Annotated in this window: 46 protein-coding genes, 1 pseudogene and 1 riboswitch (1 of these 48 running past the window's edge); of the genes and pseudogenes, 14 read left to right on the top strand and 33 right to left on the bottom strand. The window is 40.1% G+C overall.

Annotated features, from left to right (window positions below; translation table 11 throughout):
• Together AC1M9D_RS07005 and blaOXA are read right to left on the bottom strand one after the other, a co-directional pair.
• Nucleotides 1–926 carry the 5' portion of a GGDEF domain-containing protein gene (locus AC1M9D_RS07005; RefSeq protein WP_481611813.1) on the bottom strand. Its footprint begins 781 nt before the window's first position, so 926 of the gene's 1,707 nt are visible here — the first part of the coding sequence; the start codon lies at nt 924–926; its stop codon lies beyond the left edge, outside the window.
• Nucleotides 927–1,413: 487 nt separating this feature from the next.
• A complete protein-coding gene (blaOXA, locus tag AC1M9D_RS07000) occupies nt 1,414–2,307 on the bottom strand; it encodes a class D beta-lactamase (protein WP_481611812.1) in 894 nt (297 codons plus the stop codon).
• Between the two features lie 848 nt (nt 2,308–3,155).
• Between blaOXA and omp33-36 the strand changes: the two genes are divergently transcribed.
• Nucleotides 3,156–4,091 carry a porin Omp33-36 gene (gene omp33-36 / locus AC1M9D_RS06995; protein ID WP_481611811.1) on the top strand — a complete coding sequence of 312 codons (936 nt, stop codon included), beginning with the start codon at nt 3,156–3,158 and terminating at the stop codon, nt 4,089–4,091.
• 63 nt (nt 4,092–4,154) lie between these two features.
• Here the strand turns inward: omp33-36 and betT are convergent, their stop codons facing one another.
• The 4 genes from betT to AC1M9D_RS06975 form a co-directional block, all read right to left on the bottom strand.
• Entirely contained in the window at nt 4,155–6,125 is a 1,971-nt protein-coding gene (gene betT / locus AC1M9D_RS06990; protein ID WP_481594492.1) for a choline BCCT transporter BetT, read from the bottom strand.
• 225 nt (nt 6,126–6,350) lie between these two features.
• Nucleotides 6,351–7,040 carry an ion channel gene (locus AC1M9D_RS06985; protein WP_481611810.1) on the bottom strand — a complete coding sequence of 230 codons (690 nt, stop codon included), beginning with the start codon at nt 7,038–7,040 and terminating at the stop codon, nt 6,351–6,353.
• Nucleotides 7,041–7,173: 133 nt separating this feature from the next.
• On the bottom strand, nt 7,174–8,880 hold the full coding sequence (locus AC1M9D_RS06980) for a cation acetate symporter (RefSeq protein WP_481611109.1): 1,707 nt from the start codon (nt 8,878–8,880) through the stop codon (nt 7,174–7,176).
• 1 nt (nt 8,881) lies between these two features.
• Nucleotides 8,882–9,214 (bottom strand): DUF485 domain-containing protein, encoded by a 333-nt coding sequence (locus AC1M9D_RS06975; protein WP_035265779.1) that lies wholly within the window; start codon nt 9,212–9,214, stop codon nt 8,882–8,884.
• 183 nt (nt 9,215–9,397) lie between these two features.
• Between AC1M9D_RS06975 and AC1M9D_RS06970 the strand changes: the two genes are divergently transcribed.
• Both AC1M9D_RS06970 and AC1M9D_RS06965 read left to right on the top strand, forming a co-directional pair.
• A complete protein-coding gene (locus tag AC1M9D_RS06970) occupies nt 9,398–12,889 on the top strand; it encodes a hybrid sensor histidine kinase/response regulator (RefSeq protein WP_481611809.1) in 3,492 nt (1,163 codons plus the stop codon).
• Nucleotides 12,890–13,314: 425 nt separating this feature from the next.
• Nucleotides 13,315–14,082 carry a hypothetical protein gene (locus tag AC1M9D_RS06965; protein WP_035265786.1) on the top strand — a complete coding sequence of 256 codons (768 nt, stop codon included), beginning with the start codon at nt 13,315–13,317 and terminating at the stop codon, nt 14,080–14,082.
• 61 nt (nt 14,083–14,143) lie between these two features.
• Here the strand turns inward: AC1M9D_RS06965 and AC1M9D_RS06960 are convergent, their stop codons facing one another.
• Nucleotides 14,144–14,794, bottom strand: coding sequence for a response regulator (locus tag AC1M9D_RS06960; protein WP_035265788.1), 651 nt, complete (start codon nt 14,792–14,794; stop codon nt 14,144–14,146).
• 376 nt (nt 14,795–15,170) lie between these two features.
• Between AC1M9D_RS06960 and msuE the strand changes: the two genes are divergently transcribed.
• From msuE to AC1M9D_RS06940, 4 genes are all read left to right on the top strand, one after another.
• A complete protein-coding gene (gene msuE, locus AC1M9D_RS06955) occupies nt 15,171–15,908 on the top strand; it encodes an FMN reductase (protein ID WP_035265789.1) in 738 nt (245 codons plus the stop codon).
• A 29-nt stretch (nt 15,909–15,937) separates the two neighbouring features.
• Nucleotides 15,938–17,047: a dimethylsulfone monooxygenase SfnG gene (gene sfnG, locus AC1M9D_RS06950; RefSeq protein WP_035265790.1), complete on the top strand. Its 1,110-nt coding sequence runs from the start codon at nt 15,938–15,940 to the stop codon at nt 17,045–17,047.
• Nucleotides 17,048–17,355: 308 nt separating this feature from the next.
• Nucleotides 17,356–18,504, top strand: coding sequence for an MFS transporter (locus AC1M9D_RS06945; RefSeq protein WP_322840068.1), 1,149 nt, complete (start codon nt 17,356–17,358; stop codon nt 18,502–18,504).
• A 78-nt stretch (nt 18,505–18,582) separates the two neighbouring features.
• Nucleotides 18,583–19,197, top strand: coding sequence for a riboflavin synthase subunit alpha (locus AC1M9D_RS06940; RefSeq protein WP_092766502.1), 615 nt, complete (start codon nt 18,583–18,585; stop codon nt 19,195–19,197).
• A 44-nt stretch (nt 19,198–19,241) separates the two neighbouring features.
• On the opposite strand, the gene AC1M9D_RS06935 is transcribed toward AC1M9D_RS06940, so the two are convergent.
• Complete coding sequence (locus AC1M9D_RS06935; RefSeq protein ID WP_481611808.1) at nt 19,242–20,423, bottom strand: acyl-CoA dehydrogenase family protein; 1,182 nt, start codon at nt 20,421–20,423, stop codon at nt 19,242–19,244.
• A 149-nt stretch (nt 20,424–20,572) separates the two neighbouring features.
• Complete coding sequence (acs, locus tag AC1M9D_RS06930) at nt 20,573–22,516, bottom strand: acetate--CoA ligase (protein WP_481594499.1); 1,944 nt, start codon at nt 22,514–22,516, stop codon at nt 20,573–20,575.
• Between the two features lie 454 nt (nt 22,517–22,970).
• Between acs and AC1M9D_RS06925 the strand changes: the two genes are divergently transcribed.
• Nucleotides 22,971–23,954, top strand: a complete 984-nt coding sequence (locus tag AC1M9D_RS06925; protein WP_035265796.1) for a mechanosensitive ion channel family protein — start codon at nt 22,971–22,973, stop codon at nt 23,952–23,954.
• Here the strand turns inward: AC1M9D_RS06925 and AC1M9D_RS06920 are convergent.
• The 5 genes from AC1M9D_RS06920 to prfB all read right to left on the bottom strand — a co-directional run bounded on the left by AC1M9D_RS06920 (nt 23,928) and on the right by prfB (nt 28,738).
• On the bottom strand, nt 23,928–24,641 hold the full coding sequence (locus AC1M9D_RS06920; protein WP_481611807.1) for a 16S rRNA (uracil(1498)-N(3))-methyltransferase: 714 nt from the start codon (nt 24,639–24,641) through the stop codon (nt 23,928–23,930). The genes AC1M9D_RS06925 and AC1M9D_RS06920 overlap by 27 nt on opposite strands.
• A gap of 12 nt (nt 24,642–24,653) precedes the next feature.
• A complete protein-coding gene (locus AC1M9D_RS06915) occupies nt 24,654–25,934 on the bottom strand; it encodes a 3-deoxy-D-manno-octulosonic acid transferase (protein WP_481611806.1) in 1,281 nt (426 codons plus the stop codon).
• Between the two features lie 98 nt (nt 25,935–26,032).
• On the bottom strand, nt 26,033–27,097 hold the full coding sequence (locus tag AC1M9D_RS06910) for an alkene reductase (protein ID WP_481611805.1): 1,065 nt from the start codon (nt 27,095–27,097) through the stop codon (nt 26,033–26,035).
• A 26-nt stretch (nt 27,098–27,123) separates the two neighbouring features.
• A complete protein-coding gene (locus AC1M9D_RS06905; protein ID WP_035265803.1) occupies nt 27,124–27,426 on the bottom strand; it encodes an ArsR/SmtB family transcription factor in 303 nt (100 codons plus the stop codon).
• Between the two features lie 216 nt (nt 27,427–27,642).
• A protein-coding gene (gene prfB / locus AC1M9D_RS06900) for a peptide chain release factor 2 (RefSeq protein ID WP_143047395.1) occupies nt 27,643–28,738 on the bottom strand; the annotation gives its coding sequence in 2 pieces (ribosomal slippage) (nt 27,643–28,665 and nt 28,667–28,738; 1,095 coding nt in all).
• Nucleotides 28,739–28,915: 177 nt separating this feature from the next.
• On the opposite strand from prfB, the gene AC1M9D_RS06895 reads away from it, so the two are divergent.
• The 3 genes from AC1M9D_RS06895 (at nt 28,916) to AC1M9D_RS06885 (ending at nt 31,774) form a co-directional block, all read left to right on the top strand.
• Entirely contained in the window at nt 28,916–29,767 is an 852-nt protein-coding gene (locus AC1M9D_RS06895; RefSeq protein WP_481611804.1) for a putative porin, read from the top strand.
• 289 nt (nt 29,768–30,056) lie between these two features.
• Nucleotides 30,057–30,839 (top strand): putative porin, encoded by a 783-nt coding sequence (locus AC1M9D_RS06890; protein WP_035265806.1) that lies wholly within the window; start codon nt 30,057–30,059, stop codon nt 30,837–30,839.
• 173 nt (nt 30,840–31,012) lie between these two features.
• A complete protein-coding gene (locus tag AC1M9D_RS06885; protein WP_180028487.1) occupies nt 31,013–31,774 on the top strand; it encodes a putative porin in 762 nt (253 codons plus the stop codon).
• Nucleotides 31,775–31,811: 37 nt separating this feature from the next.
• Here the strand turns inward: AC1M9D_RS06885 and recJ are convergent, their stop codons facing one another.
• The 9 genes from recJ to AC1M9D_RS06840 all read right to left on the bottom strand — a co-directional run bounded on the left by recJ (nt 31,812) and on the right by AC1M9D_RS06840 (nt 44,451).
• Entirely contained in the window at nt 31,812–33,515 is a 1,704-nt protein-coding gene (gene recJ, locus AC1M9D_RS06880; protein ID WP_481611803.1) for a single-stranded-DNA-specific exonuclease RecJ, read from the bottom strand.
• Nucleotides 33,516–34,172, bottom strand: a complete 657-nt coding sequence (gene pdxH, locus AC1M9D_RS06875) for a pyridoxamine 5'-phosphate oxidase (RefSeq protein WP_092766509.1) — start codon at nt 34,170–34,172, stop codon at nt 33,516–33,518. It abuts the gene before it with no gap.
• Between the two features lie 14 nt (nt 34,173–34,186).
• Nucleotides 34,187–35,521 (bottom strand): phosphoglucosamine mutase, encoded by a 1,335-nt coding sequence (glmM, locus tag AC1M9D_RS06870; protein ID WP_035265813.1) that lies wholly within the window; start codon nt 35,519–35,521, stop codon nt 34,187–34,189.
• A gap of 125 nt (nt 35,522–35,646) precedes the next feature.
• Entirely contained in the window at nt 35,647–37,113 is a 1,467-nt protein-coding gene (guaB, locus tag AC1M9D_RS06865; protein WP_035265814.1) for an IMP dehydrogenase, read from the bottom strand.
• Nucleotides 37,114–37,290: 177 nt separating this feature from the next.
• On the bottom strand, nt 37,291–37,656 hold the full coding sequence (locus AC1M9D_RS06860) for a YkgJ family cysteine cluster protein (protein WP_035265816.1): 366 nt from the start codon (nt 37,654–37,656) through the stop codon (nt 37,291–37,293).
• Nucleotides 37,657–37,870: 214 nt separating this feature from the next.
• Nucleotides 37,871–38,446 carry a TMEM165/GDT1 family protein gene (locus AC1M9D_RS06855; RefSeq protein ID WP_035265818.1) on the bottom strand — a complete coding sequence of 192 codons (576 nt, stop codon included), beginning with the start codon at nt 38,444–38,446 and terminating at the stop codon, nt 37,871–37,873.
• A gap of 75 nt (nt 38,447–38,521) precedes the next feature.
• Nucleotides 38,522–38,664: riboswitch (yybP-ykoY riboswitch) on the bottom strand.
• A gap of 89 nt (nt 38,665–38,753) precedes the next feature.
• Nucleotides 38,754–40,736 (bottom strand): 2-oxo acid dehydrogenase subunit E2, encoded by a 1,983-nt coding sequence (locus AC1M9D_RS06850; RefSeq protein ID WP_481611802.1) that lies wholly within the window; start codon nt 40,734–40,736, stop codon nt 38,754–38,756.
• A gap of 2 nt (nt 40,737–40,738) precedes the next feature.
• A complete protein-coding gene (gene aceE, locus AC1M9D_RS06845; RefSeq protein WP_481611801.1) occupies nt 40,739–43,441 on the bottom strand; it encodes a pyruvate dehydrogenase (acetyl-transferring), homodimeric type in 2,703 nt (900 codons plus the stop codon).
• Between the two features lie 302 nt (nt 43,442–43,743).
• Nucleotides 43,744–44,451, bottom strand: a complete 708-nt coding sequence (locus AC1M9D_RS06840) for a M23 family metallopeptidase (protein WP_092766513.1) — start codon at nt 44,449–44,451, stop codon at nt 43,744–43,746.
• A 107-nt stretch (nt 44,452–44,558) separates the two neighbouring features.
• On the opposite strand from AC1M9D_RS06840, the gene AC1M9D_RS06835 reads away from it, so the two are divergent.
• The gene (locus AC1M9D_RS06835) at nt 44,559–45,002 is read left to right on the top strand and encodes a DciA family protein (protein ID WP_035265826.1); all 444 of its coding nucleotides are present in this window, start codon (nt 44,559–44,561) and stop codon (nt 45,000–45,002) included.
• A 97-nt stretch (nt 45,003–45,099) separates the two neighbouring features.
• On the opposite strand, the gene lpxC is transcribed toward AC1M9D_RS06835, so the two are convergent.
• The 7 genes from lpxC to murG form a co-directional block, all read right to left on the bottom strand.
• Entirely contained in the window at nt 45,100–46,002 is a 903-nt protein-coding gene (gene lpxC / locus AC1M9D_RS06830) for a UDP-3-O-acyl-N-acetylglucosamine deacetylase (protein ID WP_092766514.1), read from the bottom strand.
• A 123-nt stretch (nt 46,003–46,125) separates the two neighbouring features.
• Complete coding sequence (gene ftsZ / locus AC1M9D_RS06825; protein WP_481611800.1) at nt 46,126–47,304, bottom strand: cell division protein FtsZ; 1,179 nt, start codon at nt 47,302–47,304, stop codon at nt 46,126–46,128.
• Between the two features lie 163 nt (nt 47,305–47,467).
• Nucleotides 47,468–48,730: a cell division protein FtsA gene (gene ftsA / locus AC1M9D_RS06820; protein WP_035265831.1), complete on the bottom strand. Its 1,263-nt coding sequence runs from the start codon at nt 48,728–48,730 to the stop codon at nt 47,468–47,470.
• Between the two features lie 61 nt (nt 48,731–48,791).
• Nucleotides 48,792–49,646, bottom strand: a complete 855-nt coding sequence (locus tag AC1M9D_RS06815) for a cell division protein FtsQ/DivIB (RefSeq protein WP_035265833.1) — start codon at nt 49,644–49,646, stop codon at nt 48,792–48,794.
• Nucleotides 49,647–49,649: 3 nt separating this feature from the next.
• On the bottom strand, nt 49,650–50,579 hold the full coding sequence (locus AC1M9D_RS06810) for a D-alanine--D-alanine ligase (RefSeq protein WP_035265835.1): 930 nt from the start codon (nt 50,577–50,579) through the stop codon (nt 49,650–49,652).
• Between the two features lie 55 nt (nt 50,580–50,634).
• Nucleotides 50,635–52,083, bottom strand: a complete 1,449-nt coding sequence (murC, locus tag AC1M9D_RS06805) for a UDP-N-acetylmuramate--L-alanine ligase (RefSeq protein ID WP_180028490.1) — start codon at nt 52,081–52,083, stop codon at nt 50,635–50,637.
• A 15-nt stretch (nt 52,084–52,098) separates the two neighbouring features.
• Entirely contained in the window at nt 52,099–53,196 is a 1,098-nt protein-coding gene (gene murG / locus AC1M9D_RS06800; protein WP_481611799.1) for an undecaprenyldiphospho-muramoylpentapeptide beta-N-acetylglucosaminyltransferase, read from the bottom strand.
• 393 nt (nt 53,197–53,589) lie between these two features.
• Here murG and AC1M9D_RS06795 point away from each other — a divergent pair, with 393 nt between their 5' ends.
• A complete protein-coding gene (locus AC1M9D_RS06795) occupies nt 53,590–54,807 on the top strand; it encodes an MFS transporter (RefSeq protein ID WP_180028491.1) in 1,218 nt (405 codons plus the stop codon).
• A gap of 19 nt (nt 54,808–54,826) precedes the next feature.
• On the opposite strand, the gene gshB is transcribed toward AC1M9D_RS06795, so the two are convergent.
• From gshB to AC1M9D_RS06780, 3 genes are all read right to left on the bottom strand, one after another.
• Complete coding sequence (gene gshB, locus AC1M9D_RS06790) at nt 54,827–55,765, bottom strand: glutathione synthase (protein ID WP_035270267.1); 939 nt, start codon at nt 55,763–55,765, stop codon at nt 54,827–54,829.
• Between the two features lie 132 nt (nt 55,766–55,897).
• Nucleotides 55,898–56,791 (bottom strand): LysO family transporter, encoded by an 894-nt coding sequence (locus AC1M9D_RS06785; RefSeq protein ID WP_481611798.1) that lies wholly within the window; start codon nt 56,789–56,791, stop codon nt 55,898–55,900.
• Nucleotides 56,788–57,498: a 2OG-Fe dioxygenase family protein gene (locus AC1M9D_RS06780; protein ID WP_481611797.1), complete on the bottom strand. Its 711-nt coding sequence runs from the start codon at nt 57,496–57,498 to the stop codon at nt 56,788–56,790. Before AC1M9D_RS06780 ends, AC1M9D_RS06785 begins: the two co-directional genes overlap by 4 nt.
• 70 nt (nt 57,499–57,568) lie before the next feature.
• Here AC1M9D_RS06780 and AC1M9D_RS06775 point away from each other — a divergent pair.
• Nucleotides 57,569–57,671, top strand: a pseudogene (locus AC1M9D_RS06775) (IS5/IS1182 family transposase); the annotation flags it as partial.

Below are 57,671 nucleotides of genomic sequence, written 5' to 3'. Positions count from 1 at the left end.
TTATTGAGCAAATAGTCTTGTAAATCCATAACTGTTAAGAATTTACCAGATACAGCTACACTTAATTCAGTCCCTGATAAAAAATAAGGTTGTCCCTTTCGGCTTTCATCAATTAATCGCATGATGATAGGTAAACCTTGATCAATAAACTGAGTTTTCACTTCTTGGTGTAAGCGAGCGAATTCAGCTGTACGATGGCGTTCGGGTTGGATGGTATTCACTAAATCCCACAAATAGCGAACTTGTTTTTGCGTTTGTAATGCGCGTGCAATATTGTCACTTGGTAACGGCTGCTGAAATGTCACATGTGCAGTTACATTTGAAGCAACACGTCCAGCCTGATCACGCAAATCTGCTAACACCAAAATCATGGTGTAATAATGCCCCATCGAACTGTCTTTACTTTTAGACTGCATTACCAGTTTTTTCAGTAAATCATGGCTGCTATCCCACGCATTAAACATTGTAAGAATAGCTTGATCTAAAGCTTCAGGCGTACGCTCTGCAAATGGCAACGAAATATAGTGATCGACTTGTTTGCGACCTTCCGCTAATTTTGGATTTAGGTATTGAGCGACGTACTCTTCTAACCCATCATATCCAGACTGATCTAATCGATGAATCGAGACCTTAATTTGTTCATCTACTCCCGCGCGATACTCAATAAGCGCTTGTTTATTTTTTTCAAACTCTTCTTGTGAACTCGACATTGCCATGTTCGCAGGGCCACGCTCGCGTGAAATACGGTTCGCTATAGCAGCAACAGCTCGAAGATTTTCAATTTCAATCAATGCTGTTTGTGATTTCTGATATTCGCGATAATGGCTAATGACCAATGGGATTGAAATACAGAGGATAGATAAGACGACAATCATCACGAACACAAATAGGCGGCGACCAATTTGCTCGGAATGTGATTTTAACATCCAAACTACCTCTAAAATAAAAGACCGTATAAAGCGGTAAGATTTATAAAATTTCTTTGAACTTAGTTATATTTTACAATATAACCATGTTTAAAAAGCACTTAAAGCACAAGTTTTTATTTAAGAAACAATGTGATAAATATCACACTATTGTAATGCCGTAAATTTTTTTTGTTTAATATTTAAATTATTTTTCCACCAATATACAAGTGACATATTTGGCAGTATTTACTTTTTTTGAATTAAAATCAGATGATTATTTTGATCACTTAATCAGCATCGAAAAAATAGATCATGCGCATAATTTTTAATCATTATACAAACCTCATCCTTTAAACCATAATGCTTACATCGCAAAGATACTGATTCATATCAGATTTGCTTAATGAATTTTGTTCTACCCTCGGATGTTTCTCCCACATACAGAACATCCTTTTTCAGCCCAGCCATCCCAATCGGCTGGGTTTTTTTATCTTTTATATGACTTTTAACGTAAATAATGAAATAAACCAAGTCGATCTAAAATATCTAAAGTGATTTCCTTGCGTTGCTGAATTTGATCACCATTTTTCATTTCTAAATTTAATGCAAAGGCAGTGACTTGACCGCTGGCTTGTTCTACAAACCCCACATACCAGCCTACCTGAGGCTCAATATCCATTCCCCAACCATTTTTGGCATATAGCTTATTCGCACCACGTGATTCGACATACATCATGTCCCTTACATCTTGTTGTACATCTCTACGAAACGGCAATGACAACTGTGCCAATCTATAAACAAATTTAACTTGTTGTTCAGGTGTAATCTCTAGAGGACCTTTTAACCAAAATTGATCTATCTGATCCCCGACTTTTGCATTTCCATACTGAATTCGGCTTAATTCCTGTTGCATCAATGTTGGTCCAATACGGTGTGCTAAGGCTTGATACACAGGTACAACAGATGCTTGTAAGGCTTCACCAAGCGTAAAATCACGTTGCCAACTATCAAATGAACGTTTATTTCCATCCCATTTAAACACTTCATACCGAGTTGATTTATGATGTTCTAATCCAATCAGAGCATTCACTATTTTAAAAGTAGATGCAGGGATAAAATTTTCTTTTGCTCTTGTTCGATCAGAACCATAGGTTTTAACGTGTTCGCCATCATAGGTGATAAATACACCTTGAATATTTTGCTGATTAAATAGAGTCTTTATATGATGCTGATTAAATAGAGTCTTTATATGATGCTGATTCTTTGATTCACTGCTATTCAGCATTGAATCTTCTTTCAAATCGTATGCTTTTGTTCTCGGATTAATGTGGTCTAAGGCCTGACAGGCAGATAAAAAAACAGAAGTAAAAACTAGTGCAGCAACATAGATTCCTTTCAATTCAATCTCCCAATTTGACCAATGTATTTGATTCAATTTTGACAGTTTATTTGCAAATTTTTTGTCTATTTTTAACACTTTTTTTAAAAATAATATTTACATGTGCAATATGCTGGTGCATAATGCCCCACATTAGGGCGAGATAGAAATATACCTCAGCAGAATTTCTGTATTTCCCTCAAGTTTTGGCGAAAAAACCTAGTTTTCTATGAAAACTAGGTTTTTTTTTGCTCAGAAACTCTAAAGAATACACTTCCATATGCACCATAATGGTGCATAAAAATCTAATTAAAAAAAAACCCAGCCTTGGGGAAAGCTGGGCATATAAGTGAAATAACCACCAAAATGTTAAGTAAATCTAAAAGGTAAAACACAGTTTATTTAAATATAAAAAAAAACTTAGTTAACCACCACGCAATTATGTGAAAAATATTCTATATTGTAAATATCGTAACTAATTGAAATTTTATTCCAAGCTAACACTTCATAGTCAAGTACGTGAAAAAAGTCACATTTTTTACTCTTAAATGGATTAAAATTGAACTAAAAGCTTAAATTTCATGTAAATTGCCTTTTTTATTGTACGTTTTATCCGATTCTAATAATCTTTTTTTTATATAATTTCGATGCAATTTAAGGTACTAAATAAACCTTAAAAACATCCATATCACCTTGTTATTTTTGAATAAAATGTTCAAAAATTCATGTTCTTAATCCTTTTGTATCAAGACATAACACACAAAATAAACTTAGACCAGCATAGTACTACCTTAAAGATCATTGACTTAATACATTGTTACAATACAATATTTACTGCATATTCATTCGACATTTATTTGGTAACTATTATGAAAAAAATTAGTTTAGCCACTGCTTTATTAGTAGCAATGACTGGGGCACACGCATATCAAGTTGAAGTACAAGGCGCTGCTGAATACTTTGATGACTCATTGAACAATGATAACTACACTGGTTCTGTTCAAGGTACTTACTACTTCAAGAATGTAGACTCAACTAAAGGTCCTTTAGCTGAAGCGGCTTTCTTAAATCAAGCATCGAATGTTTCTGTTGCTTATAACTTCGGTGAATATTCTGCTGATATTAAAGCTGCAAATGAGAAAGTTGAAGCTCAGCAACACAACTACGGTGCTAAAGCTGAAGCTTATATCCCAACTAAACTTATTCCTTTATATGCAAGCGCGTCATATAGCCACTCAAAAACTGATGCTAAAAATGACTTCACTGCAACCAATCCATATAACCACCCACAAGTTGCTAAATTAGCAGATGGTAACGGCGATCGTTATGCATTAGAAGTTGGTGCAATGTTGCTTCCAAACTTCTTGGTTGCTGTAGGTTATACAAGCGTTGCTGATCAATACTCTTTTGATGTATTCAAAGCAATCAACAACGGTAGCGTATTCTCAGCACTTGAAGCAGGTACTATTGCTGAAGATCAAGATGCGATCACAGCTCGTACTAAATATGTAGGTGGCATCACTGATACAAATATGTCTGTTGGCTTTGAAGCTGGTTTAGTATACGGTGAAGATACACTTTACCAATTAAAATCTGACCTTTACTTCAATCCACAGTTAAGCGCAGGCGTTTCTTATACTGAATCAAGCTTTAATGACACTCCAAGCTCAGCTATCGGTGCTAACGTAAACTACTTCATCACTCCAGCTGTAGCTGTTGGTGCAAGTTATGTAAATGCTAACGCTGAAAATGGTTCTAGCCGTGATACTGAAACTGTTGGCTTAAATGCTAAATTCCGTTTCTAATAAATTATTAGATACAGAATCAAAAAAGGACGCATAATGCGTCCTTTTTTAATCATTCACTATTTACTCAGGGCTACGAATTACACTTAAGAAATGTAAATGTCTTTCGTATTGATCAATGACATCTTGAATTAAGTCTTCTTGTGTCCAGTCCATTACATCATAGGCCTGTCCACCCTCTCTTAAAAACACTTCCGCCTGATAATAATCCTGCTCATTCACCATTGTATCTGGCATAAAGCTCGGTGGCGTTGTTCTTTGTGACATCACTTGATATACGAAATTCAACTCGTCATGATGATCTACCCTCAACTCTATTCCTTCACCCAATCGATTTACACTAACCTTAAACTGTCTTCTCTTGAACTCTTTCTGCACTTGCTCTAATGCTTGATATACTTGAGATTCAATAAATACATCAACCTCTTCCTTAGAATGAGGATAGTGCATAATCAATCCTAAGCGTTTTTGCCAACTCCGTGGTTGATGAATTGCTCGAGGTGTAATTCTCGCTTCTTGCAAAGCATTCATTTTAATTAAATCTACTTTTAAGGCTTTGAGTAATCCCCAACAAATAAAGAGCATAATGACGGAGAATGGCAATGCACTCATGATGGTTGCAGATTGTAAAGCACCGAGCCCACCGACCAATAATAATACAATTGCCAATACCGCCATAAGCACAGTCCAAAAGAGTCGTTGCCATGTCGGTGAACCTTCACCTTTAGCCGTCAAATAGTCTGTTACTAATGCACCCGAATCCGCTGAAGTGACAAAGAATAAAATAACCAGCGATGTTGCTACCACACTCATCATTGAAGCGAGTGGTAAGCTATTTAAAAATTCGAATAATGCAACGGAAGAATCCTTCTGTACTGCTAGCATCAGTGCTTCATTGCCTTCTTGCATAATACTGAAGAGCGCAGCATTCCCCATAAAGCCCATCCAAATGAGTGTAAATCCAGTAGGAATCAAAATAACTCCAACGATAAACTCTCGAATAGTTCTTCCGTGAGACACACGTGCGATAAACATCCCGACAAATGGTGACCATGAGATCCACCATGCCCAATACATAATCGTCCAACCACCAATCCAACCATTGGGTTGATAAGCATATAAATTAAATGTCATGGTAAAGAGATTAGAAACATACTGACCCATGTTCTGAATTGTGGTTTGCAAAAGATAAATGGTAGAACTCGTGAAGAATACAAAGAGTAATAAGCTTAATGCCAATACTAAATTCAGCTCAGACAACCGTTTAATTCCTTTTTCTAAACCTAGAAAAACGGATAATGATGCCAATGCACTGACGATAATAATCAGTATCACTTGTGTACTTGCTGATTGAGGAACATCAAATAAATAATTCAAGCCGGAGTTAATTTGCGTTACACCAAAACCCAACGTTGTCGCCACACCAAATACTGTTCCAATCGTGGCAAATGTGTCTACGGCATCCCCCATTGGACCATGAATTTTTTTTCCAATGATCGGATACAGCGCAGAACGCACTTTTAAAGGCAATTGATGTCGATAAGCAAAATAGGCCAAAGACAATCCAATCAATGCATAGATCCCCCATGCATGAAGTCCCCAGTGGAAGAAAGTCACTCGCATCGCTTGCTGCGCTGCCATAACCGTTTCTCCATCACCGACTGGCGGAGAGACATAATGCATTACAGGTTCTGCTACCCCAAAAAACATCAAGCCAATCCCCATACCTGCGGTAAAGAGCATTGCAAACCAAGAGCCATTACTGTAACTCGGTTGGCTATGATCTGGACCGAGCCTGATTTTGCCGTAGTCAGAAATTGCGATATAAGCCAGCACGATCAGAAATATGGCAACTGCTAAAACATAGAACCAACTAAAAGAATCCGTAATCCATTGGTTCAGTTGCTGAGTAACTAATTCAAAACCATTAGGAGATAACACCACAGTGGCCAAAAATACAAAAATGATGAGTACCGTGCTGATAAAAACACGTGGATTTACATTTGAATACCATGAAGGATGCTGAGAAGACATAATTCCCCTATATATTTATTTTTCGGTGAAACGCTTCAAACTGGATAAAACGCTATATGAATTGAGATCATTTATCCTCAACCTCATACAAAGCCGAGTTAGTTTCATCAAAAACAGAATAGAAAATCGACTCAATATCGAGGGTTGGAGATTATTTTTTGATCTAAGTACTTATTATTCATGATTTTGCAGATGAATACCGTTAGCAAGATGTAACGTTCTGTTTTAATCATCCTGATGCTTTGGCAAATGAGCAATGTATTGCAGTGCAATTAAGCGCGAAACAATCAAAGCCAGATACATGACTCCACTAAACATTTGAATCATGGCAATCAGTCTCGCCAGCGGACTCAAGGGCATAATATCTGAAAGACCTGTTGCCGACTGAATACTAAAACTGAGAAACAACAAATCTAACCAACTATGTTGAACAGATTGTTCAGGCGTTATGCTAAAACTCAGTGGGTCATATAGCTGGCAGATGCTATATAAAAATGCGAAGCTCCATGCAATTAAAGTAAAAACAGCTGCTGCCGCAAATAATTCATCTTTGGTCAAATAGCGGTCTTCGAACATATATCGAACCAAACCATAAGCCGCTGTCGTATACGCGATAACTTCAAATACATGCGCTGTAATTTGAATATAGGCTTGATGGTATCCAATCAGAATCAAGAAAGAAAAAATGAGAGCCCCTAATACCCCAAATAAACCTACAGCACTAAAAATTGGGGTCATTTTGATGACTTTAGCAATAATGAGAAGGACTAAAGCACCGAGAATCCAAGTCATGGAGCGATAAGCCAAATCATGATTTGATACCACTGCGAGGAATAGAATCAGCAGCTGCAAAATCAGTAGACAAGCGGATGGTAAACGTACGAGATCACGTATCGCGCGGCATATTAAATTCATCTCAACTCCAACTATTTTTATTGTTTTGTTTGAATAAAAGCATAGCGGACAGTTGATGAATTGTATGTCATTTAAAATAGAAATTTGGTAAAGAAAAAAGCCCCTTAAAGGGGCTTTTTTCATCATCAGTATCTTAGTGGTCTGATGCACCAGAAATACCAATACCTGTTTGTGAGCGTACAAACTGTGCATCAAATGCTTTACGTTCTGCTTGCGCTTGTGCAGAATTGTCTGTCACAGAGAATAACCAGCAGAAGAAGAATGCTAAAGGCATCGCAAATAATGCAGGGCCGTTATATGGATTAATTGGTGTATCAGAAATACCAAGCGTATCTACCCAAACTGCTTTAGAAAGTACGATGAGTACAACCGCTAAAACTAATCCAACAACACCACCGGCAACTGCACCACGCGTTGTTAAACCTTTCCAGAACATTGAAAGTACAAGCACTGGGAAGTTTGCACATGCAGCAACAGAGAATGCTAAACCTACCATGAAGGCAACGTTTTGTTTCTCGAACAAGATACCCAAGATCATCGCAAAGATCGCAAGACCTAAAGTCGCGATTTTAGACATACGAAGTTCAGATTCAGGTGTAGTTTGTCCTTTTTTCAATACGTTCGCATATAAGTCATGTGAAATTGCTGAAGCACCTGACAACGTTAAACCTGCAACAACTGCGAGAATCGTGGCAAATGCAACCGCTGAAATGAAGCCCATGAACAAGTCACCGCCTAAAGCATCAGACAAGTGAACCGCAGCCATGTTATTACCACCAACAAGCTCTAGCTTGCCAGTTACTGCCATTTTCGCAATATCAAGGAATTGTGGGTTGTTCGATACATAGAGAATCGCACCGAAACCAATGATGAAAGTTAAAAGATAGAAGTAACCGATAAAGCCTGTTGCAACAACAACTGATTTACGTGCTTCTTTCGCATCTTTTACTGTGAAGAAACGCATGAGGATATGTGGTAAACCAGCTGTACCAAACATCAATGCTAAACCAAGAGAAATCGCATCAATTGGGTTTGATGCCAGACTACCTGGTCCCATGATTTTGGTTGCATCATCTAAGGTTAAATCATGTACTTTAGAGAAGACTTGAATCGATTGCTCGAACATATTGGTGAAGCTAAAGCCAACGCCTTTCATCACCATAAATGCCATGAAGGTAGCACCTGACAACAACATCACTGCCTTAATGATTTGCACCCATGTTGTCGCTAACATACCGCCAAAAATAACGTATGCCATCATAAGCAGACCGACGATGACGACAGCAATGTTATAGTTCAAGCCAAACAGAAGCTTGATCAACTGACCAGCGCCGACCATTTGGGCAATCAAGTAGAATGCAACAACAACAAGAGAGCTTAACGCTGCCAGTGTGCGTACAGGTTTTTCTTGTAAACGGAATGATACAACGTCAGATAAATTGTATTTACCCAAGTTACGCAAACGCTCTGCTATCAAGAAAAGTACGATAGGCCAACCTACCATGAAACCAAGTGAATAGAGTAAGCCATCGAAACCTGACAGGAAAACCATCGCAGAAATACCAAGGAACGATGCTGCGGACATATAGTCACCAGCAATGGCTAAACCATTTTGGAAACCAGAAATTCCACCGCCTGCGGTATAGAAATCTTTGGTGTTTGTGGTTTGTTTAGCTGCCCATTTGGTAATCCCCAGCGTTGCACCGACGAAAATCAAGAACATGATAATCGCAGGCCAATTTGTTGCTTGTTGTTCTGCTGCACCTAAATCAGGACCTGCGAATGCCAATCCAGATAACATTGCAGTCCCTGCAAATGTGAGTAAAGAATTCCATTTCATCTTAGTGTAGTCCCTTCTCGTGAGTGATGGCTTCAACTTCGCGCATAGCTTCTTCGTTTAATTGATCGAGCTTATTGTTGGCAATGTACGAATACACACCACATAACAAGAAAGACAGCACGATGATGCCTAATCCTAGAGGGATACCCCAAGTGGTTACACCACCTGAAAGCGATGACAATAAAAATTCTTTGTTATAGCCAACTAAAAGCATAAAACCAACGTAGACAAACAGCATAATGCCTGTCAATGTCCAGCTCAGTGTGCTTTTCTTTTTGACCATTTCTTTGAATTTGGGATTCTGTAGAATTTGCTCTACTTGTCTCTCATCCATAAACAAGACTCCATATGAGACCCAACCGTAGGTCATTTTTTTTATTTAAATTATTCCGATTTTTAAATTAGCAAGATTTTGCATTGGTTGTAATTTAGACTTTGGTCGCTAAATTTTGATCAATTTGAACGTGACAGTTCATGGATGCGTTATCATTACACGAGATTCTCAAGTGTAAGTCCTATGAACAGTTGGTTGATTATTGGGGTACTCGCCCTCTACATCCTCATCCTTTTTATTTGCGCCTTTTTTGGTGAAAAACATGCCAGTCGGCTCAGCCCACGTGGACGCATGTTATTGTTTAGTTTGACCTTAGGCGTGTACTGTTCGTCTTGGACATTCTACGGCGCAACGGGTGCTGCTGTTCGTGAAGGGATCATTTTCCTTCCAATCTACTTAGGCCCACTTCTGTTTGTCTGGTTTGGTTATGATATTTGGCGTCGCTTAGGTCGAGTACGTCAGCACCATGCTATTTCCTCAATTGCTGACTTTGTGGCAGCACGTTATGGCAAAAGCGGACCTCTCGCCTCACTCGTCACCATTTTAGCCGTGATCGCCATCATTCCTTATCTTGCCTTACAACTGAGAGCCATTGCACTCAGTGCATCCGTGATGTTGCAACAAGATTCAGAAGTGATGAATCTGACCACCAATGGTGTTCTTGCACTTACAGGGGTTCTCGCAATTTTGGCTATGATGTTTGGTACACGTCAGATTGCCAACACCGAACAGCATGGTGGTTTAATGCTGGCAGTCGCTTTTGAATCCTTTGTTAAATTATTTGCACTCCTCTGTGTCGCTTTTTTCTTTTTATTTGACCGCCCCGAAAACCTCATTCAAGTTTCCGCAGACGTATCCAAAACCTTCCATGAAATTCAACTGATGGGCGTGCCAGATACCTTTTGGATTCAAACACTTTTAGCAGCATTAGCGATTATATGTTTGCCACGCCAGTTTCATGTTGCTGTAGTTGAATTACGTGATGAAAAACATATTCGTGGTGCGCGCAGATGGTTTGCCGCTTACATCATTTTAACCGTTGTCGCGATTATTCCGATTGCAAGTTGGGCACTTCATGCTGCACCAGAATACATGGCAGTCCCTGATGTTGCCGTGCTGTCACTGCCTTTGAGCTATAACCAAGAATGGCTGACGCTCTTAGCATTCCTTGGGGGATTTTCGGCTTCAACTGGTATGCTTTTAGTCTCTTCAGTCGCACTTTCTATCATGCTCAGTAACGACTTGATTATGCCTGCGCTATGGCGCTTGGGTTGGATTTCGCGTCATGACAAGCGTTTACCTCGAATGCTGAAATTCACTCGTCGCGTATGTATTTTGGCGGTCATGCTCCTTGGATTCTTATTTTTCCATTTCTTTAATGACATTGATCAGCTGTCAGTATTTGGTCTTTTGGCATTTAGTGCTGTTGCACAGTTTGCACCTGCACTTATTGGGGGGTTGTACTGGCGTGGTGGAAGTAAACAAGGGGTCTATGCAGGTCTCATCGTTGGTTTTGTGATGTGGAGTTACACACTGCTCTTACCAACAATTTTAAGAAGTTTACCAGATGAATATTATCAATTTACCTATTCGTTTCTGATGTTTGGACCTCTGGGATTTGACTTATTAAAGCCTGAAGCATTACTTGGTTTTGAATCATTTGCGCCATTAACACATGGTGTAATTTGGTCACTTGGCTTAAATATCGTGCTCTACATCTGGATCTCACGAATTTATCGTCCAAGTATTGCTGAGCAAATACAGGCAGAAAGTTTCTTCTATTACGAAACAAAACCCCTACAAACGCAACAAACCTCAAATGAAGTTAACTATTTACATCATGATGTTGCACGATTAAAAGTGGGTGACCTGATCACGCTTGCCAAACGGATTACGGGTGAAGGTCCGACCATGCATGCGTTTAATCAATTCTGCTTATCCAATAATGTGATATTAAACGAAAACAGCAGTGCCAATGGGATGTGGTGGCGTTTCACTGAACAATATCTCGCTGGCACGATTGGAGCTGCATCGGCACGTACCCTACTCACTACAGCCATGGTTAACAATGGATTAGCACTTGGACAGGTCGCTAATATTCTAGACCAAGCATCACAATGGCAACGCTTTAACCAAAATCTAATTATGACCATGATCGACCACATGACCCAAGGGGTAAGTGTTGTCGATGAAAACATGTGTTTAGTCGCATGGAATAATCAATATCTCGTTTTATTCGATTATCCAAAAGATTTGGTATATGTGGGCTGCCCGATTGCAGATTTGATCCGATACAACGCAGAGCGCGGTGAATGTGGACCTGGTTCCGTTGAAGAGCACGTGCGTAAACGTATTCATTGGATGAAAGTAGGTAGCGCTCATGAGTTTGAACGTATTCGTAAAGATGGTCGTGTTATCCAAATGCGAGGAAATCCAATCGAAGGCGGTGGCTTCGTGACGACATTTGCTGATATCACGGCATTCCGAGAAACTGAAGCACTACTTGAAGGACGCGTTCAAGATCGTACTCAACAACTTGCCAATGCCTTGGCAGAACAACAATTGGCACGTGAACAAGCTGACAAAGCCAATATGTCAAAAAGTCGATTCATTGCTGCAGCAAGTCATGATTTACTTCAACCTATGCACGCTGCACGGTTATTCAGTACGGCATTAGAACAAAGCATTCAAAATGAAGAAGATGCTAAAACGCTACAGCAACTCGACCGTGCCTTACATGGTGCAGAGAGTATGCTTTCTGCATTATTAGACATTGCACGTTTAGAAGGTGGAACAATACAACCTAAACGACAAGCCTATCCATTACATGACCTATTGAGTGACTTAGAACTACAATTTAAATCAATTGCAGCACAACGAGCGATCTCCTTCCGAGTGCATGACGTGAAGTTCTGGATTGATACAGATCCTCAATGGATTCGCCGTATTATTCAAAACTTTGTCAGTAATGCCCTAAGATACACAGCAAAAGGTCGTGTAATTGTTGGGGTGTTACGTTCAGCAGAAAAAGCAAACCATATTCGTATTGGTGTTTGGGATACTGGTCCAGGGATTGCTGAACAACAACGTATTAAACTCTTCCAAGAGTTTGAACGTTGCGGACATACCTCGCCATGGGGTGAACAAGGTTTAGGTCTTGGACTCGCTATCGTTCAGAGAATGACCAGTATGTTGGGTTATCCTGTGCATGTGTATTCCGAGTTGGGTAAGGGTTCATGTTTTATGATTGAAGTCCCACTCATCGATGCACCAAAGGTTGTGACCGCACCAGTTCAAGCCACACCATTAAAATCTGCAGCGTATAAAATTTTATGTTTAGACAATGATGAAACTATTTTAGAAGGCATGGCAACTCTGCTTACTAAATGGGGTTATCAAGTGTTTAAAGCCACAGAACCTGAACAAGCACTTGAGATTATTCAACAAGAGAACATTCAAGTTTGGTTGGTCGATCAACACCTGAATTCAAATAAAATAGGATTAGATTTTATTGTAGACCATCGTCAAGAAAATGTACCTGTGGCATTGATTACAGCTGATTCAGATCCTGAGCTTCCGCAAAGACTCAAAGAGCTGAATATTGTCCTATTGAAAAAACCTCTCAAACCTGCCTCTCTACGTTCATGGTTATCAGGTTTAAAAATTTCAAAATAAGATTCGAAATAGTCATATTTTGATACATTCATCACCCAGTTTTTCCAAGAGGAGCTGGGTGATTTTTATACATATTCACACCATACTTTACAATGATTGGCAGACCTTAGCTTTAGAGGTGGCAAAAGAGAACAAAATAAAGCTAAAGAGAGCGTTGGCAATTGACCAAAAAAATCAAAGTCCGATTTTCTATGGCAAAACACATCAAAAGTTGAAATATCATTTAAAACAAATAGTTACAAGTTTACTAACATCATGTTTTTAGATGACAAATTTACTCATCAAATAAAAATTAATACTTTAGTCTTATTCTTATTGCAATCAACATAATTCTAAATCTAGTCATCAGCACATCTTCTTTCGATTAAAGCAATCAAAGTGCCTCAAATTTTCTCGAGAATAAAAGTATCAAATGGAGTCTTGCAATGAACATTTCAGAAGCTATGCCACATGGTTTAGATCGTAATCACGAATTTCATCGCCAATATGGTGCCAATGCAATTTTGCCTGAAATCAAGTGGCAAGAAATTTTTCCATCTACATCCTTAAAAAATGTACATGTACGTGCCTTGGAACAGATTTACCAAACTGCAGTACCTTTGGCTTTACAGGTTTTTGAACAATTAAAATTTGATGTATTTACACCAGCAGCTTATCACCCTCAAGGCTTAGGTTTATTTGATAAATTGGCACAACAAGAAAATCAACTTATTCAACGTTTAGCATCAGAATGCCGAGATTTAGATGAACATACGCGTCATCAAGTGTGGAGTATGTTGTTGCGTGGTGGTGCCGTTTTGGTCTTTAAAGCTTGGCTTGGTAAAGTGAAAACTGGTGAAAATACGCTTGATACCACGCAGTTTGATGAAATTTCAGATTTACTCTTTATCAAAACACCGCCGCTTGCACTCGCAGAACAATTAGGCATCGATGCATATGCAGATTTCGATCATATTTTTCTCATGTATGGCAATGAGGTGTTTTTAGATCGTTTTAATGGACTTGAAACGGCTGCACTCTTTGTTGATCTGAAAGTTTATGATGCCGCTTTTTTAAGTCTTAGAGATGATCGCGTTGCAGAATATTTAAAACGCAAGGGCTATGTAACACAAGATCAAATTGATGAACTTCAATGTGCACTCAATCCTCTATATTGTAATGAGTTGACACCTAAACAGGACTGTTTAGCCTAAAATAGATACATATCGAAAAAAAGACCTTTGATTAGGTCTTTTTTTCAAATCTAAGAATCAATTAAACACGTTTTTCTTCGATGTTTAATGCATTAATCGCTAATACAGCCTGAGTACGATTTTGAACGCCTAATTTACGGAAAATCGCGGTCACATGCGCTTTAATCGTTGCTTCAGAAACATCAAGTTCGTATGCGATCTGTTTATTCAACAAACCTTCCGCAACCATCATTAACACTCGGAATTGTTGTGGTGTTAGAGATTGAATACGTTCTGCTAAAGCTGTTTCATCTGCAGCACGTGGATCAAAGTTTAAATTCGCAGGCAGATTTGGCGGTAACCACATATCCCCTTCTAATACCTGACGAATCGCTTCACCAATGTGACTTGGATGCGCTGATTTTGGAATATAGCCCATTGCACCATGTGCAATCGAGCGTTGAATAATTGAAACTTCTTCATGCGCCGATACGACAATAATTGGTAACGATGGATACTGTGCACGCACATGCACCAACGCTGAGAAGCCTGATGCACCTGGAAGATTCAAATCTAAAAGTACTAAATCTGGTTCAGGACCTTTTTCTAAACGTTCATAAAATTCATTAACAGCAGCTGTTTCATGGATTTGGGCTTGCGGTAAGCTGTAACGAACTGCTTGAATTAAAGCATGACGAAACAGTGGATGATCATCAACGATTAAAATATTCATAAGCGAGGCGAGAGATCTCAAACACAATCAATATACTAACTGTGCTATAGCTGTTAAGGATATATAAATATTAACGAATTTTTGCAGAAAATGTCGGGCTAAATCTTACAAACGCGATTTTTTTATGTAATTTTGAAAATTCGATAAGCACATCACTTTTAAATATAAAATTTATTCAAATACTGAAATAGCTTATTCATAATCATAAATATAAGTTTATTCAGTTATTTATCACTAATTTATATCTCAAGAAGATTAAATTCCCGCTATATACGCAAAAATGATATTTATTATTATTTTGCTTATTTTACAGAATAAGCATTAATCCACATAAATAGTGCATCCGAGATTAATTTTAAATTTTTAGGTTTGTACTATGTCTACTGCTCAACAAAAACCCTTAAATATCGTCGCTGTCTCTGGCGGTTTAAATAATCCTTCAAAAACTGAAGCGCTTGTTCAAGCGATTTTAGATGAGTTAGGTGAAGCAACACCAATTAATGTGCATTTTATTAAATTTAGTGAAATCGGCCATTTATTAGGTGGTGCCATTTATCGCAATCAGCTGCCGCAACGTGTTCAAGATGATCTTGCTGCTGTTGAAGCAGCGGATGCATTGATTGTGGGAACTCCCGTATATCGCGCATCTTTCACAGGTTTATTTAAACATTTCTTTGACTTTGTAGAACAAACTGCGCTGGTAGATGTTCCTGTATTACTTGCTGCATCAGGGGGCAGTGATCGCCATGCCTTGGTACTTGAGCATCAATTGCGTCCTTTATTTAGCTTCTTCCAAGCACAGACTTTGCCAATTGGCGTTTATGCAACTGATCGTGATTTTACGCCTGAATACACCATTCACAGTGAACTATTACGTGCGCGCATTACCTTAGCCATTGCTCGTGCTTTACCAATTTTAGAGTGGGCACCAGCCAAAGGTAAACGTGCTGAAGTCGTTAAAGATAAAACCCAACAAGCCAATCAGAATTTGGGCATTAACAAACAAATCGAACAAGAAGAAGTATTGCCTTCAGCAGCAGTACCAAGTTTAGATGCAGCAGAGTCACGCTTGCATCACAAGAATAATGCTGCCCCAAAAATCGAAGTGGCATAAATATAATTAAATCAATGAGGGTATAAGCCATGTCTAATGCAGAAAAACAAGCGATTAAATTTGCCTATTGGGTTCCAAATGTCAGCGGTGGTCTTGTCGTCAGTAATGTTGAACAACGAACAGACTGGAGCTACGACTACAATGTTCGACTCGCACAAGCTGCTGAAAAAAGTGGATTTGAATATGCTTTGACACAGATTCGATTCACGGCAGGATACGGTGCGGAGAATCAGCATGAATCTGTAAGCTTTAGTCATGGCTTATTGGCAAAAACTGAAAAGTTACGTGTAATCGCAGCAATTTTACCAGGCCCTTGGAAACCCGCGCTGGCGGCTAAACAGCTCGCGACAATTGATCATTTAACCAATGGTCGTATCGCTATTAATGTTGTGAGCGGATGGTTCCGTGGTGAATTTGATGCCATCGGTGAAGAATGGCCTGAACACGATCAACGATATGCACGTTCAGAGGAGTTTATTCGTAGCTTAAAAGGCATTTGGACGCAGGATAACTTTAGTTTTGATGGAAAATATTATCAATTTAAAGACTACACCTTGAAGCCAAAACCTGTTCAAAGCCCACATATTGAAATTTTCCAAGGGGGTAGCTCGCGTGCCGCACGTGATATGGCATCTCGTGTTTCTGATTGGTATTTCACCAATGGAAACACGCCTGCTGAAATTAAAAAGCAGATTGATGACATCCGTGAAAAAGCCAAGCTGAATCACCATCAAGTCAAAATTGGGGTGAATGCCTTTATCATTGCTCGTGATACTGAAGAGGAAGCAAAAGCTGTACTTCAAGAAATCATTGACAATGCAAATGTAGAAGCAGTCAATGCTTTTGGTGATGCAACTCGTGAAGCAGGTGCCGCAACTCAAGAAGGTGAGGGTAACTGGGCAAAATCAACATTTGAAGATCTTGTCCAATACAACGACGGGTTCAGAACAAATCTCATCGGTACACCGCAACAAATTGCTGAACGTATCGTCGAATTAAAATCAGTTGGTGTGGATCTGATCTTATCTGGCTTCTTACATTTTATTGAAGAAGTTGAATATTTTGGTGAAAAAGTACTGCCTTTAGTTCGAAAACTCGAAGCTGAACAGCAACAACACATCACCGCTAAATCAGCTTAATTTGTCTTCGATTATTCAACAACGATCTGAATGAAATCAGCGCTTTGTTCAATCTTGTTTTGACCCTGATAACTATAATAATAGCGTCATGCAGTAGCAACTTAACCCCCAAGGCTCGGCTTGGGGGCTTTTTATTGGATAGTCCATATAATCTGATCAGCAACAGTACATCGAAAATTGAATAAATCGTACATTGTTCCGCTGTTACAAGGTTATAATCACCTCAAAAATGAAGACAGCACAGCCTTATGGGTTCAATTCAATCAATAGAACATTCAAATAATTCCTCTAGTATTTCAGCAAATAAAATGGCGGTTCATATTATTTTCGCTATTGCATTAGCGCATGGATTACATGATCTGATCCAGTCTTGCTTACCTGCCATTTATCCCATGCTGAAACTCAATTTTGACTTAAGCTTTACCCAAATCGGGATTATTTCTTTGGTCTATCAAATGACTGCATCTATTCTGCAACCTTGGGTTGGACTCTACACTGATAAGCATCCTAAGCCCTACCTCCTCCCTTTGGGTATGTGCGTTACACTGCTAGGTATCGTTCTGCTGGCATTTGCATGGACTTTTCCAATCTTACTGATTTCAGCAGCACTCATCGGTGTGGGCTCATCTGCCTTTCACCCGGAAGCCTCACGAGTAGCGAGAACAGCATCAGGTGGTCGCTTCGGAACTGCTCAATCCGCTTTTCAAGTGGGTGGTAATAGCGGCTCTGCCGTTGGGCCACTGTTGGCCGCAGCAATCATTGTACCGAACGGTCAAGCCTCAGTTGCTTGGCTCATGATATTTGCCATTTTTGCTATTTATCTGCTTTACAGAATCAGTCGATGGACCATTCAATATGGTGTTCAAGCTGCTTCAGCAGTAAAAGCAAAGCAATCAACACCGTTGAAAGGTTCTAAACTTGTACAGGGAATTGTGATTATCTGTGCGTTAATGTTTGCAAAATTCACGTACATTGCAAGTATTGGAAATTACTATACCTTCTATTTGATCGAAAAGTTTCAGGTCAGTATTCAACAGGCTCAGCTTTATTTATTTGCTTTTTTAGCCGCAGTAGCAATCGGTACTTTTGCTGGCGGCCCTATCGGTGACAAAATAGGTCGTAAAGCTGTCATTTGGATTTCCTTCATTGGCATGGCACCCTTTGCATTACTCATGCCACATGTGAATTTGATGTGGACGTGTATCTTTGCGATTCTTGCTGGATTGATTATGTCTTCCGCATTTTCAGCAATGGTTGTATATGCACAAGAAGCGATGCCAGGTCGTGTCGGCATGGTCTCTGGTTTGATGTTTGGTTTGATGTTTGGGATCAGCGGTATCGCGGCAGCAGCTTTGGGCTATGTGGCAGATCATCAAGGTATTCGTTGGGTATTTCACTTTAGCTCATACTTACCACTACTGGGTTTATTGACCTTCTTTTTACCTAGAACCAATTGATCTGCGTAAGATGATCATCGCTACGATCTCAGTTAGGATTAAAAGCAATTAAGATTTATTTTTAGGCAAAGGTTTATTATGTATACAGGTATCGTGCAAGGGTTAGAAAAAGTATTAGATATACAGCATAAAGAGGGATATCGGACTTTTGTTATTTCTAATGCGCTCAACCTTTTTCATGATGTATTTATCGGCGCCAGTGTTGCGATTAATGGTGTTTGCTTAACCGCTACACAAATTGATCTGATCGCTGGTCAAGTGCATTTTGATGTTTCAAATCTGACACTTGAATTAACCACTTTAGGTCAACTCAACGTCGGTGATGAGGTCAACATTGAACGCTCCGCTAAAGTAGGTGCTGAGAATGGTGGGCATAATTTATATGGTCATATTGAAGGCACTGCAACCGTAAAGCATTTAACCAAAAATGGTGAAACGTTTCATATCGACCTTGAAATTCCAAATGGCAATATCAAATATTTCTTCTTAAAGGGCTTTATCGGTTTAAATGGCTGCAGTTTGACAGTCAATCGGGTTGATCGTGCAAACAATCAAATCTCAATCGATCTTATTCCAGAAACTTTACGCTTAACCACATGGAAATATGTTCAAGTCGGCGATCAAGTCAATTACGAAATTGATCAGATGACACGTACGCTTGTCGATACTTTAGAAAATATTCATCAAAAATAAATAAAAGCCTCTACGATAGAGGCTTTTTTCATAATCAATTGGATCTAAGAGTAGAAACTCGGATCCGGAAATTTTCCAGTTAACACCCACTCTCCGACTTCCTGATATTTATAATCAATTGGATCATGCAAGGTTTGGGTTCGTACATTACGCCAGAATCGATCTAAATTCAGTTTTGCAGTAGTCGCGCGCGCGCCCATCACTTGAAAAATATTTTGTGTTACATAAAGTGAAGTATGAGTCGCTGCGATTTTGGCGGTGGCGATTGCAATTGAGGCTTCACCACGTTGCTCCGCAGTTAATGTTTCCCCTTGATCCCACGCCTTTTGTAATGTATTGATCGCTTTTTCCGCGAGCAAGCGCACACCTTCAAGTTGCACATAAAATTCGGCGAAATGCTTCTGGGTAAATGGATCATTCACCGCTTGTTCAACCAGTGATTTCGACCAAGCTTTTTGTGTTTGAACTGTCTCTTTCGCAACATTGAACGCTCCCTCAGCAACACCTAAAAATAAATGCACGAAAATCAGTTGAGCAATTAGCGGTCTCAAACTTGAATAAGGTGTACTTAAAGGACCGGGATTGAGGAGTAATTCATCCTTGCGAATTTTGACCTGTTCAAAATGACTGGTACCACTATCCGTTTGACGTTGCCCCATATTATTCCAATCCCCAAGAAAGCTCACGCCCTCTCGTGCTGTTGGAATCACGCCAATCAGTAACTTTCCATCTTCATTAAATCCCGAACAGAGCAGGATATCTGAATCAATTGATCCAGAACAAAAACTTTTATCACCATGGAAGATAAATTCTTCATCAGAAACTTGTTTCGCGGTTGTTCTACGATCTAATGGATTTAACGTATTTCCCCAAAATAAGTTGTGTTTGGCGGTTTGTCTAAACCAATTTCCATATTGAGCTGGCTGTGCAAAAAGTTGTACCGTCGCAATAAGCAAATGATGAAAGCCATATACGTGCGCAAGTGAACTATCAACTTGAGCAATGGTTTGAATAGTTTTAAAAATCGTGCTCCAAGTTGCACCTTGCCCACCAAATTCTTTTGGAATAGATAAAGACAACAAACCACTTTGTCGAATTAGATCTCGCTGAGCCTTTGGATTTCCACCTTGTTTATCTCGTTCTGCTGCGGTTTTCGCAAACTCAGATGCAAGTATTTGCGCAGTCTCAAGTGGCGTTTCAGGATTAAAATTTAGGGGAGAATTCATTGTTATATTCCGTATCGCATCTGCTGATAAGCTTAGCAGATCAACATGATTTGACTTATCACAATGCCTGCTTTTCTTATCACTGAACTAAAAATACCGCTAGTTGAACTAACGGTATTTAAAACATGACTTCGTCTGTTTAATCGGGATTACTGCTGTGATTTCACTTCAGCAATTAATTGATCCACGACCTGTGGATCTGCCAAAGTTGAGGTATCGCCCAAACTATCTAGCTCATTAGCGGCAATTTTTCTCAAAATTCGGCGCATAATCTTGCCTGAACGTGTTTTGGGTAATGCTGGCGCCCAATAAATTGCATCTGGTGTAGCCACAGGTCCTAAAACTTTTCTTACCCAACCTACTAGCTCTTTCCTGAGTTCTTCTGACTCTGGCGTATCTGCCTGTAAAGTTACATAGGCTGCAATCCCTTGACCTTTGATGTCATGTGGCATACCCACAACGGCTGCTTCTGCAACATGTTCATGTGCAACCAATGCACTTTCAATCTCTGCAGTCCCCAAGCGGTGTCCCGAAACGTTCAGAACATCATCCACTCGCCCCGTAATCCAGTAATAACCATCTTTATCACGGCGTGCACCATCTCCCGTGAAATAATTCCCTGGATAAGTTGAGAAATATGCCTCGATAAAACGATCTGGATCACCCCAAATGGTGCGCATTTGTCCTGGCCAAGAATCTTTGATCACCAAATTACCTTCAGCCTCTCCTTCTAGCTCTTTACCATCAGCATCAACCAAAGCAGGTTGTACACCAAAGAATGGGCGTGTTGCAGAACCAGGTTTAAGTGCAGTTGCTCCCGGTAAAGGCGAAATCATGAAGCCACCTGTTTCAGTTTGCCACCATGTATCTACAATTGGACAACGACTTTCACCAACTACGGTGTAGTACCAGTTCCAAGCTTCAGGATTAATTGGCTCACCGACGGAGCCCAACAAGCGTAAGCTACTACGGTCACTTTCACGGATAAATGCATCACCTTCACGCATCATCGCTCGGATCGCCGTTGGTGCCGTATATAAAATTGTGACGTTGTGCTTATCTACAATATGTCCTGTGCGTGCCCAAGTTGGGTATTGTGGAACACCCTCAAACATCAATGTTGTCGTCCCATTTGAAAGCGGACCATACAACACATAAGAATGACCAGTAATCCAACCGACGTCAGCGGTACACCAGAAAATATCGTCTTGTTTTAAATCAAATACTTCCCTAAAGGTAAAGTTCGCGTAAGTCAGATAACCGCCTGTAGTATGTAGCACACCTTTAGGTTTACCCGTTGAGCCTGAAGTATATAAAATAAACAACGGATCCTCTGAATTCATTGGTTCAGGTGGACAGATATCTGTGACTGTCATGATTTCCATGTGATACCACAGGTCACGCCCTTCATGCATCGTGATTGGGTTACCAGTACGATGTACCACAATGACATTTTGTACAGAACTCGTCCCATCAAGCTCCATCGCTGCATCAACGTTTTCTTTCAGTGGAATTGGCTTTCCACCACGCATGCCCGAGTCTGCTGTAATGATGACTTTTGCTTGGCTATCATCAATACGACTTGCTAAAGAATCTGGTGAAAAACCTCCAAACACCACACAATGTACCGCACCAATACGCGTACATGCCAACATCGCAATGGCTGCTTCAGGGACCATTGGCATATATAGAACAACACGGTCGCCTTTAGTCACGCCATGCTTCTTGAGGACATTGGCAAAACGACAAACTTCATCGTGTAATTCTTCAAATGAAATAATTTTATGGCGTGATGGATGATCACCTTCCCAAATAATCGCAGGTTTATGCGGGTGTTCTTTTAAATGTCGATCGAGACAGTTTTCACTGACATTTAATTGGCCATCTGCAAACCATTCAACTTTGTAATTCTCTTTATCAAAGTTGGTATTTTTGACTTGTGTAAAAGGCTTAATCCAGTCTAGTTTCTTGGCTGCTTCGGTCCAAAACGCTTCGGGGTTTTCAATAGATGCTTTATACCGCTCGAAATATTGCTCTTCATTGGTTCGTGCAGTTTTTTTAAAAACTTCGGGTACAGGATATATTTCATTCATAATTCGCATCCTTGATTTATGTTTCTCATCTCGAGAGTTGTCTTGATCATACTGATCATTTTTTGTCTTATATCTTGAGTATGACTATACTTTAAAATTTCAAACAATCATGCTTTGGTCGTAGACTGAGCATTCATTTATTTCAAAAGTTATCCGTATCTTCTTGCCAATTGAACAACCTAAAATATCTAACAATCAATGATCCGAATCATTGCTGATCATCATTTCTAAGCAAGTAAAATCTGTCGTTGTCAAAAAACTCCATTTTTTTATCAATAAATACCATTTCGATTTTTTTGTTGGACAAGGTGCTGAATGTTTATAAAAACATACAATTTTTTTTGTTATTTTCAGTTTATTCAATGAATAAAAATGACGATAAAACTTGAGAACGTGATTTTTATTCACTCTATTTTCAGGCAAAATGTAAACATTCAATACATTTGGAACACTCGTGGCTGAACAACAAAATTCTTTGAGTCAGGTGGCTCAAGGTACGACTCAACTTCTACAAGATGCAAGTGAGAAAACGGCTCAAACCGTCATTGCACATACTGCGAAATACAATGATGCGTATACCACCATTGATAAAATCATGGATGGCTTTTGGGAACGAATCCCTTATATCTGTATTGCTTTGATTGTATTTACCTTATTTTGGTTGTTGTCTAAGCTGTTCAAATTATTTGTCAGAAAAGCACTTTCAGAGCGTTCATATACCAAACAAAATTTAGTGCTCGTCCTCAACCGCGTCGGTAGCTCTTTTATTATTTTCTTTGGTTTCTTAATCGCGATGGTTATTGCAATTCCAGGGTTTACACCTGGACAGCTGATGAGTGCACTGGGGATCGGATCTGTCGCAATTGGTTTTGCATTTAAAGATATTTTTCAAAACCTGCTCTCTGGTATCTTAATTCTACTCGGTGAACCCTTCAAAATTGGCGACGATATCATTGTGAATGGTTTAGAAGGGACCGTTGAAGATATTCAAATTCGTGCAACCTACTTACGTTCACCTGATGGTCGTCGTATCGTCATTCCCAATGCAACGGTTTATACCAATGCAGTTACTGTTAATACGGCATATCCACGTCGTCGTTGTGAATTCGTGGTCGGTATTGGTTACGAAGATGATGTTCAAAAAGCGAAAGATATTATTTTGAGTATTTTAGACCGGGATCAACAAATCCTCAGTCAACCTGGATTTAGCGTGAATGTCTCTGCCTTAGCTGATTTCTCAATCAACCTCACTGTACGTTGGTGGGTGAATACGGGTGAAACTGCGACATCTACATCTATCAGTTTAGTTCAAGAAAAAGTGATTCAAGCTTTTGCTGAACATGAAATTTCGATTCCATATCCAGTTCAAGAGGTTAAAGTCTATCGCGGAGATTCTTCACAAGAAGATGAGTCACCACGTGCTAAACAGACGACCTAACACATAAGGAATCACCGTTTCAGTACGGATAATTCGGTTGCCTAAGCTGACAGCTTGGCAGCCGTTTTTTTTGAGTAAATCAATCTCATAAGGAATGTAACCACCTTCAGGCCCAATCAATATCGTACACGGGTGCTCAATCGCATGAGGCATACTGTGGGTTGCATAAGGATGTGCTACATAAGCTGGTCGTTCAACAGAAATCATTTGAGGAAGAACGTCTTCTACAAAAGGTTTAAAGCGTTTATATATTTCGATTTCAGGTGGAAATGTATCACCCGCTTGTTCTAAGCCCAGTTGAACATAGTGATCAATTTGCTGTAAAAATGGTGTTTGCCAATAGCTTTTATCGACCCGATAGCTGTGCAGTAAAATGATTTTTTCTACGCCTAAAGTTACAGCATCTTGAATCAATCGTCTCAATACTTTCGGTCTAGGCATAGCAACGATTAACGTTACAGGTAATTTCTTCGGTACAGGCTCTTCATAAATTGGCTGAATTAAGATTTTCCTTTCAGAAATTTCTATGACCTCAGCTGTATATCGACCAGCACCTCTAATACCAACCTTTAAAGTATCTCCAATTTTAATATCAAGTTGATGCTTCAAATGATCAATTTGGCGTGCTGATTGAATCTTCCAGAGGTCATCCTGTGCTGATGCAGGATCAAGCAATACAATATTCATATACTTAAAAAACTAAAGATATTGATTCAGAACATGAATATGTTTTTGCAACGACCCTGTATTCCGTTGCATGATCTTTTGAGCCTGATTTTGTACTGCTAAAATCGTTTCATCCTGAGATAAGCACTGAATAAGATGATTCACCACCTCTTCCGTAGTTTGACCGATTAGAATCCCTTTTTCTTCCACAAATTCATCGACAATGGTTTGAAAGTTAAAGTAGTTCGGTCCAATCACAGTCGGGACATTGAGTGATATTGGCTCTAAGATATTATGCCCACCACCAGGTTCATTTAATGATCCACCCACAAAACTTGCTTGGCTCAATGCATACCAAATCCACATTTCACCCATACTATCAGCAAGATAAACTTGTGTATCAGCCTCAATGATTTCACCTAAACTACGTCGATGCATTTTTAACTCATGACTTTGAATGGCTTGTGCAACTTCATCAAAACGTTCTGGATGACGCGGCACAATAATCAGCAAGACGCCAGGATGATCATTTAAGTAGTCTTTAAACTTGGATAACAGATTTTTCTCTTCAGGATGATGTGTGCTTGCAATCGTAATAATTTGGCGTGCTTGCAAATCCCAATCTTGATGAATTTGTTGCGCTTTCAATAACATTTCTTCGGGCGCATGAATATCAAACTTAATACTGCCCACTGTTTGACTATGCGCTGTAGCAGCACCTAAAGCCCTAAATCGATTCAGTGAATCTTCATCTTGGGCCAAAAGTTGAGTCAGACCGCTGAGCATAGGCTGAGTAATACTTGGTACTTTGGCATATCCTTTCGCTGATTTTTCAGATAAGCGTGCGTTCACCAAAAAAGTGGGTATTTTATTAATTTTCGCCTCATTAATTAAATTGGGCCACAGTTCTGTTTCAACCAAAACCAACATTTTGGGTTGATATTTTTTAATAAAAGCACTGACTAATTTTTTTTGATCCGCAGGTAAATATACTGCTTGAAAAAGATCTACATATGGTGCTTTTGCAAATAAGGATTTAGCTCGTGCCTGACCTGTTTTGGTGGTATTCGTAACCAACACAGCATATCCAAGTTTTAAATAATGTTCTATCAGAGGTTGTGCAGCATTGGTTTCTCCAACTGAAACCACATGAAACCATATCGCATTAAGATTTTTTGGAGATTGAAACGGACCGAAGCGCTCTAAGCACTCTTGATGAAATTGCTCAATATTGTCTGCTCGCTTTTTTATACGCCATTTATAAATTGGCTTTAATAAAGCCAATGCTGCGTTATACCAAAATGGAGTTGTCAAAACGTAAGACCTCGAGCTTTCTTAAAAAAATAGGGCATGACCACGAAGTTGAGATCATACCCTGCGAATTTTTTCGGTTCAAATACTTATCTTAAATTTCAATTTCCTTGTAAAAAAGGATAATCGATATAGCCTTCAGCCACATTCGTCCCGATCATATTTTCTAACTTTAATTCATTCAAAGGAGCATTCTGTACCAAACGCTCATATAAATCAGGATTGGCAATATAGTCTTTCCCAAAAGACACTGCATCAGCTTGACCTGAAGTGAGAAGTTGTAAAGCATCCTCTCGACTTAAACGCATATTGGCAATAAAAGGAATACCTTGTCCACGCGCTTTCAATTCTTGACTAATACTGTCTTCTGCCAAATATTCACGAGTAAAGAAAAATGCAATTTTTCTTTGGCCGAGTTGCTCTAACACATAACCGAAAGTTTCACGTGGATCATCATCACCCATATCGTGTTCATCACCACGAGGAGCTAAATGTACACCTACTCGACCAGCACCCCAAACTTCAATTAGCTCATCTACGACTTCTAACAAGAAACGCGCACGATTTTCCACCGAGCCGCCATATTCATCTTCACGCTGATTGGTTTTCGATTGCAAGAATTGATCAATTAAATAACCATTCGCCGCATGCAATTCCACACCATCAAATCCTGCCTCTTTAGCACGAATTGCTGCTTGTTTATATTGCGCTGTAATCGCGTGAATTTCAGAAATTTCTAATGGACGTGGCAAGACATAAGGACGTTTCGGACGCAACAAACTGACATGTCCGGCTTGTTGAACAGCACTCGCCGAAACGGGGATATCACCCTTCAGTAAATCTGGATGTGACACACGTCCAACATGCCAAAGCTGAGCGACAATTAAGCCATCTTTATCATGAACAGCTTGGGTTACTTTCTTCCACCCTTCTACTTGAGCATCAGTAAATAATCCTGGCGTATTTAAATAGCCATTCGCCTCCTCAGAAATTACGGTCGCTTCTGAGATAATTAATCCACTACTTGCACGTTGCGCATAATACTCAGCCATCATTTCTGTTGGTACACGATCATCTGTCGCACGACTACGCGTTAAAGGTGCCATAACCACGCGATTTTTGAGCTTTAATTCACCAAAGATTACTGTGCTACTAAAATCAGTCATTCATCTATCCTCTTCACTCATTATCGTTAGAGTGATTGTTGAAGGTGTTCTGCAAAACTTTTTATCAGTGCTTCATTACGAGAAAAATAAGACCATTGACCATGCTTAGTAACATGAACCAAACCTGCTTGTTGTAAAACAGATAAATGATTAGACATGGTTGACTGAGATACATCTGCAATTTTTTCAATCTGTCCTGCACATACGCCACGACTAAAATCTTGCACGCACTCATCTTGTGGAATAAAGCGCTCTGGATCTTTTAAACATTGTAAAATTTGGCGGCGTATCGGGTTCGATAAGGCTTTAAAAATTGCTTCAGTATCCATCTCATTTCACTCAAGTTAATGATCTGCACTGTGCTGAACTCATTATATCGATTTTTATAGATATTAATATCGAATTATTACGATATTTAACAAATCGAGTTTATGAATGACTGTGCCGAATAATTCTGATTCTAACATTGAACTGATTTAATCTAGCAAGCTTCGTGCTAGAACGAAAAAGGCAGGGCTTTTGCCCTGCCTTTTTTTAAAAAAATATTAAAGCCCTTGTTTCAAACTAGCTTCAATAAATTTATCAAGATCACCATCTAACACGGCACCCGTATTTGAATTTTCAACGCCAGTACGTAAGTCCTTAATACGTGAATCATCCAACACATAAGATCGAATTTGGCTCCCCCACCCAATATCCGATTTAGAATCTTCTAGTGCTTGAGCTGCTTCATTACGCTTATTCATTTCCAATTCGTACAATTTAGCACGAAGCTGTTTCCAAGCATGATCACGGTTAGCGTGTTGTGAACGCTGGTTCTGACAAGCCACCACAATTCCAGTTGGTGCATGGGTTAAACGCACGGCAGAATCTGTTTTGTTAATGTGCTGACCACCTGCACCTGAAGCGCGGTATGTATCCGTACGGACATCTGCTGGATTGATCTCAATTTCAATGTTGTCATCAATTTCTGGAGACACAAAAACCGCTGAGAATGAAGTGTGACGACGGTTGCCTGAGTCAAAAGGTGATTTACGAACTAAGCGATGTACACCTGATTCAGTACGTAACCAACCATAAGCATATTCGCCTTCTACACGAATTGTTGCCGATTTAATCCCAGCCACATCACCGTCAGATTCTTCCATTAACTCAGCTTTAAAGCCATGACGCTCAATCCAACGTAAGTACATACGTAATAGCATAGATGCCCAATCTTGAGCTTCAGTACCACCTGACCCCGCTTGAATTTCGACATAGCAAGGATTTGGATCCATTGGATTACTAAACATACGTCTGAATTCAAGTTTAGCCAGTTCAGCCTCAGCTGAATCAAGTTCTGCTTGAACATCTGCAAGCATTTCTTCTTCATCCGCTTCTACAGCAAGATCAAGCATCGCTTGTGCATCATCAAGTTGTGTTGCTAAACCATCTAAAACATTTAAAACGTTTTCGAGCTCACCTTTTTCTTTCGCCATCGCTTGGGCACGATTTTGATCATTCCAAATTGCTGGATCTTCAAGTTCGCGGAGAACCTCCTCTAAACGCTCTTTCTTTAGATCGTAGTCAAAGATACCCCCGTAGTGTTTGACCACGTTCGCTCAAGTCTTTTAGCTGGAGAAGATAAGGATTAATTTCCACGGTGTAGATCCTAAATATGTCTATATCAAAATTGCCAATATTTTAACACAGCCAAGTAAAACTTGAGAGTTTGCTTTTTTATTCAATATTCTCTTGACAATTGTTTAGTTATTATTAACATTACATTTAATTATTAAAAAATACTTACTTTATTTTTACAACAATAAGCAGAGACTTATGAAAATGAACAAAACCTATTTGGCTTTGGCCATCCTCCCTTTGACAATTTCAGCCATGGCCTACCAAGCTCAAATTGATGCTGGATATACCTATTTTGACCATGATAGTCTCAAGGTTGATTATCACGGTGTATTTGAAACAGAAGGTACTTATTACTTCAAAGCAGTTGATACTGAAAATAAACCACTTAATGAGGCTGCATTTCTTGGCCACCATAATCGCGTTTCAGCGAAATATAGTTTTCAGCATATTAAAGACGATAAATTGTATATAAATGAAACAGTTGCGCAAAGCAAACAAGAGCTGCACGGCTATTCAATAGGGGGAGAATATTATATTGATCAACTGTACTTCACAGGTGAGGTCGGTCGTCAACATTATAAAGTGGAGTCACGCTCAAGCTCACTAAACGGTTCATCTCATGCTAAGCAGCGTTTCGATCTAACCACCTATAGAGCTCTCGTTGGTTATACTCCTATTCAAAATTTACTGATAGCAGCAGGTATTAATGCTTATAAAGGTGAAGGCTTTGATGAAAATGCTTTTGCTTTAAAAGCCAAATATGTCACCCCATTAGGCCAAAATGGTCAATATCTCAATTTAGAATTGGATGGTAGCTTTGGACATGATATTGATTCGATTACATTTGGTGGGGATTATTATTTAACTCAACGCTTAAGCCTAGGTAGTGCTTATACGCGAGATACGAATAGCACTAGTAAAATTCATAAAGACGAATACCAATTACGTGGCAAATACTTTATCAATAATAACCTCTCTCTTGGGAGTATTTTAAGATTCAGTGATGATGAAGATAAGTTTAATATAAACGGAACATATCGATTCTAATTCCATTCAACATGGGGAAGTAGCAGTGCCAAAACTGCTACTTTCGTTCAAATTGCATACAATTCATATTGAAAAGCAACATAAAATGACTAAAACACCTTATCTTTCACATGAATTAACATGATTTTTTATTTTTTAAAATCAATAATTTAAAGTTTTATTTTTACATAAAAATTACACAAGATACATTACTGTTACTTTTGCTTGATTGATCCTTCATGATTTTCCCCTACACTGAACTTGTAACAAAAAATGTATTAACAACTAACTCTATTGAGGGGAAGTATCCATGAAAAAATTAGCAATCGCGTCTGCGCTTCTTTCTGCTTTAGCTGTAACTGGAACTGCAAATGCATATCAAGCTGAAGTAGGTGCTTCTGCAGGTCTTATCGATCCTGATAATGGTAGTACAAGTGGTTCATTTGGTGTTGATGGTACTTATTATTTCCAACCAGTTCAAACACGTAATGCTCCACTAGCTGAAGCTGCATTCCTTGATCGTGCAAGTAATGTAAATGCGAAATACCAATACAGCGAAGTTGGTGATGATGAAAGACATCAATACGGCGTAGGTGTTGAATACTTCGTACCTAATTCTGATTTTTATGTAAGCGGTAATGTTGGTCGTGATGATCGTAAATTTGATATTGGACCTGATTTTGATGAGACAGTTTATGGTGCTGAAGTAGGTTATTTGCCTGCACCTGGCTTATTAATTGCAGCAGGTCTTAAGGGTTACGATAACGACTATGATGATGGTGTTGACCCAACATTACGTGCTAAATATGTAACTACATTGTCTAACGGTAAAGATATCAACTTAGAAGCTGGCGCTGCATTTGGTGACCTTGATGAATATAATCTAGCTGCTGATTACTTCATCGATAAAACTTTAAGTGTTGGTGTAGATTACTATAGTAAAGATACTGGTCCTGCAGATACAAACGAGTTTGGTGTAAGCGCACGTAAATTCTTCACACCTCAAGTCAGCTTAGAAGGTCGTGTAGGTTTTGGTGAACTTGCGAATAATGATTACAACAAATTCGGTTTAGCTGCTAAATATCGCTTCTAATATCTTGATTAAGATTTAATGTTTCTTAAAAGCCCATCTTAATGATGGGCTTTTTTTGTGCAAAAACCTGATGGAATGTCATTTTATGTACATTGACTCATCCCCTTTTGTTCTTACAATAGAAACTAGCTGTCACAAAACAGTCATATTTCTATAACAAAGAGAGTCAATATATGTTTAAAAAAATTACACTTGCGACTGCACTTATTGCAAGCTTAGGAACTGCACATGCGTATCAAGCTGAAGTTGGGGCTACAGCCAAATTGATCGATCCTGATAATGGTAGCAATTCTGCAGGTTTTGCGCTTGATGGCACATATTATTTTAATCCTGTTCAAATCAAGAACTCTCCATTGAACGAAGCTGCATTTTTAAATCGTTCGAGCAACGTGAATGCAAAAGTATCTTATGACGACTTTGATGTAGTCGAATACTGGAATTATGGTGTTGGAATTGAATACTTTGTTCCAAATACTGATTTCTATCTAAATGCCAATCTTTCTCAGGAAACTCAAAAAATACCTAACACCCCTGATAATGATGTCACAAACTATAAAATTGAAGCTGGTTATTTCTTAGCACCATCTTTATTGGTCGCAGCTGGTTTACGTGGTTGGGATGATGACAACGATGATGGTATTGACCCTACTCTTCGAGCAAAATATGTCACTCAAATTGGCGCAAACGATGTGAATTTAGAGGCTGGTGCTGCATTTGGTGATTTAGATGAGTTCTCTTTAAGAGGCGATTATTACATTGATAAAACACTCAGCGTGGGTGTCGACTATTTCAATCAAGATTTCAACGGCGGATCTTTTGATGAATTTGGTGTAAATGCTAAAAAATTCTTCAATCAGCAAGTAAGTGTCGAAGGTCGAATTGGTTTTGCAGATGACGGTAATACCTTTGCTGTACGTGGTGCATACCGCTTCTAATCTTTGAGTGCTAAAAACCGCTCTAATGAGCGGTTTTTTATTGATGCATATGTAAAATGCGCATTTGTAAACTGGTATTGCCATTAAAGGTATTTTTATCCAGCTCATAGACCAAGCGAATTTCATTGAGCATCGGATCAAACTGATATTTATCTGCTGCGTTAAAGGCGATTGCCTCCACCACTTGACCATTTTCTAAAGCTACACGCAGTTTCAAGTGCACATCCTTAAGCCAGCGATAATCCAAAATTTTAAAAACTCCCTCGAATACAGGCGCAGGAAACTTTTGCCCCCAAGGACTTAAATTTTGTAATACGTCCACCGTTTCAATTTGGAAAGCTGATGCTGGCAACTCCCCATCCGTCCATAAAGTTGCAGTAAACAGACTTTCATCTTGACTGGCGATCAACTGCTCAAATACCTGCTTCAACTCAGCAAAATGTTCTTTTTTAATGGTTAGACCTGCAGCTGCAGCATGCCCACCAAAGTGACTGACAATATGTGGATATTGCTCAGCCACACGCTCAATCGCATCCCGAATATGAATTCCCTCAATCGAACGCGCTGAACCTTTGATATGAATGCCATCTTCATCACGGGCAAAAACGATACTCGGACGATGGAACTGCTCTTTTAAGCGTCCTGCCACAATTCCAATCACGCCTTGATGCCAATGTGGCTCAAACATAATTAACGCTGCAGGTATTGCATCCTTATCTAGCTGAATTTGATCTAATGCACTTAATGCTTCTTGTTTAATCTTGCCTTCAACCTGACGACGCTCAACATTGAGTTGATTCAGCTGTTCAGCCAAAGGATATGCTGTAGCCAAGTCGGATGCCAAGAGACATTCGATGCCAATGTCCATGGTTTCCATACGCCCTGCCGCATTAATTCGCGGTCCAATCACAAAACCTAAGTCTTGCGCTTTCAGTCCTGCAGGATCACGTTTTGCAATATCTAATAAGGCTGAAATCCCGGGGCGACATAATCCTTGTTGAATCCGCTTTAGACCACTGTCGATTAAGATTCGGTTGTTATAGTCCAAACTGGCAACATCGGCATAGGTCCCAAGCGCTACCAAATCCAAATAGTTAATCATTTGTGAAAAAGACTTGCCCATTTTTTTACGATGACTAGATAAATTCGCCAACACATAAAAGGCAACTCCTACTCCTGCCAAAGCTTTACTTGGAAACTCACAACCGAGTTGATTCGGATTCACCACTGCCTCAGCCATAGGCGTTGGCTTGGTTGTGAGATGATGATCAGTAATAATTACTTGCATGCCATGATCTTGGGCTTGCTTAACTCCATCATGACTTGAAATACCATTGTCGACCGTAATCAACAAATCAGGCGTAAAGTTGGCAAACGCAAGATCTGCTATAGCAGGTGTCAAACCATAGCCATACTTAAAGCGATCAGGGACTAAGTAATCAACATCTGCCCCCATGTCACGCAATGCAAGCATCATCAGTGCTGTACTGGTTGCACCGTCAGCATCGTAGTCACCGACAATCACAATTTTTTTGTGTTGATTGATGGCTTGGTCAATCAACTGAATTGCAGCATCCAAACCTTTCATGGTTGGCGCCAATAAATGTTTTAATTTCAGTTCTAATTCTTGTTCAGATTCAACGCCACGACGTGCCAAAATTTCGGCAATAAATGAAGGCACGCCCTGAAAATTTTCAGGGCGTGTTAAAAATGGACGTTGCTTGATTTCAAATTTTGGCATTTATGGCATCAATCGTTGTAATTTCCACGCACCGTCGATTTTTTCATAACACAAACGGTCGTGCAAACGGTTTGGGCGACCTTGCCAGAACTCATAATAATCTGGCTCTATACGGTAACCACCCCAGAAGCCAGGCTTATCTAAAGTTTGTTGATCTGCCACACGCTCATGCAAATCATTAAAGCGTTGCTGTAGCTCGTCACGGCTCGCAATCACACCACTTTGTGGGGTACTAATATGCGCTGCAATTTGACTATCACGCGGACGCTTATGGTAATAATCAGCGGATTCTTGTTCCGAAATTTTTACCACTCGACCTGAAATGCGAATTTGGCGTTCTTGTTCTGCCCAATAAAACAGAATTTGCGCATAAGGATTGGCTACTAAGTCGAGTCCTTTTTGGCTGTCATAATTGGTATAGAACGCATAACCATTTTCATCCGCACCTCGAAGTAATACGGTACGTACGTGCGGTCGACCATCGGCATTTGCCGTAGCCAATGACATGGCATACGGTTCGTGAAGCTGAGCTTCTAACGCATGGTTAAACCACAATAGAAACTGTTCATGTGGATCAGCATTCACTTGATCCTCATGTAATTCGCCTTTTTGATAATTTAGGCGCAGTTCACTGAGATCTTTAATCAAATCACTCATGAGTCAATCCCCGATTAAGCTGCTGCATTAGCACGTACAGCATCTGCCAAAGCATGTGCCAGTGCAGTCACTTCTTGAAGATTATCACCTTCAACCATCACACGAATTACAGGTTCAGTCCCTGACTTACGAATCAGTAATCGACCACGACCTTTAAGTTGCGCTTCGGCTTTGGCAAATTCTGCAGCCAATGCAGGTACTGAGTATGGATCAAACATTGCATCTAAACGGACATTTACAAGCACGTTTGGCAGTAATTTAAAGTCAGCAACCAACTCATGCAATGCTTTCTTCTGTTCAACCATGACAGTTAAGACTTGTAGGGCTGCAATAATCGCATCACCTGTGGTGCTCTTGTCTAGAGTTAAAATGTGACCTGAAGGTTCACCACCAATAACCCAACCGTTTTCCTCTAAACCTTGCAATACATAACGGTCACCAACTTTGGCACGTAGCAGTGGAACTTCTGCTTTTTCAAGTGCTAATTCAAGTGCCATATTGCTCATGAGCGTACCGACAATACCGGCTGGTTTATTGGCACTTTGTGTCGCCAAGATATATAGAATATGATCGCCATCAATCAGCTTTCCATTCTGATCCACTAGAATGACACGATCTGCATCGCCATCAAATGCAATACCCAAATCTGCTTGATGCTCAACAACAGCAGCTTGCAAACTCTCAGGATGAGTTGAGCCACAGCCTTGGTTAATATTTAAACCATTCGGTTCATTATGAATCGCAATCACTTTGGCACCGAGCTCACGGAATACCGCAGGACCCACGTTATATGCTGCTCCATTGGCACAGTCGACGACAATCTTTAAATTGTTTAAATCATAATGGTATGGGAACGTTGATTTACAAAATTCAATATAACGACCTGGAGCATCATCAACACGCACACTTTTTCCTAGACTCGCAATATCATCAATGACAATATCTTTCTCGAGTTCAGCATTAATCTCATCTTGAAACTCGTCTGGTAATTTTTTTCCTTCTGAAGAAAAAAACTTAATGCCATTATCATGATAAGGGTTATGTGAAGCTGAGATGACAATCCCTAAACTGGCATGCAAAGCACGAGTTAAATGAGCAATGGCAGGCGTAGGTAATGGACCCAATAAATGCACATAAACACCAGCTGCGTTTAAACCCGATTGTAAAGCCGCTTCTAAAATATAACCTGATAAACGAGGATCTTTGCCCATCACCACAATCGGTTTATTTCTTTTTGTTCTACGCTTAAGTACTTTACCCGCAGCAAACCCTAATTTGAGTGCAAACTCAGGTGTGATTGGAAATACACCGAATTTCCCACGAATACCATCAGTACCAAAATAACTCATTCATTCTCTCACTTCTTAGCGGGTGATTAACATCATCCTTTTTCAATGCGCACCACTTTACACCAAAATAAAAAAACCGTCATTTACATGACGGTTTTTTTTAAAAATTGTTTTATAACAGGCAATTAACCAACACGGTAATTCGGTGCTTCTTTAGTAATGGTCACATCGTGAACGTGTGATTCAGACATACCCGCAGACGTGATTTTCACGAATTTCGCATTTTGACGAAGATCTTCAATCACTGCAGAGCCTGTATAACCCATAGATGAACGTAAACCACCCATCATTTGATGCACGATGTTGCCCATTGGCCCTTTGTAAGGTACGCGGCCTTCAATACCTTCTGGAACCAACTTCTCAGCACCTGCTTTAGAGTCTTGGAAATAACGATCCGCAGAACCTGTTGCACCCGCCATTGCACCCAATGAACCCATGCCACGGTAAGCTTTGTAATAACGACCTTGGAAGAATTCAACTTCACCTGGTGCTTCTTCAGTACCAGCAAGTAAAGAACCCACCATAATCGTACTTGCACCTGCACCGATCGCTTTTGCCATATCACCTGAGAAGCGGATACCACCGTCTGCGATCAATGGAATTTGATCTTTCAGTGCGTTAGCAACAGAATCGATCGCCGAAATTTGTGGCATACCAATACCTGCAACAATACGAGTCGTACAGATTGAACCAGGACCGATACCTACTTTCACAGCATCTGCGCCTGCATCAAGTAAAGCCAATGCAGCATCGCCAGTCGCAATGTTACCGCCAATGACTTGAACTTGTGGGTAGTTGGCTTTAACCCAACGTACGCGCTCGATAACACCAGCAGAGTGACCATGTGCAGTATCGACTACAATCACGTCAACACCCGCATCAACCAATGCTTCAACACGGCTTGGAGTTTCAACACCTGTACCAACTGCAGCACCCACACGTAAACGACCTAAGTCATCTTTACAGCTATTTGGATAAAGCTCAGCCTTATTAAAATCTGTTACAGTGATTAAACCTTTTAGTTCGTTGTTTTCGCCAACAACAATCACTTTCTCAATGCGATTTTTTTGGAGAAGTGCCTGAATGTTTTCTTTCGATTCACCTTCGCGAACGGTGACCAAACGATCTTGACCAGTCATGATGTTGCTTACTGGCTGTTCAAGATTAGTTTCAAAGCGTGTATCACGACCTGTCACAATACCAACTACTTTGCCATCTTTCACCACTGGCACACCGCTGATATTGTTCGCTTGCGTAATTGCGATTAACTCACGCACAGTCGTTTCAGGGGTTACTGTAATTGGATCTTTCACCATGCCTGCTTCGAATTTTTTCACACGGCGTACTTCAGCAGCTTGCGCTGCAATATCCATATTTTTATGAAGGATACCAATACCGCCATTTTGTGCCATTGCAATTGCCATACGGGATTCAGTCACCGTATCCATTGCTGCAGACACAAGAGGGATATTCAAATTAATGCCGCGAGTTAAACGTGTCTTTAGAGAGACATCTTTTGGGAGAACAGTAGAGTAGGCAGGGAGTAATAGGACATCATCAAAAGTTAACGCGTCTTGAACGATGGTCAACATAACAGTCTCACTGGTAATTTCCGTGCGCCATTATATACAAATTTTAAGGTAAATTTCATTTCTTATTATCGACAATTTTATGAAATTTACCCATCACTCCTATTTTCATGCAATTTATTATCCAAAAAAATCATAATAAGAGCATATAAAACAGAAGCATATTTTAAATCATTCAAATTAACTGACCTGATCGTAATCCTCATCATTCGACGATGGAACAATTTCAATATCAATTAATGGGATCAGATGATGGGCTTGTCGAGCTTTGGCACATTGCGCATCTCCGGCTTGGACCTCTCTACACGATGAACTGCGAACCGTATAGATCGAGCAAGAGACCTGCTTCCCTATTTCTCCTTCTAGAGCAACGCATCGCGGGTTAGTTTGATTCGTCCCCACCATACAAGCATATACAGGGTTAATATCCTCAACCATCTCGGTAGGGATGTTCATCGCTTCCGCACCATAAAATGAAACACGGAAATAGGCACAACAAGCACCACAACTTAAACACGCATCCTGTGCAGAAATCTGAGAGAGCATTTTTAAATCTCTTAAAAATAATTTTTTAGTGACGAAATCCTAAAAAAACTTAATTTCAAAAACAAGATTTTTTTTATTATATTTATTTACTAATCAATAACTTCCATTAAAAAAATGCACCATTATGAATCACTTTCATGGTGCATTATTTCAATACTATTTATAAATAAACTAAATCTTTTGAAGATTCAGATCTTTATGCGTATACAACCATTTATAAACAATAATGTTGCACTAAAGTGCCCACACCAATGACAAGGAAAATTATTGCGCCAATTTTGTGAATCAAGGAGATAGGTAATCGATTCGCCAATTTATCACCAATAAATACTGCCGGCGCATTAGCGATCATCATACCTAATGTCGTTCCAGCCATCACCCACCAGATACTGTCAAAACGTGCAGCAAGTGCCACTGTCGCAATCTGCGTTTTGTCGCCAATTTCAGCCAAGAAAAATAAAATAAACGTCGCTCCAAAAACGCCAAATTTTTGCCATTTTTGAATACTTCCTGACTCATCCTCTAGTTCATCAGGGACCAGCATCCAAGCAGCCATAGCAATAAATCCTATTGCTAGAATCCACATGAGGATCTCGGGACTTAAAATTGTTGTAACCCATTGTCCTAGAGCAGCGGAAACTCCATGATTGACAATTGTCGCTAACAAAATAGCAATTAAGATTGGAACGGGTTTACGAAAGCGTGCAGCAAGAAGTAAAGCTAACAATTGGGTTTTATCACCCATTTCAGCTAGTGCGACGATACCTGTAGACAGAAGGAATTCATACATGATGTCTTTCTCTGGCTAGCATAACAAATACCAATGACCCACCATCCCTGCTAGCCAAAAATCCGCAGAATGGTAAATCAAAGGTCTTGCCAACAAAAGAAAGCTCAAATAGAGCTCATTTGGTTCTTTGCTATGATGACCATGCTCGTTTTAGAGCAAATATGTTGACCATCACCTGTTCTATTGCAGAACAGCGGCTACTCCCCAATGAAGTTTATCCATTATAAGCCTGGCTTTTTGTTTTTACAAATAAAAAACCCCACCGAAGTGAGGTTTTGATTCTGCAGACAAAATACGTTAAAAATATTTAGATGAGCAATGTACGAATATCTTTAAGCAGCTTCGTCAGTTTATTGGTAAAGCGAGCAGCATCAGCACCATTAATGACACGATGGTCATAAGACAATGACAATGGAAGCATTAAACGTGGATCAAAACCTTGTCCATTCCACACAGGTTGCATCGTTGCAGGTGAAATACCCAAGATTGCCACTTGCGGCCAGTTGACAAGCGGAGTGAATGCCGTACCACCAATTGCGCCTAGGCTTGAAATCGTGAAGTTGGCACCTTGCAGATCTTTCGGTGACAATTTCTTATCACGTGCTTTTTGACCCAACTCACCGAGTTCAACTGCGATTTGCTTAATTGATTTTTGATCTGGATTACGTAGCACAGGCACTGTTAAACCATCTGGTGTAGCAACAGCAATGCCCATATGGATTTCTTTACGCAGTAATACGGTTTTGCCATCATCAGACAAGTGACCTGCAAACTCACGTTCTTCTTTTAGCAAATGCGCTACAGCCTTGATGATGAATGCCATAATGGTCAGGCTAATGCCTTCTTTCTTAAAGTTGCCTTTAAGCTCATTACGCCATGCTTCAAGCTCCGTAATATCTGCCGCATCGAATTGGGTCACTTGCGGGATATAATTGTTCAATGACAACTGTGGAATAGACACTTGCTGTAAACGTGTTAACGCTTTTTCTTCTACACCACCAAAGGCATCAAAACTTGGTAATTTAGGCAATCCTGCTGGTGCAGCAACTGTCGGTGCAGCAGTTACAGGTGCTGGTGCAGTTAAACGTGTTTTCACATACGCAAAGATGTCTTCTTTCATTAAGCGTGCATGTGGACCAGAAGCTTTGACTTCTGCCAACACAACACCAAGCTCACGCGCCAACTTACGTACCGCAGGACCAGCATATACTTTGGCATTTGCTGCATTTTGCTCTTTGGTCAGTTTATCTGCTGAAGGGGCTGCTGTTTGTACAGGAGCAACCGCTGCTTGCGCAGGGGCAGCTTTTGGTGCTTCCGCTTTTGTAGTCACTGGTGCTGATACAGGGGCTTCTGTAACTGGGGTTGCTTGACCTTCAGCTTCAATCGTGACTAAAGCCACACCTTCAGACACATTTTGACCCAATTCAATATGAATTGCGGTAATCACACCTGTGGTGGTACTTGGTACTTCAACGGTCGCTTTATCTGATTCAACCACAATGATGCTTTGGTCTTTTTCAACCTTATCACCAACAGCCACTAAAATTTCAGCTACAGCAGCTTTGTCTACACCTAAGTCAGGGACAGCAATCTCAATTTTACCTGCTGGCGCTGAAGCAACTGTCGCTTTTGTTGATTCTGCAGGTGGTGCCTCTGCAGATGGAACAGTCGTCGGTGTAGTTTCTGCAGAAGCTTGCGCCGCGGTTGATGCTGAAGCTGCTGTTTTCACTTTCAGAATCACAATACCTTCTTTCACTGTATCACCGACTGAAATTTCAATCGATTCAACTGTACCCGCAACAGCACTTGGAACTTCAACTGTCGCTTTGTCAGACTCAACGACAATGATACTTTGATCGGCATCAATTTCGTCGCCAACCGCAACCAAGATCTCACCCACAGTGGCTTTTTCAACACCAATGTCTGGTACTTGTACATCAACGGTTTCAGATGCCGTTGATGCTGCTTTAGGCGCTTCCGCTTGAGATTGGGCTACAGGTTCTGCGTGAGCTTGTGCTTTCGATTCTTCAACTTGTGCTGTAGGTGCTTCAGATGACGTTTGCCCCTCCGCTTCAAGCTCTACCAAAGCCGCACCTTCAGCAACTTCGTCACCAAGGCTCACCAGAATACTTTTCACCACACCTGCTGAAGTGCTTGGCACTTCAACAGATGCTTTGTCAGACTCCAACAAAACAATGCTGTCATCGACACTAATCGTATCACCCACTTTGACCAAAATTTCAGCCACTGTGGCTTTATCTACACCAATATCAGGAGTCGTAATTTGCATGCTTAGTTCTCCTCTTTGTAGTCAGCTACAGCGTGAAGTTCAGGCGTTGTTTGAGGTGCCCAAGCGACTGGACGGTCAGTATCTAATTCAAAGCTAGAAATCGCATCCTTAACTAGACGCGCATCTACTTCACCCTCGTCAGCAAGTTTCTTCAATGTCGCAACCACAATATGCGCAGCATCTACACCAAAGTAGCTACGAAGTTTTGCACGTGTATCTGAGCGACCATAACCGTCTGTACCTAATGCTACAAATGGACGATTATCTGGAAGGTAAGCGCGAATTTGCTCACTGTAAGCACGCATATGATCAGTTGCAGAAACGACGATACCTTTCGTACCACGCAACTGCTTCGACACCCATGCTTCTCTCACATCTTCAGTAAGTGGATGTAAACGATTATATTCTTCGCACGCCATACCATCACGTGCAAGCTCATTAAAGCTTGTTACGCTATAGACATTCGAATGAATTTGATATTCATCACGTAAGATTTGAGCCGCTTTAATCACTTCACGCAGAATTACACCTGAACCTAAAAGCTGAACTGTGGCTTTTTCATCTTCCTCAAGTAAATACATACCACGTTTAATGCCTTCTTCAGCACCTTGTGGCATCGCTGGATGCTCATAGTTCTCATTCATTACAGTTAAGTAATAGAACACACGCTCCTGATCCACATACATGCGTTTTAGACCGTCATGTACAATCACCGCAAGTTCATATCCGAAACATGGATCATAAGAAATACAATTTGGAATCGTATTCGCAAGAATATGTGAGTGACCATCTTGATGCTGTAGACCTTCACCATTCAGCGTAGTACGACCAGCAGTTGCACCCAATAAGAAACCTTGCGCCTGTGCATCACCTGCCGCCCATGCAATATCACCAATACGTTGGAAGCCAAACATTGAGTAATACATGTACATCGGGATCATAGGAAGGTTATTGGTTGAATAACTTGTTCCTAAAGCAGCCCAAGCACTCATCGCACCTGCTTCATTGATCCCCTCTTGAAGCATATGACCATCTTTCGCTTCACGGTAATGCATCAACTGCTCTTGATCTTCAGGGGTATATTTTTGACCGTGCGCGGCATAAATGCCCAATTGACGGAACATCCCTTCTAAACCGAAAGTACGCGCCTCATCTGGAACAATTGGTACTACACGGTCTTTAATTGCTTTTTCTTTCAGTAGTGCAGAGATCAAACGTACCATCACCATGGTCGTTGATTGTTGCTTACCATTAGAACCAGCTAACACTGCATCAAATACAGACAACTCAGGAATCGCTAAAGATTCACTTTCTTTACGACGTGCTGGTAAGTAACCACCTAAAGCCTCTCGACGAGCCTTCATATACTTAATTTCAGGCGAGTTTTCACTTGGTCGATAAAATGGAACTTCTTCAAGTTGCTCATCGGTAAATGGCAAGTTGAAACGATTACGTACATATTTAAGCGATTCAAGTTGCATTTTCTTGATTTGATGCGTTTTATTGACCGCTTCAATTTCTTCAGATAAGCCGTAACCTTTAACAGTTTTCGCGAGAATAACCGTTGGCTGACCTGTAGATTTCATGGCTTCTGCATAAGCAGCATATACTTTGTAAGGATCGTGACCGCCACGATTTAAATTATCGATATCTTCATCACTTAAGTGTTTAACTAACTCTTCAGCTTCAGGATATTTACCAAAGAAGTGCGCACGTGTATAAGCACCACCTTTCACTTGATAACGCTGATAATCACCATCTACAGCTTCTTCCATAATGGCTTTAAGCGCACCAGATTCATCTTTAGCAAGTAGTGGATCCCAATGACGACCCCATACTACTTTAATCACGCGCCAACCTGCACCACGGAATAGAGACTCAAGTTCTTGGATGATCTTACCATTACCACGAACTGGACCATCTAAACGTTGCAAGTTACAGTTTACAACCCAAACCAAGTTGTCTAACTTTTCACGACCTGCCAACGAAATTGCACCAGTACTTTCTGGTTCATCCATCTCACCATCGCCAAGATAAGCCCAAACCTTACGATCTTCTTCTTTAATCAAACCGCGGTTCATCAAGTACTTTTGAATATGTGCTTGATAAATGGACATGATTGGACCTAGACCCATCGATACCGTTGGGAACTGCCAATAGTCTGGCATTAAGTACGGATGTGGGTACGAAGGTAAACCAATACCATCAACTTCACGACGGAAATTGTTCAGATGCTCTTCAGTTAAACGACCTTCCAAGAATGAGCGCGCATAAATCCCTGGTGCACAGTGACCTTGATAATAAATCATGTCACCGCCGAAGTTATCACTGTTGGCACGGAAGAAATGGTTAAAGCCAACATCATATAAAGTTGCAGAAGATGCAAAGCTGGCTAAGTGACCACCAAGATCGTCGCCTGTTTTATTGGCGCGAAGCACCATTGCTAAAGCATTCCAACGAATCAAAGCACGAATTCGGCGCTCCATATCTGGATCACCAGGCATTGCAGGTTGCTCTTCTACTGAAATCGTATTTAAGTAAGGAGTATTTAGACGCTGAATGGGAACATGTTTCGCAATCGCACGTTGATACAGTTTTTCAAGAAGAAAGGCTGCTCTTTCCGTCCCCATATGCTGTAAAACAGAGTCAAAAGCGTCCTGCCACTCTTGGGTTTCTTGTGCGTCGGTATCACCGTAATACGCCATATTACACCTATATTCATGCCTATTTGTATGCCCTATATTTAACATATTTTCGCGATACGCAGTTATGGCTATAAATGAATACGACATTAGACTAATATTTCGATAATAAATAGTACTTGACCATTTATTACACAAATTAACACTAAAACGCCAATTCTGCTGTTTTTTTATACAAAGCTTTATTTTAATCTTGAATTTAGTCAGGTGACCTGACTGCAAAAACGAAAATCGCCAAGACTATGCTTGGCGATTTATTCAAATGACTTAACAATGGATGTGTATTAATGAGGTTTGATAATTAATTAAGGCAACATCGCTAGGTAAGTTGAAGGATTTTTACGCTGACCATCTTTGACCACTTCATAATGTAAGTGAGGACCAGTACAGCGTCCAGTACAACCTACATTGGCAATATGCTCACCAGCAGTGACTTTATCACCTACTTTAGCAATTAAGCGTGAAGCATGTGCATATCGTGTGATATACCCATTACCGTGGTTGATTTCGACATATTGACCATAACCTGTGCCCCAACCTGATTTAGTCACTATTCCTGGACCAGTTGCATATATTGGAGTTCCTGTTGGTGCCGCAAGATCCAAACCAGAATGGTTTTCAGCACGTCCGCCCATTGTTCGGCCGCCATAATTTGAACTGACACGACCACTTGGAAGTGGGTGGGTCACTAACCATGAATATGCATTATTTGAAGAGTAACGATTTGAACTTGTCGTCGTAGTTTTTTGAGCAGGGTATTTACTATTAAGCAGCGCATTATTTAATTCGATTGGATCCGCCTTTGCTCGAACTTTCACATCGACTTGTGCTGTCGCTGGAATGTCCATGTCATCAGGATGACTATAAGAACCTTGTGATAGTGTTCTTGTTAACTCTTCCAATCGATCAGGATTGGAGGCTTGTGTGGCATCTAATTGAACTAAATCTGCAAATGCAACCGAAGCTGCTGAAGCTGCTAAAGAAAACGCTAATAAAATACGTCGCGTATACATATAAACCTCATTAAACTGTTCTTACTCAAGTCTCTTGTGTGATCTCTTCCTTGATATCGAAAGAAACAAGCGTTTAAGATTAAGACAAAACAATGTAGGAACAATGTATGTCAGAACCAAAAAATATGTTTCAACAAACAAGACAACACATAAAAACAGGAAACTTATCGTTTCTCACAAAGCAAGTTGCTGACTGGCAGAGACTTACAAAATTAATTCAACCGCTATTGCCCAAAAATGAACAATGGCAAGTTGTCTGTTATCAATACGGTATTTTGACCATCACCGGTGAAAATCAAGCCATGATTAGTCAACTCGGTTACCTTCAAAAACAGTATATTTCTCAGTTATCACAAATCCCTGAACTCAAAGATTTACAAAAAATCCAAGTTCGTCTTCGAGCAAAAAAAGAAATTCCCCAAACACAAACTGAAAATTCCAAAACTTCTTTATGTCCGACAACGCAAGAAATGTTACTCAACGCTGCTAGTTTTGTGAACGATCCTAAGCTTAGCCAAGCTATGATACGTTTGGCAAGCAATAAAAAGTAACAGGACCATTTGATTTAAACGTCATTCACTATTTTAAAGGCAAATTAAGTCACACTTAACAATGTTACACTATAACATTTAACCTGAAGACAATGACTTAGATCACACTTACATATTGAATTGGACAAGACTTTTCGTCATCAAATGTTACAATTTCATAATTAGATGGATCACTCTGAACATTGCGAAGCAGTTGATTATTGAGTGCATGTCCAGATTTGTAACCATCAAACTTCGCAATAATTTGATGTCCGAGTAAATAAAGATCACCCACCGCATCTAATATTTTATGACGTACAAATTCATCAGCAAATCGTAAGCCTTCTTCGTTCACGACACCTGAATCATCAACACCAATTGCATTCTCTAAACTAGCACCCAAAGCTAAATTATTCGCCTTAAGATAATCCAAATCTTTCATAAAGCCGAAAGTACGTGCCTCACTGACTTCATAAACAAATGTTTCCGTTGAGAAATCAATACTGGCAGACTGATATTCTTTGGCAAAGGCTGGGTGATCGAAATCAATCGTAAAATTAAGTTGAAAACCATCATGCGGATTAAAAATAGCGCGCTTATCGTCAATTAATGCTTCTACAGGCTTTAATATTTTTATAAATTTTTTAGGCGCTTCTTGCTCCATCAACTCACCTTGCATGAGTAAATAGATAAATGGACCGGCGCTTCCATCCATAATTGGAACTTCTGAAGCTGATACTTCAATAATCAGATTATCAATACCAAGACCTGCAATCGCACTCATAATATGTTCGATAGTCCCAACTTTGGCATTTTCTTGTACCAAATTCGAACACATAAATGCTTCTTGAATCAGCATCGCATTAGCAGGAATATTTACAGGCGGATTTAAATCAATACGACGAAAAACAATACCCCCATCAGCTACATGTGGTACAAAGTTAATCATTACTTTTTGCCCACTGTGTAATCCGATACCACTCGCTTTCACGACTCGTTTCAGGGTGCGTTGTTTCAACATGTTTCTTCAATATTCATCTAAAATCTAGTATACGTTAGCACATTTAGCCATTGATAAAAATCAAAAAGGTGGCATAAGCGCCACCTTTTCTGTTTGATCATCGTAAACACATTATGTTACATGTTATTTACGCTGTTGATTTTTAAGATAATCTTGAATGCTCATTGGTGCAGATCGAGGCGCTGCAGAAGGCTCAGGGGCTACACTCTCTTGATTCTGACGTTTACTGATTGCTGGAACATCATCTTCATCCAAAGCAGTAGCTTGTCCACCAACTGATGGGTTTACACTCACTGGCGCACGGCGCTTCACTTCCGTTTCATTCGCATTACGAGTTAAACCTGTCGCAATCACAGTAACACGGATTTCATCACGCGCATCTGGATCAAATACAGTACCAAAGAAGACTTCACCTTCATCCAGATCAACAATTTGATTGACAACATCTGTGATAATTTCAGTTTCACGTAAGGTAACATCATTACCGCCAGTGATATTAATTAAAACACCCTTCGCGTTCATAATATTTACGTTGTCAAGCAACGGACTGCGAATCGCAAGACGCGCTGCATCTTCAGCACGATCTGGACCACTACTCTTACCTTCACCCATCATCGCATAACCGCGTGTGCTCATCGCTGTTTTTAAATCGGCGAAGTCAAGGTTGATATGACCAGGACGCACAACTAGATCAAAGATACTTCGTACCGCGTTAAGCAAGACATCATCCGCTTTGCGATAAGCATCTTGCATCGAGATATCACCATAAACGCTAAGTAGGCGTTGGTTTGGAATGATAATCAATGAGTCAACATGCTTTTCAAGTTCTTCGATCCCTTTTTCAGCAGAACGTTGACGACGACGACCCTCGAAGTTAAATGGAGTGGTGACAACACCAACCGTCAAAATACCCATTTCTTGTGCTATTTCAGCCACGACTGGTGCTGCACCAGTACCAGTACCACCACCCATGCCGGCAGTAACAAATACCATATCTGCACCTTCCAGATGCTGACGGATTAATTCGCGACTTTCTTCTGCTGCAATTTGACCGACATCAGGATTTGCTCCTGCACCTAGTCCACGGGTACTTTGTTGGCCCAATTGGATTTTGAATGGCGCATTCATACGATCCAAAGCTTGTTTATCTGTATTTGCACAAACAAATTTCACGCCTTTGATATCAGATTGCACCATGTGTTGTACGGCATTACCACCACCGCCACCAACACCAAACACAGTAAAACGGGCTTGACCGTTATTATCGGTTTGTTCATCTTCTAAAAATTCAAATGAAGCCATGACCTTAACTTTTCCTAATAAATTTGGCAGTCACTTAAGCCCGTATACTGCCTTGATCTTCAATAATAAAAATTTGTTTTTAGGATGCGTTGCAATCACATTCTTGTCAAGCACATGAAGTTGCTCTTACAAGTTGCAAACAATACTCCCTTAAAAACTAAACTTAAAAAATACCTTTCAATTTGTTATTAAACGCATTCCAACCATTCGCTATGCGCTCTAATAATGGACGCTTATTCACTTCTTCAGGTTGCTCAACCGATTCTTGTAAATCGCTTTGACTAAATAACAGCAGTCCTGTTGCGGTAGAATACATTGAACGTCTTAATGCAGGTAAATGTTGATCATCCGCATATACTTGTAGCGGAGGGTTGCCTAAATGAGCAGAAACACCCAACATACGACGTGATAATGTGATCATACCCTCAATCTGACATGCATCACCACTTAAAACTACACCGTGATATAAACTTTGTAGCGCACCACGTTGTTGTAACTCATCACGCACCATAGAAAGAATTTCTTCGTAACGTGCAATAATAATCTCTGATAGCTCAATCCGACTGATCGCTTGAGGACCATCGATCGCTTCAAACTCGATCATATGTTCAGGTTTGACTTGCTGTAAATCAACACAACCGTAAAGCAATTTGAGTCGTTCAGCTTCTTCGGTCGTCGTTTGCAATACTGCGGCGATATCACGCGTTACATTTTCACCACCACGTTGAATGGTGTGTGCTAGCACTAAATGACCTTCAATATAAACTGCAATATTGGTTGTACCAGCCCCAATATCCAATAAGCATACACCATACTCTTTTTCATCTTTCAGCAATGCACCTTCAGCCGTTGCTAAACATGAAATCACCATCTTTTCGACAAAAATATTGGCGCCTTTCATTGCACGATCTAAATTTTGCATGGTGCTGATTGGTAGCATCATGAGTTGATAATGCGCCGTCATGCTATTTGCTGAAAGGTTAATTGGATTATGCACCCACTCAGGTGAATCATCCAACTCAAAACCCAATGGGACTGCACTTGCAAGATAATGATCAGAAGTTAAATGACTGGCTTTTGCCATTTCTAAAGCTTTAACCACTTCTGAAGTCGTAATGGTGCGTTCTGGATTAGAAATCGGTGTCCGGCCTGTCGCATAAGCACTTTGCAGTTCTGTACTCGGGATCGATACCCATGCTGAATGCACACGACACTCCGCCATATCTTCTGCTTCTTGTACCGCATTCTTAATCGCAGAGATCACTTTTTCAAGGCTAACAATTTTTCCTTTGTTCATGCCTTTATTTCGCGCAGTCGCCATACCGATGACCTGGATATTATCCGGCGCATGCACTTTACCAATTAGAACTGAAACTTTATGTGTCCCAATGTCTATCGCAACAACTGAGGGAACAGCCTCATTCATGATTCACTACCATTTTCTTCATTGTTTATATCTGGCTTATGCCTATTTTTAAAGCCACGTATTATGGCTTTGCAACTCTTGAATCTGCAATGTTAATGTCATTAATGGTTACAACAAACTGACCATTTATAATCTTTGGTGGTGTCGCATTTTTCCATTGAATCGCCAAGCCATTACGGTAACGTAAGTCAATCGCTGAAACTCTTGGCCAAACCACTTTCAGATCTGCTTGAGATAAGTGACTCAATCGTTGCAGTTTGCTCATGGTCTGATCCTGATCCACAATAATACGTAAACCCGAATCGAACTGCATAAACCATGTCCGACGATCTGTTAAATATAGCTCTTTCAAACGCAGATTCACTGGACTAAACAGTTGATTAATTTCATGATAACGTCTCATCATGACTTTTGACTGATCTGACGGACCATGCATAAGTGGTAAATTTGCGTGATTTCTAGAATATGCCTCTGTATAGACCACACCCTGATCACTTAACAGACGTCCTGTTCCCCAACGTGCAATCGGATGTTTCGGAATAACACGAACCTTAATACCGTCTGGCCAAGCTCTAGAAATGACCACTCGATCTACCCAAGAAATCTCTAATGCCTTATCACGAATTTGCTCAAGATCAGCAGTAAAATAATTGCCTGTAATGGTAGGCATTAACTGCTGTTTCACTTGACTAATTTCAGGCTCGGCTTGCAGACCAACCACATCCAAAGATGCTACCTTTGCACTGGTCATGACGCTATATAAGCCATAAATCCCGACCAAAAGTACACAACATGCAAAAATAAGCATGACCCAACCACCCGCATTAATCATTTTCTCTTTGCGAGTCGGTGGTTTGTCATGAATCGATGTAATCGCCGCACGTTTGCGACGCATCGATGGAGGTAGTTGAGCCATAACTTAGTGTGATTCTTTCGCTAAGGTTTGCTCTAAAATAGCCAAACACAAATCTTCAAAACTATAACCTACTGCTTGAGCTGCTTTTGGTACCAATGAATGACTGGTCATGCCTGGAACAGTATTCACTTCTAGCAGCCAAAATTGACCTTGCTCGTCCTGCATAGCATCAATTCTACCCCAACCACTTGCCCCAACAGCTTGAAACGCTCGTAAGCAAAGCGCTTGTAAACTTTTTTCTTCAGCTTCACTCAAACCACAAGGGATACCATATTCAACATCATTACGTTGGTATTTAGCTTCATAATCATAAAAGGCTACATCAGCTGGAGGTTGTAAACGGATGACTGGTAATGGTTGTCCGTTTAAAAATGAAATCGTAAATTCACGACCTGTAATCCACTTCTCAGCCATGACCACGGCATCATGTTGAGTCGCTTTTTTAATTGCTTCAGCTAAATCCTCTGCTTTCTCAACCTTACTCATGCCCACACTCGAGCCTTCGTGCACGGGTTTGATAATCAGTGGTAATCCAAGCTCTGCAACGAGTGCTTGTGCATCAGTATCTTTAGAAACAATGCGGTATGGCGCTGTAGGAAGTTCAGAACCTTGCCAAATTTGCTTGGTCTTTACTTTATCCATTCCGATAGCCGACCCCTGCACACCAGTTCCAGTATATGGAATATTTAACCACTCTAATGCGCCTTGGATTTGACCATCTTCTCCACCACGACCATGTAACACAATAAATGCACGATCGTAATTTACCAGTTCAGTCACACTGCGTTCTTGAGGGTCAAAACCCTCTGCATTCACCCCTGAACGTACCAATGCTTCAAGTACAGCCTTACCACTATCTAATGACACCTCACGCTCTGCAGATTTACCACCAAGCAATACAGCAACTTTGCCGAATTTAGAAGCATTTGACACGTTTAGTTCCTTAAACTTATAAAATTTTCAATTTAGCCAAATCATCAAACGACGATTATTTTAAATAGAGCTGGTTCTGAGCAAGCTCAATTGAAATTGCTCCAACGTTACCCGCACCTTGAGTCAATAACAAGTCATTTGCTTGTAACACTTTTTGTATCACATTTGGCAAATTCCCTTCTACTGGATCAATCAAGATTGGTTCAACATCACCACGCAATCGGATACTTCTTGCCAATGAGCGACTATCTGCACCAACAATCGGCTTTTCACCTGCAGAATATACTTCTAATAGCAGTAATTGATCGACTTGTGACAAGACATCAACGAAATCATCAAAACAATCACGTGTACGGCTAAAACGGTGAGGTTGGAACATCATCACAAGTCTACGATCAGGATGACTTGCACGCGCAGCTTTAATCGTTGCTTCAACTTCTTTTGGATGGTGACCATAATCATCAACCAGTTTGACCGTTCCATCACCTAACTCAAATTCACCTTGAATTTGGAAACGACGCCCTACACCACTAAAACTTTCTAAAGCACGAGCGATTGCAGCATCAGATACACCTTCATCAGTTGCCACACCAATCGCAGCTAACGCATTAAGGATGTTATGCAAACCAGGCATATTAATGGTTAACTTGAGTGGCTCTTTGTTTTTACGAAGCACAGTAAAATGTGATTGCATCCCTTCTTGTACCACATCTACAGCACGAATATCGTTATCTTCGTTAAAACCATAAGTTAAAACAGGTCGACCAATACGTGGCATAATTTCACGAATATTTTGATCATCGCCACACACTACGGCTAAACCGTAGAACGGAAGCTTCTGCAAGAATTGAACAAAAGTATCTTTCAAAACATCGAAGCTACCACCATAAGTGTCCATATGATCAGCATCAATGTTGGTGACAATAGCGGCCATTGGTTCTAAATATAGGAATGAAGCATCAGATTCATCTGCTTCAGCTACAATATAACGACTCGCACCTAAAGCAGCATTTACTCCAGAGCGATTAAGCAAACCACCAATCACGTATGTCGGATCCATGTTTTCTTCAGCAAGCATACAGGTCACCAAACTTGTTGTTGTGGTTTTACCATGTGTACCTGCAACCGCAATACCATGACGGTAACGCATCAACTCGCCCAACATTTCCGCACGACGAACTACAGGGATACGTGTTTCAATCGCTGCTTTAATTTCTGGATTTTCTTGGTCAATCGCAGTCGATACAACCAATACATTCGCACCGTTAATATTATCAGCAGCGTGTCCGATATGAACTTTAATGCCATTTTCTTCAAGCTGTGCAGTGGTTTTAGAGGCTTTAATATCCGACCCTGAAACTTTATAGCCTTGGTTTTTTAAGACTTCCGCAATCCCGCACATTCCTGCACCACCAATACCCACAAAATGGATATGCTTGATACGGCGCATTTCAGGAATTTTAATCAGGTTTTTAGCTTTATCAGCTGGGTTCGTTGAAGACATAATTTTCTCTAAAACTTACAAATCTTGAATTAAACCAACCACACGCTGAGTTGCATCTGGTTGAGCTTGTTGACGTGCTTTAACAGCCATTTCCGTCAACAATGTACGGTTCATGAGTGGCAATAAAACTGCTTTTAATGAATCAGGAGTGAGTGTCGCTTGTGGACAAATTTTTGCAGCATTAATATCTGCTAGGAATTTGGCATTCGCGGTTTGGTGGTCATCTACTGCACTTGGCAAAGGTACAAATACGGCTGCAACACCCGCAGTAGCAATCTCAGTGACCGTCAGTGCACCAGCACGACAGATTACAAGATCGGCATTGGCATAGGCTTCCGCCATATTTTCAATAAACGGTTGAACTTCTACCTGTAAATGATCAGGAGCATCGACATAACGTGCCCGCGTGCTATCAGCATGATTTTGACCACACTGATGATAAACACTTAAAGGAACATCTAATTGTTTCAGTGCTTCGGGTACGCGCTCATTCAATGCTTGTGCGCCCAAGGAGCCGCCTACAATTAAAATACGAATAGGTTGATTGGCTTTTTCTCGCTCTTGATATCGCCAAGCAGGACTCAATATCGCAGAAATTTCCTTACGTACGGGATTACCTGTAGTCACGATTTTATGATTTTCTGGAAATGTTTTCGGGAATGCCTGACAGACCGTTTTAGCAACACGAGCCAATTGGGTATTGGTGAAACCCGCTACTGCATTTTGCTCATGAATGATGACAGGAATACCAAGAATACGCGCAGCCAAACCACCAGGACCTGCAACATAACCGCCAAAACCAGCGACTGCATCTACGTTTAATCGTTTCATATAGCGCATTGCGCTAAGCGTTGCTTTTAAAATTTTAAAAGGGGCTTGCAGCTTACGGACGATTCCATTGCCACGCACACCCTGAATATCAATTTGATAAATTGGAATTTGGTGATTTTTAAGCAAGCGGTTTTCCATACCTGAAGGCGTTGCCAACCATGACACTTCGACACTTTGCTGTTGTAATTCCTGAGCAACTGCTAGGGCAGGAAATACATGTCCACCTGTACCTGCAGCCATCATCATGACATGTTTAGGTTGTTTATGCTGAGCTTGTGTCACGGTCTAATTCTTCAAATCTAAGAGCTAACAGAAAATTTTATATAAGGCATCAATTGTAATCACAATCGTATATCCATGAAAGTTTATTTACTTTTTTTCACGGACCCTTTAATTGTTTTTTTCATATGATTTCAGAGTTTAAACTAGATTTATTATGAGTTGTGCCTTTTTTATGTATTTTACCATTCGATCTAGTTTATAACGGACCAAAATAATGATTAATGTGCACATTAATCATTAACACAGTATTAGTTCTATTCTTCCTTCGTATCTGCGCTACCGCCATATTGGATATAAACTTATGTCTAAATGGTATGAGGCAACAGTTCTATTTATGATATTGCTATATCTCATTGAGATTCAGCTCGCGAATAAAAGGATTTTTAAACGCAAATGTCAAAAATATCATCTTATGACATTTGGATTATTTTGGCAGGCTACCTTGCTGCAATTCATGTCGGTAAACTTTCTGCTGTTATTCCAATTCTTCAAAAAGATTTAAATCTAAGTTTCACCCAAGCAGGCCTATCCTTATCACTGGTTCAAGGTGCTGGAATGCTATTTGCCCTGTGTATTGGTGCTGTATCTGAGAAAATAGGACTCAAAAAATGCCTTATTTTTGCACTCATTCTATTGGGGATGAGTAGTTTTGCAGGCTTATGGATTGATCATAGTGTTAGCCTTTATTTTTTTCGATTTATGGAAGGTATTGGATTTCTCACCATTAGTCTTTGCGCTCCCGCAATTTTAAAACGCCTAAGCACGCCTGAAACCATGAATTTTAAAATGGGGTTATGGAGTTCTTATATGGGAGTTGGGGTTAGTCTTGCTATTTTGACCATCCCTGTATTACTCGAATGGCTCAGTTGGCAACACATTTGGGCATTATTTGGTGCCTTGTGTTGGCTGGTTGCCTTGATGATTTACCATTTTTTACGTTATGACGATAAGCAAACCACTGTAACGACAAAGGCACTGAGCACATCAACCTCCAACTCTTTTTTATCTATTGTTAAAGTCACCGTGACCCATCCACCCATTCTCTGTCTAGCCGTTATCTTTGCTTGCTATACCAGTCAATGGATCACACTCACAGGTTTTTTACCCAGTCTTTATGTCTCATTCAATATGGATTTAAAGCTTGCAGGAATTTTGGTGTCAATGGTTGTATTATCTAACTTAGGTGGAACCTTTGGCGCAGGCGTATTACTTCAAAAAGGCATAGCTCCTTTTAAATTACTTCAATTTAGTTTTTTAAGTCTAATTTTATGTAGCTGGGTTGTATTTTCACAACCCTATTGGTTGATTTTTGAGTTGCAATATTTGTGCGCTATTTTGTTTTCTTTTATCGGTGGCATTATTCCGACGACCGTCTTTGCCAATACGCTTAGATACGCACCACAGGTCAATGCAGCAGCATCCAGTATGGGCTTAGTGCTGCAAATTTCTGCATGTGCGCAGTTCCTTGTTCCCCCAGCAACAGCAGCTCTCGTTTCGTCTTCTCACCAGTGGTCCAATGCCGCATGGGTTACCGTAAGTCTTTCCACCCTAGGACTATTGACCAGCTATTATTTATTTAAAATATATACGCAAAAAAAAGAGCCTATTTAGGCTCTTTTTTGCAGATCAGCTAACGTCCAGCTTCCAAAACATCAAATAATGTATCTGCGATAGAAGTACCAAATTGTGCGTCTATTTCACGTATACACGTTGGACTAGTCACATTAATTTCTGTTACATAGTTTCCAATGACATCAAGACCAACAAATACCAGCCCCTTCTCACGCAAGAATGGTCCAACTTTAGCAGCAATCACCTTATCATTTTCAGTCAACGGACGTGCTTCACCACGCCCACCAGCAGCAAGGTTACCTCGCGTTTCACCATTTTGTGGGATACGCGCTAAACAATATGGAATTGGCTCACCATTGACCATCAGAATACGCTTATCTCCATCCACAATTTCAGGAATATAACGTTGCGCCATAATCGGTTGCTGACCCATTTGAGTCAACATTTCCAAAGTTGAACCGATATTTGCCCCTGCAGCGGTTAAACGGAAAATTCCCATACCGCCCATCCCATCTAGTGGTTTTACAATCACATCTTGATGTTCAGCAATAAACTCTCGGATTAAACTTTGCTGTGAAGTTACCAAAGTCGGAACCTGCAGTTCTGGAAATTGTGTAGCGAACAGCTTTTCGTTACAGTCTCGCAAACTTTGAGGTTTATTGATAATCCACGAACCTTCACGTTCCGCTTGTTCCAGAATATAAGTTGTATAAACAAAGTTCATATCAAAAGGTGGATCTTTACGCATGAGCACAACATCGTATGCAGCTAAAGATTCTTTCTGTTTTTCACCAAGTTCATAATAATGATTATAATCCTCAAACACTTTAAGTGGTGAGATCAAACCAAAAGCTTTGCCTTGATCGATATATAAATCTTCCTGAAGTGCATACCCTAACTCATGACCGCGACGTGCAGCAGCCCAAAGCATTGCCATGGTCGAATCTTTTTTGAGGTTTACATTTTCGATGGGATCCATCACCACAAGTACGCGCATGATCTGTTCTCTATTTTATCAATGAAGCGATTATAACGAAGTTTAGTGAACGATCTACTGATCTATCAAAGGATCAATTGTATAAATTGAGAGAAGCTCTTTCCTATTTCTGCTGAGCATTAGAATTTATATTCATATCAAACTACTAAAAAAAATAATAAAAAACGGCGCAATGAACGTCAGGAAAAATCCACTGAGAATTGCAATTTGTACATCTAATGGTGAACAATTGTTTTTTACAAAGGGTAAAGTCGAGTCCATCGCCGTGGCACCACATACACCAATGATTGGCTTTGGATAACGCTGACCTAATAAATACAACAATGCAATCGCATAAAACTCTCGTACAAGATCTGTGATCAAAGCAAAAGTTCCCTGCTCAGGTCCTAAAACTTTAGCAACTAAAGGACCAGAAAGAGAGAACCAACCAAATCCACTCCCCATCACAACGAGTTCGACAAAAGATTGAGTCATGATATGACTCGTCAAATAAGCCGCAATAAATAGTGCAATGATTGAAAAAAATGGCACTTTAATATGATTCATAGTGAGGGCTTGAATTTTAATCGTAGACAAATCCACTCCGATTAAAAAAATCAACACATACAATAGTATCGCACTTAACATTTCCCCTGATAAAGTCTTGGGTAATAGCCAATATAGCCCCATCCCGATCAACACCATTCCAATCGCAATCAAGCATTCGGTAATAGGTTTGAGCATATCCTTGAATGATTTTTGGTGCTCAGCCTTAAAGTGGCTACGATTAAATAAAAGTCCAAAGGTAATCACACTTAAAACTGTAGAATAAATAAAAGCTTCAATTAATATTTTTGAACCAAGATCTTTATCAAACAAGACACTGCCAAATTGAAAGCCTATAGAGATGAGGAGCAACCACACCAAAAACGTAATTTGACCAACCAATATATTGCGAACTTGAACGTTTGCAGCTTTACCTATGCCCCAACCCAATATAAGAGAAATGAGAATAGGTAAAAGCGAAATTATTAAATTTTGAATCATATTTTTTGCTTTGTAAGAGAGAAATCAATCAAAATCATCCAGCGCTCACCAGCCTCAGCATTTGTGCCTTGATCTATTTTTCTAATAGGTGATACATAATGTGAAACTGCTGGATCGTGTACAGCAAAACTTTCAGAAGCTTGTCTCAACGTAAATTTTTGATAAATATTATAATTATTTACCTCATCTAAACGCTTATTTCTTTCCTGAGGTGATGCAATAAAGTTTTCACCTCCTTCAATGTTATTGCTCCTATAAAACAAATGAGCAAATGTGAATGGCTCACCATCCTGATGAAAACAATTAGGCGAACTAATTCCTAGCTGATCGGCATGAGTTGAACGCAGTTTGACAAAATGGACACCCACGTAAATTGGCAGATAGGCATTTTCCAAACCAAAAGTAAGTTGATAATCATCTACAATCAAATCATTAAGATATTGCGTAGATTTAGCTTCTTGGCTCAACGCGTTAAAATAACGAATCGACTGATGCTCGGGATTGTTCCCTCCCTGATCATATCCAGATAACTCCTGCCCTATATTATCACGCACTGTCGGCAACCAAATAGGCTTAAGATCTTTTTCCCAAGGTAAAATTAAGGCATTTCCGTATCTTCTAAACCTTTGAGTATGTGTAGGTGCAAAAGGATCTTTTTCAAGTTTTTCAAACTCTTTAGCTAGTAATAGTTTAGAAAAATGATCCACCTCTATAGATTTATAAGGCTTTGTTGCACAAACCTATCTGTAAAGGGTTTTTCAGCGATATAATTTTCAAATGAAGAAGCCTACACAAAATCTACCGCACAACCAATTGGCCCGCATATAACCGAGCACTCATGAGTCGCGGAAATATTGCCATTTGGTTTGATCCTGCTACG

It is taken from the genome of Acinetobacter sp. ANC_7682 (assembly GCF_056779795.1).
The sequence above is the reverse complement of the archived record's forward strand: the minus strand, read 5'-3'. Positions and strand labels throughout refer to the sequence as shown.

What these genes read in the sequence shown, in the direction of transcription:
- msuE (WP_035265789.1), top strand. Translation starts at nt 15,171, where the DNA reads ATGTCTACTGCTCAACAAAAACCCTTAAATATCGTCGCTGTCTCTGGC.
- AC1M9D_RS06795 (WP_180028491.1), top strand. Translation starts at nt 53,590, where the DNA reads ATGTCAAAAATATCATCTTATGACATTTGGATTATTTTGGCAGGCTAC.
- lpxC (WP_092766514.1), bottom strand. Translation starts at nt 46,002, where the DNA reads ATGTTGAAACAACGCACCCTGAAACGAGTCGTGAAAGCGAGTGGTATC.
- AC1M9D_RS06840 (WP_092766513.1), bottom strand. Translation starts at nt 44,451, where the DNA reads ATGTATACGCGACGTATTTTATTAGCGTTTTCTTTAGCAGCTTCAGCA.
- AC1M9D_RS06855 (WP_035265818.1), bottom strand. Translation starts at nt 38,446, where the DNA reads ATGTATGAATTCCTTCTGTCTACAGGTATCGTCGCACTAGCTGAAATG.
- AC1M9D_RS06975 (WP_035265779.1), bottom strand. Translation starts at nt 9,214, where the DNA reads ATGGATGAGAGACAAGTAGAGCAAATTCTACAGAATCCCAAATTCAAA.
- AC1M9D_RS06885 (WP_180028487.1), top strand. Translation starts at nt 31,013, where the DNA reads ATGTTTAAAAAAATTACACTTGCGACTGCACTTATTGCAAGCTTAGGA.
- glmM (WP_035265813.1), bottom strand. Translation starts at nt 35,521, where the DNA reads ATGAGTTATTTTGGTACTGATGGTATTCGTGGGAAATTCGGTGTATTT.
- AC1M9D_RS06895 (WP_481611804.1), top strand. Translation starts at nt 28,916, where the DNA reads ATGAAAATGAACAAAACCTATTTGGCTTTGGCCATCCTCCCTTTGACA.
- guaB (WP_035265814.1), bottom strand. Translation starts at nt 37,113, where the DNA reads ATGTTGACCATCGTTCAAGACGCGTTAACTTTTGATGATGTCCTATTA.
- AC1M9D_RS06970 (WP_481611809.1), top strand. Translation starts at nt 9,398, where the DNA reads ATGAACAGTTGGTTGATTATTGGGGTACTCGCCCTCTACATCCTCATC.
- ftsZ (WP_481611800.1), bottom strand. Translation starts at nt 47,304, where the DNA reads ATGGCTTCATTTGAATTTTTAGAAGATGAACAAACCGATAATAACGGT.
- pdxH (WP_092766509.1), bottom strand. Translation starts at nt 34,172, where the DNA reads ATGAGTGATTTGATTAAAGATCTCAGTGAACTGCGCCTAAATTATCAA.
- gshB (WP_035270267.1), bottom strand. Translation starts at nt 55,765, where the DNA reads ATGCGCGTACTTGTGGTGATGGATCCCATCGAAAATGTAAACCTCAAA.
- AC1M9D_RS06890 (WP_035265806.1), top strand. Translation starts at nt 30,057, where the DNA reads ATGAAAAAATTAGCAATCGCGTCTGCGCTTCTTTCTGCTTTAGCTGTA.
- AC1M9D_RS06960 (WP_035265788.1), bottom strand. Translation starts at nt 14,794, where the DNA reads ATGAATATTTTAATCGTTGATGATCATCCACTGTTTCGTCATGCTTTA.
- AC1M9D_RS06945 (WP_322840068.1), top strand. Translation starts at nt 17,356, where the DNA reads ATGGCGGTTCATATTATTTTCGCTATTGCATTAGCGCATGGATTACAT.
- AC1M9D_RS06905 (WP_035265803.1), bottom strand. Translation starts at nt 27,426, where the DNA reads ATGGATACTGAAGCAATTTTTAAAGCCTTATCGAACCCGATACGCCGC.
- murC (WP_180028490.1), bottom strand. Translation starts at nt 52,083, where the DNA reads ATGTCTTCAACGAACCCAGCTGATAAAGCTAAAAACCTGATTAAAATT.
- AC1M9D_RS06985 (WP_481611810.1), bottom strand. Translation starts at nt 7,040, where the DNA reads ATGAATTTAATATGCCGCGCGATACGTGATCTCGTACGTTTACCATCC.
- AC1M9D_RS06920 (WP_481611807.1), bottom strand. Translation starts at nt 24,641, where the DNA reads ATGAATATTGTATTGCTTGATCCTGCATCAGCACAGGATGACCTCTGG.
- betT (WP_481594492.1), bottom strand. Translation starts at nt 6,125, where the DNA reads ATGTCTTCTCAGCATCCTTCATGGTATTCAAATGTAAATCCACGTGTT.
- AC1M9D_RS06910 (WP_481611805.1), bottom strand. Translation starts at nt 27,097, where the DNA reads ATGACTGATTTTAGTAGCACAGTAATCTTTGGTGAATTAAAGCTCAAA.
- AC1M9D_RS06815 (WP_035265833.1), bottom strand. Translation starts at nt 49,646, where the DNA reads ATGGCTCAACTACCTCCATCGATGCGTCGCAAACGTGCGGCGATTACA.
- recJ (WP_481611803.1), bottom strand. Translation starts at nt 33,515, where the DNA reads ATGCCAAAATTTGAAATCAAGCAACGTCCATTTTTAACACGCCCTGAA.
- AC1M9D_RS06835 (WP_035265826.1), top strand. Translation starts at nt 44,559, where the DNA reads ATGTCAGAACCAAAAAATATGTTTCAACAAACAAGACAACACATAAAA.
- sfnG (WP_035265790.1), top strand. Translation starts at nt 15,938, where the DNA reads ATGTCTAATGCAGAAAAACAAGCGATTAAATTTGCCTATTGGGTTCCA.
- AC1M9D_RS06860 (WP_035265816.1), bottom strand. Translation starts at nt 37,656, where the DNA reads ATGCTCTCTCAGATTTCTGCACAGGATGCGTGTTTAAGTTGTGGTGCT.
- AC1M9D_RS06935 (WP_481611808.1), bottom strand. Translation starts at nt 20,423, where the DNA reads ATGAATTCTCCCCTAAATTTTAATCCTGAAACGCCACTTGAGACTGCG.
- omp33-36 (WP_481611811.1), top strand. Translation starts at nt 3,156, where the DNA reads ATGAAAAAAATTAGTTTAGCCACTGCTTTATTAGTAGCAATGACTGGG.
- AC1M9D_RS06785 (WP_481611798.1), bottom strand. Translation starts at nt 56,791, where the DNA reads ATGATTCAAAATTTAATAATTTCGCTTTTACCTATTCTCATTTCTCTT.
- AC1M9D_RS06850 (WP_481611802.1), bottom strand. Translation starts at nt 40,736, where the DNA reads ATGCAAATTACGACTCCTGATATTGGTGTAGATAAAGCCACAGTGGCT.
- aceE (WP_481611801.1), bottom strand. Translation starts at nt 43,441, where the DNA reads ATGGCGTATTACGGTGATACCGACGCACAAGAAACCCAAGAGTGGCAG.
- acs (WP_481594499.1), bottom strand. Translation starts at nt 22,516, where the DNA reads ATGAATGAAATATATCCTGTACCCGAAGTTTTTAAAAAAACTGCACGA.
- AC1M9D_RS06980 (WP_481611109.1), bottom strand. Translation starts at nt 8,880, where the DNA reads ATGAAATGGAATTCTTTACTCACATTTGCAGGGACTGCAATGTTATCT.
- ftsA (WP_035265831.1), bottom strand. Translation starts at nt 48,730, where the DNA reads ATGAATGAGGCTGTTCCCTCAGTTGTTGCGATAGACATTGGGACACAT.
- AC1M9D_RS06940 (WP_092766502.1), top strand. Translation starts at nt 18,583, where the DNA reads ATGTATACAGGTATCGTGCAAGGGTTAGAAAAAGTATTAGATATACAG.
- AC1M9D_RS06965 (WP_035265786.1), top strand. Translation starts at nt 13,315, where the DNA reads ATGAACATTTCAGAAGCTATGCCACATGGTTTAGATCGTAATCACGAA.